Annotated in this window: 51 protein-coding genes (2 of these 51 only partly in view); 31 read left to right on the plus strand and 20 right to left on the minus strand. The window is 62.9% G+C overall.

The annotated features are described in order from the left end of the window. From NLM33_RS00280 to NLM33_RS00295, 4 genes are all read right to left on the minus strand, one after another. On the minus strand, positions 1-484 hold the 5' portion of the coding sequence (locus NLM33_RS00280) for a DinB family protein (protein WP_254093669.1). Its footprint begins 14 nt before the window's first position; 484 of the gene's 498 nt are visible here — the first part of the coding sequence; it begins with the start codon at positions 482-484; its stop codon lies beyond the left edge, outside the window. A 92-nt stretch (positions 485-576) separates the two neighbouring features. Further along, entirely contained in the window at positions 577-1,356 is a 780-nt protein-coding gene (locus NLM33_RS00285; protein WP_254093670.1) for an ABC transporter ATP-binding protein, read from the minus strand. Continuing rightward, entirely contained in the window at positions 1,349-2,143 is a 795-nt protein-coding gene (locus NLM33_RS00290; RefSeq protein WP_371930097.1) for an ABC transporter permease, read from the minus strand. The genes NLM33_RS00285 and NLM33_RS00290 overlap by 8 nt, the downstream gene beginning before the upstream one ends. A 56-nt stretch (positions 2,144-2,199) precedes the next feature. Continuing rightward, positions 2,200-3,153 carry an ABC transporter substrate-binding protein gene (locus NLM33_RS00295; RefSeq protein ID WP_254093673.1) on the minus strand — a complete coding sequence of 318 codons (954 nt, stop codon included), beginning with the start codon at positions 3,151-3,153 and terminating at the stop codon, positions 2,200-2,202. Positions 3,154-3,326: 173 nt separating this feature from the next. Between NLM33_RS00295 and NLM33_RS00300 the strand changes: the two genes are divergently transcribed. Further along, a complete protein-coding gene (locus NLM33_RS00300; RefSeq protein WP_254093675.1) occupies positions 3,327-4,232 on the plus strand; it encodes a LysR family transcriptional regulator in 906 nt (301 codons plus the stop codon). 409 nt (positions 4,233-4,641) lie between these two features. Here NLM33_RS00300 and NLM33_RS00305 read toward each other — a convergent pair whose 3' ends face one another. Both NLM33_RS00305 and NLM33_RS00310 read right to left on the minus strand, forming a co-directional pair. Further along, the gene (locus tag NLM33_RS00305; protein WP_254093677.1) at positions 4,642-4,824 is read right to left on the minus strand and encodes a hypothetical protein; all 183 of its coding nucleotides are present in this window, start codon (positions 4,822-4,824) and stop codon (positions 4,642-4,644) included. A 57-nt stretch (positions 4,825-4,881) separates the two neighbouring features. Further along, entirely contained in the window at positions 4,882-5,286 is a 405-nt protein-coding gene (locus tag NLM33_RS00310) for a response regulator (RefSeq protein ID WP_254093678.1), read from the minus strand. A gap of 86 nt (positions 5,287-5,372) precedes the next feature. On the opposite strand from NLM33_RS00310, the gene NLM33_RS00315 reads away from it, so the two are divergent. The 6 genes from NLM33_RS00315 to NLM33_RS00340 all read left to right on the plus strand — a co-directional run bounded on the left by NLM33_RS00315 (position 5,373) and on the right by NLM33_RS00340 (position 11,652). Beyond that, positions 5,373-6,380, plus strand: coding sequence for a chemotaxis protein CheB (locus NLM33_RS00315; RefSeq protein WP_254093679.1), 1,008 nt, complete (start codon positions 5,373-5,375; stop codon positions 6,378-6,380). A gap of 9 nt (positions 6,381-6,389) precedes the next feature. Continuing rightward, complete coding sequence (locus NLM33_RS00320) at positions 6,390-6,686, plus strand: hypothetical protein (RefSeq protein ID WP_254093680.1); 297 nt, start codon at positions 6,390-6,392, stop codon at positions 6,684-6,686. Between the two features lie 330 nt (positions 6,687-7,016). After that, positions 7,017-10,184, plus strand: a complete 3,168-nt coding sequence (locus NLM33_RS00325) for a CheR family methyltransferase (protein ID WP_254093681.1) — start codon at positions 7,017-7,019, stop codon at positions 10,182-10,184. Next, positions 10,184-10,930, plus strand: a complete 747-nt coding sequence (locus NLM33_RS00330; protein ID WP_254093682.1) for a Crp/Fnr family transcriptional regulator — start codon at positions 10,184-10,186, stop codon at positions 10,928-10,930. Before NLM33_RS00325 ends, NLM33_RS00330 begins: the two co-directional genes overlap by 1 nt. 270 nt (positions 10,931-11,200) lie before the next feature. Then, positions 11,201-11,422: a hypothetical protein gene (locus NLM33_RS00335; protein WP_254093683.1), complete on the plus strand. Its 222-nt coding sequence runs from the start codon at positions 11,201-11,203 to the stop codon at positions 11,420-11,422. Beyond that, entirely contained in the window at positions 11,419-11,652 is a 234-nt protein-coding gene (locus NLM33_RS00340) for a hypothetical protein (protein WP_254093684.1), read from the plus strand. Before NLM33_RS00335 ends, NLM33_RS00340 begins: the two co-directional genes overlap by 4 nt. Before the next feature lie 158 nt (positions 11,653-11,810). Here NLM33_RS00340 and NLM33_RS00345 read toward each other — a convergent pair whose 3' ends face one another. Beyond that, positions 11,811-12,503 carry an SDR family NAD(P)-dependent oxidoreductase gene (locus tag NLM33_RS00345; RefSeq protein ID WP_254093685.1) on the minus strand — a complete coding sequence of 231 codons (693 nt, stop codon included), beginning with the start codon at positions 12,501-12,503 and terminating at the stop codon, positions 11,811-11,813. Positions 12,504-12,741: 238 nt separating this feature from the next. Here NLM33_RS00345 and NLM33_RS00350 point away from each other — a divergent pair, with 238 nt between their 5' ends. The 9 genes from NLM33_RS00350 (at position 12,742) to NLM33_RS00390 (ending at position 21,537) form a co-directional block, all read left to right on the plus strand. Further along, a complete protein-coding gene (locus NLM33_RS00350; protein WP_254093687.1) occupies positions 12,742-13,536 on the plus strand; it encodes an SDR family oxidoreductase in 795 nt (264 codons plus the stop codon). Positions 13,537-13,538: 2 nt separating this feature from the next. Further along, complete coding sequence (locus tag NLM33_RS00355; protein ID WP_254093689.1) at positions 13,539-14,741, plus strand: pyridoxal phosphate-dependent aminotransferase; 1,203 nt, start codon at positions 13,539-13,541, stop codon at positions 14,739-14,741. Positions 14,742-14,921: 180 nt separating this feature from the next. Further along, positions 14,922-15,845, plus strand: coding sequence for an ABC transporter permease (locus tag NLM33_RS00360; RefSeq protein WP_254093691.1), 924 nt, complete (start codon positions 14,922-14,924; stop codon positions 15,843-15,845). Continuing rightward, positions 15,845-16,648 (plus strand): ABC transporter permease, encoded by an 804-nt coding sequence (locus NLM33_RS00365; RefSeq protein ID WP_254093693.1) that lies wholly within the window; start codon positions 15,845-15,847, stop codon positions 16,646-16,648. The genes NLM33_RS00360 and NLM33_RS00365 overlap by 1 nt, the downstream gene beginning before the upstream one ends. Positions 16,649-16,675: 27 nt before the next feature. Then, positions 16,676-17,740, plus strand: a complete 1,065-nt coding sequence (locus NLM33_RS00370; protein ID WP_254093695.1) for an extracellular solute-binding protein — start codon at positions 16,676-16,678, stop codon at positions 17,738-17,740. 11 nt (positions 17,741-17,751) lie between these two features. Then, positions 17,752-18,846, plus strand: a complete 1,095-nt coding sequence (locus NLM33_RS00375; RefSeq protein WP_254093697.1) for an ABC transporter ATP-binding protein — start codon at positions 17,752-17,754, stop codon at positions 18,844-18,846. Between the two features lie 214 nt (positions 18,847-19,060). Then, positions 19,061-19,756, plus strand: a complete 696-nt coding sequence (pxpB, locus tag NLM33_RS00380; RefSeq protein WP_254093699.1) for a 5-oxoprolinase subunit PxpB — start codon at positions 19,061-19,063, stop codon at positions 19,754-19,756. Beyond that, a complete protein-coding gene (locus NLM33_RS00385) occupies positions 19,753-20,730 on the plus strand; it encodes a biotin-dependent carboxyltransferase family protein (RefSeq protein WP_254093701.1) in 978 nt (325 codons plus the stop codon). The genes pxpB (NLM33_RS00380) and NLM33_RS00385 overlap by 4 nt, the downstream gene beginning before the upstream one ends. Before the next feature lie 39 nt (positions 20,731-20,769). Further along, the gene (locus NLM33_RS00390) at positions 20,770-21,537 is read left to right on the plus strand and encodes a LamB/YcsF family protein (protein WP_254093703.1); all 768 of its coding nucleotides are present in this window, start codon (positions 20,770-20,772) and stop codon (positions 21,535-21,537) included. Positions 21,538-21,567: 30 nt separating this feature from the next. Here the strand turns inward: NLM33_RS00390 and NLM33_RS00395 are convergent, their stop codons facing one another. From NLM33_RS00395 to NLM33_RS00420, 6 genes are read right to left on the minus strand one after another with little or no spacing between them, the layout of a single operon-like run. Further along, positions 21,568-21,990, minus strand: coding sequence for a biotin/lipoyl-containing protein (locus NLM33_RS00395; RefSeq protein WP_254093705.1), 423 nt, complete (start codon positions 21,988-21,990; stop codon positions 21,568-21,570). Beyond that, entirely contained in the window at positions 21,981-22,964 is a 984-nt protein-coding gene (locus NLM33_RS00400; protein ID WP_254093707.1) for a biotin-dependent carboxyltransferase family protein, read from the minus strand. Before NLM33_RS00400 ends, NLM33_RS00395 begins: the two co-directional genes overlap by 10 nt. After that, a complete protein-coding gene (gene pxpB / locus NLM33_RS00405; RefSeq protein WP_254093709.1) occupies positions 22,961-23,623 on the minus strand; it encodes a 5-oxoprolinase subunit PxpB in 663 nt (220 codons plus the stop codon). The genes NLM33_RS00400 and pxpB (NLM33_RS00405) overlap by 4 nt, the downstream gene beginning before the upstream one ends. Further along, positions 23,620-24,975 carry an acetyl-CoA carboxylase biotin carboxylase subunit gene (accC, locus tag NLM33_RS00410; RefSeq protein ID WP_254093711.1) on the minus strand — a complete coding sequence of 452 codons (1,356 nt, stop codon included), beginning with the start codon at positions 24,973-24,975 and terminating at the stop codon, positions 23,620-23,622. Before accC ends, pxpB (NLM33_RS00405) begins: the two co-directional genes overlap by 4 nt. Continuing rightward, entirely contained in the window at positions 24,975-25,430 is a 456-nt protein-coding gene (gene accB, locus NLM33_RS00415) for an acetyl-CoA carboxylase biotin carboxyl carrier protein (protein WP_254093713.1), read from the minus strand. The genes accC and accB overlap by 1 nt, the downstream gene beginning before the upstream one ends. Positions 25,431-25,474: 44 nt before the next feature. After that, positions 25,475-26,233 carry an SDR family oxidoreductase gene (locus NLM33_RS00420; RefSeq protein WP_254093715.1) on the minus strand — a complete coding sequence of 253 codons (759 nt, stop codon included), beginning with the start codon at positions 26,231-26,233 and terminating at the stop codon, positions 25,475-25,477. Between the two features lie 130 nt (positions 26,234-26,363). Here NLM33_RS00420 and NLM33_RS00425 point away from each other — a divergent pair, with 130 nt between their 5' ends. The 9 genes from NLM33_RS00425 (at position 26,364) to NLM33_RS00465 (ending at position 36,579) form a co-directional block, all read left to right on the plus strand. Further along, entirely contained in the window at positions 26,364-27,350 is a 987-nt protein-coding gene (locus tag NLM33_RS00425; protein ID WP_254093717.1) for a LysR substrate-binding domain-containing protein, read from the plus strand. Between the two features lie 97 nt (positions 27,351-27,447). Further along, positions 27,448-28,119 carry a 4-carboxy-4-hydroxy-2-oxoadipate aldolase/oxaloacetate decarboxylase gene (locus tag NLM33_RS00430; protein ID WP_254093718.1) on the plus strand — a complete coding sequence of 224 codons (672 nt, stop codon included), beginning with the start codon at positions 27,448-27,450 and terminating at the stop codon, positions 28,117-28,119. A 21-nt stretch (positions 28,120-28,140) separates the two neighbouring features. Continuing rightward, complete coding sequence (locus tag NLM33_RS00435; RefSeq protein ID WP_254093719.1) at positions 28,141-29,121, plus strand: peptidyl-alpha-hydroxyglycine alpha-amidating lyase family protein; 981 nt, start codon at positions 28,141-28,143, stop codon at positions 29,119-29,121. A 176-nt stretch (positions 29,122-29,297) separates the two neighbouring features. After that, the gene (locus NLM33_RS00440) at positions 29,298-31,199 is read left to right on the plus strand and encodes an ABC transporter substrate-binding protein (protein ID WP_254093720.1); all 1,902 of its coding nucleotides are present in this window, start codon (positions 29,298-29,300) and stop codon (positions 31,197-31,199) included. 74 nt (positions 31,200-31,273) lie between these two features. Next, on the plus strand, positions 31,274-32,278 hold the full coding sequence (locus NLM33_RS00445; RefSeq protein WP_254093721.1) for an ABC transporter permease: 1,005 nt from the start codon (positions 31,274-31,276) through the stop codon (positions 32,276-32,278). Next, a complete protein-coding gene (locus NLM33_RS00450) occupies positions 32,278-33,141 on the plus strand; it encodes an ABC transporter permease (protein WP_254093723.1) in 864 nt (287 codons plus the stop codon). Before NLM33_RS00445 ends, NLM33_RS00450 begins: the two co-directional genes overlap by 1 nt. After that, a complete protein-coding gene (locus NLM33_RS00455; protein ID WP_254093725.1) occupies positions 33,141-34,172 on the plus strand; it encodes an ABC transporter ATP-binding protein in 1,032 nt (343 codons plus the stop codon). Before NLM33_RS00450 ends, NLM33_RS00455 begins: the two co-directional genes overlap by 1 nt. Then, on the plus strand, positions 34,169-35,038 hold the full coding sequence (locus tag NLM33_RS00460; protein ID WP_254093727.1) for an ABC transporter ATP-binding protein: 870 nt from the start codon (positions 34,169-34,171) through the stop codon (positions 35,036-35,038). Before NLM33_RS00455 ends, NLM33_RS00460 begins: the two co-directional genes overlap by 4 nt. Then, a complete protein-coding gene (locus NLM33_RS00465; protein WP_254093728.1) occupies positions 35,035-36,579 on the plus strand; it encodes an alpha-N-arabinofuranosidase in 1,545 nt (514 codons plus the stop codon). The genes NLM33_RS00460 and NLM33_RS00465 overlap by 4 nt, the downstream gene beginning before the upstream one ends. A gap of 57 nt (positions 36,580-36,636) precedes the next feature. Here the strand turns inward: NLM33_RS00465 and NLM33_RS00470 are convergent, their stop codons facing one another. Then, positions 36,637-42,873: an AAA family ATPase gene (locus tag NLM33_RS00470; protein WP_254093729.1), complete on the minus strand. Its 6,237-nt coding sequence runs from the start codon at positions 42,871-42,873 to the stop codon at positions 36,637-36,639. Between the two features lie 470 nt (positions 42,874-43,343). Then, positions 43,344-44,336 (minus strand): LacI family DNA-binding transcriptional regulator, encoded by a 993-nt coding sequence (locus NLM33_RS00475; RefSeq protein ID WP_254093730.1) that lies wholly within the window; start codon positions 44,334-44,336, stop codon positions 43,344-43,346. A gap of 123 nt (positions 44,337-44,459) precedes the next feature. On the opposite strand from NLM33_RS00475, the gene NLM33_RS00480 reads away from it, so the two are divergent. The 5 genes from NLM33_RS00480 to NLM33_RS00500 are packed head-to-tail and all read left to right on the plus strand — an operon-like array spanning position 44,460 to position 51,360. After that, the gene (locus NLM33_RS00480; protein ID WP_254105610.1) at positions 44,460-45,749 is read left to right on the plus strand and encodes an ABC transporter substrate-binding protein; all 1,290 of its coding nucleotides are present in this window, start codon (positions 44,460-44,462) and stop codon (positions 45,747-45,749) included. A gap of 18 nt (positions 45,750-45,767) precedes the next feature. Further along, a complete protein-coding gene (locus tag NLM33_RS00485; RefSeq protein WP_371929884.1) occupies positions 45,768-46,817 on the plus strand; it encodes a carbohydrate ABC transporter permease in 1,050 nt (349 codons plus the stop codon). Continuing rightward, positions 46,814-47,863: a carbohydrate ABC transporter permease gene (locus NLM33_RS00490; protein WP_254093731.1), complete on the plus strand. Its 1,050-nt coding sequence runs from the start codon at positions 46,814-46,816 to the stop codon at positions 47,861-47,863. Before NLM33_RS00485 ends, NLM33_RS00490 begins: the two co-directional genes overlap by 4 nt. Positions 47,864-47,879: 16 nt before the next feature. Further along, positions 47,880-48,953 (plus strand): ABC transporter ATP-binding protein, encoded by a 1,074-nt coding sequence (locus tag NLM33_RS00495; protein ID WP_254093733.1) that lies wholly within the window; start codon positions 47,880-47,882, stop codon positions 48,951-48,953. A gap of 49 nt (positions 48,954-49,002) precedes the next feature. Then, positions 49,003-51,360, plus strand: a complete 2,358-nt coding sequence (locus NLM33_RS00500; RefSeq protein WP_254093735.1) for a glycoside hydrolase family 31 protein — start codon at positions 49,003-49,005, stop codon at positions 51,358-51,360. Positions 51,361-51,394: 34 nt separating this feature from the next. Here the strand turns inward: NLM33_RS00500 and NLM33_RS00505 are convergent, their stop codons facing one another. The 5 genes from NLM33_RS00505 to NLM33_RS00525 are packed head-to-tail and all read right to left on the minus strand — an operon-like array spanning position 51,395 to position 56,326. Further along, positions 51,395-52,492 carry a Gfo/Idh/MocA family protein gene (locus NLM33_RS00505; protein ID WP_254093737.1) on the minus strand — a complete coding sequence of 366 codons (1,098 nt, stop codon included), beginning with the start codon at positions 52,490-52,492 and terminating at the stop codon, positions 51,395-51,397. Between the two features lie 48 nt (positions 52,493-52,540). Further along, on the minus strand, positions 52,541-53,680 hold the full coding sequence (nagA, locus tag NLM33_RS00510; protein ID WP_254093738.1) for an N-acetylglucosamine-6-phosphate deacetylase: 1,140 nt from the start codon (positions 53,678-53,680) through the stop codon (positions 52,541-52,543). Continuing rightward, positions 53,680-54,705: an SIS domain-containing protein gene (locus tag NLM33_RS00515; protein ID WP_254093739.1), complete on the minus strand. Its 1,026-nt coding sequence runs from the start codon at positions 54,703-54,705 to the stop codon at positions 53,680-53,682. The genes nagA and NLM33_RS00515 overlap by 1 nt, the downstream gene beginning before the upstream one ends. Next, positions 54,702-55,457, minus strand: coding sequence for a GntR family transcriptional regulator (locus tag NLM33_RS00520; protein WP_254093740.1), 756 nt, complete (start codon positions 55,455-55,457; stop codon positions 54,702-54,704). Before NLM33_RS00520 ends, NLM33_RS00515 begins: the two co-directional genes overlap by 4 nt. Continuing rightward, the gene (locus NLM33_RS00525; protein WP_254093741.1) at positions 55,448-56,326 is read right to left on the minus strand and encodes a BadF/BadG/BcrA/BcrD ATPase family protein; all 879 of its coding nucleotides are present in this window, start codon (positions 56,324-56,326) and stop codon (positions 55,448-55,450) included. Before NLM33_RS00525 ends, NLM33_RS00520 begins: the two co-directional genes overlap by 10 nt. Positions 56,327-56,419: 93 nt before the next feature. Here NLM33_RS00525 and NLM33_RS00530 point away from each other — a divergent pair, with 93 nt between their 5' ends. Beyond that, positions 56,420-57,024, plus strand: partial view of an N-acetylmuramic acid 6-phosphate etherase gene (locus tag NLM33_RS00530; RefSeq protein WP_254093742.1) — the 5' portion only. 346 nt of this gene lie beyond the right edge of the window; the window shows 605 of its 951 coding nt (coding positions 1-605); its start codon is at positions 56,420-56,422; its stop codon lies off the right edge, out of view.

Raw genomic sequence — 57,024 nt, forward strand, 5'->3', positions numbered from 1 at the left:
GAAAGACACATAGGTCGGTTTCTGGCGGATTGACGTTCGAGTCAAAAAACATCTCGCTCACCCAGCCGCGATGATAGGTTTTGTGGTTGACGACATGCAAGAACATGCCGACACGCGTCATCTCCGCGGCTTTGCCCGACACAAACTTGAACTTCAAGCGTTCGTTCAGGCTGTCGACGTTCTGGCCTTTGGCCCAGTCGATGTACCAGCGATTGATTTCGGTTTGCGCTTTTATCAGCTCGCCCAGGTCTGGATGCAGCATGTCGCGGCGGGTCGAAAAGCCGTGCTCCTCGCCCAAGAGATGGGCGCGCCATATCAAATCCACCACATAGTTGTGGTTGAGCGTGCCGATCATTGAGCCAAAAAGGGTTTGGCGTTTCCGGCTGACAGCACCTTCCGGCAGTTCAGCCATTGCCCTAAACAACACCTGATCAGCCCAATCGCCGTAGTTTGCCAGCATTACAGCAGTTTCAGTCGTCAACATATTGGATGGTCCTCGTTCAGTCGAGGCCTGCGGCCTCGCGAGCGGCCCCCAGGAAGCATCGGAGGACAAGCCGGGATGTTCAATGCGATCGGCTACGCGACTTTCCGGCCGTGATGGCTGTGAAGCTTGCTCGACAAAATGCCACGCCATTGGTTGAATTCCGGGCTCGCGATTTCTCGGGGTCTTTGCAAGTCAATGACATACTCGTTGTCTATCCGGCCCGGACCGGGCGACATGACGACGACCCTGTCCGCGAGAAAAATCGCTTCCTCGATGGCATGGGTGACGAACAGTACCGTCAGCTTGGTGCGCGACCAGAGTTCCACCAACTCATCCTGCAAGCGTTCGCGAGTCATCGCATCGAGGGCGCCAAACGGCTCATCCATCAGCACCACTTCCGCGTCATTGGCCAAAACGCGGGCAATCGCCACGCGTTGCTTCATGCCGCCGGAAAGCTGGTGAGGGTAAGCGTTAGCAAAGCGCTGCAGGCCGACCAGCTCGATGAACTTCTCCGTCGTCTCCTTGATTTCTTTGGTGGCGAGCCCCCGCGATTTTGGTCCGAAACCGATGTTGTCCCGAACAGTGAGCCACGGAAAAAGCCCGTAATCTTGAAACACCATCCCGCGAGATGGGTCGGGGCCGGCTACCGGCATGCTCCACATGAGGACATCGCCACTGGTCGGCGTTTCAAATCCAGCCACCATGCGCAGCAAGGTCGACTTGCCGCAGCCGGACGCGCCGATGAGGCAAATGAACTCACCTTTGCGAACCGTCAGGTTGGCATTGCGCAATGCTTCGATCGATTGACCGTTGAGGGCAAACGTCTTGTTGACGTTCTTGATTTCGAGAATGGGAAGCGCGCTGTTAGACACGAGAAGGGCTCCAAGCAAGCAAGCGTCGGCCGATGAGCATGACGATTTGATCGGACAGGAAGCCAAAGACGCCGATAACAAGCATTCCGCAGATGACGATTTCGGTCCGAGATAGTTGACGCGCTTCCATGATGATGGCGCCCAAGCCCGTGGGTACACCCGTCATTTCGCCGACAACGATGACCACCCATGAAAAGCCCAGGCCTAAGCGGAGACCCGCAAAGATCGAGGGCAGGGCGGCCGGCAGGACAACACGGAAGAACTGCGCCGTTCCCTGACAACCCAACATGGACGCCGCTTCGAAGAGACGAGGCTCGACCGAACGCACACCAAAGACGGTATTCAACAAGATGGGATAGAACGCGCCGAGGAACACCAGGAAGAATGCTGAGCGAGGTCCCAGTCCAAAAATGATCATCGCGAGCGGCAGCCACGCTGTGACCGGAATAGGGCGCAAGATTTGCAGCAGCGGTTCGACGAAGCGCCGGACAAGCTCTATGCGTCCGATCAGCATCCCAAGCGGAAGCGCGACGATGAGCGCGAGGTTGAATCCGCCGAGCACCCGGCTAACCGATGCGATAAGGTGGGTCATGAGCGTGCCGCTGTAGGCGTCGTCATTGATTCCGCCGACGGCAAGATCTCGAAGTTCCAGCCAAACCTCCGTAGGCGGCGGGACGAGGCTTGCTGGGCGCCCGACCGTCACGAAATGCCAGATCGCAAGAAGCACGATAGGTAAGACCAGCGCTTGTGCGAACGTCTTGACGCGCCCCAAGACCGCAGGTGGCATAATTCGCTGGCGCTGCTGTCCGGCTGCCTTCTCAGAAATCGACATGACGATGCTGCTCATAGGGGCCTCAATGCGTCAACGAAGCTGGTATCGATGAAGGTGCCGAAGTCGGGCAGCCGCTTGATCTGCTTGAGCGCTAACATGTGCTCAGCATAGATTTTCGCCTGCTGGATTTGCGTTGGACCAAATCGCCAAGTCAGCTCTACGTTAGGTATGGAGGCTTCGATCGCCTCCTTCTTCTGACCCAGTTTGGCGGAAGCCATTGCGACCATTTCATCCTTGTTCTTGGTCGCAAAATCCGTTGCCTGCTGATGGATACTCAGCATCGTACGAACAAGATCAGGCTTGTTGCTGATGATGTCGCGATGGGTGCCGAACACAATGTTCAACGCCCCCATGGCGGTTGAATACGGATACTCGACGAGCTGACCAATGCCGGTGGACAACGAAACGCCAGGTCCTGGTTCAGCGCCGACATATGCATCGATGTCGCCGCGCGCGAGTGCGATATGCATTTCGCTAAAGGAGACCCGGACCGGTTCGACGTCCTTGATGGACATGCCTTCCATACGCAAGCGCTCGAGGAAAAACACTTCCTGCGTTGTTCCTGGGAAGACCGCCACGCGCTTGCCCTTGAGGTCCTTGAGCGCGAGGATTGAGCTGTCCTTTTTCGAAATGATGGCCATGCCGCGATTGCACGTCGACGCAATCAACACGATTGGTTCGCCGGCCGCGGCGCCAAGTTCGCCGGCAGCAATACCGAAGTTGCCGAAATCCACGGACCGCGTGACGACGGCGGTCTTGCATTCGGTCGGCGTTTCAAAAGGAAGGACCTCAATTTTGAAGCCGGCCGGTGCAAAGCGCTCATAGAAGTACGGAGCGATCGAATGAATCAATTTGAGCGCGCCCACCCGAATTACGGTGGCGTCTTGAGCACGAACAACGGCAGGAGTTGCAAGCACTGCACCTAACCCAGCAAGAATTTGTCGGCGGTGAAGAACGCTTCGCATAGCCACTTTCCTTTGATGAAGGCGCCAGCCGCCGGAACGCAGGGAGTGGCGGGTTTCGTCGGGCGTTTGGAGTTGGCTGGACGATAGCTATTGCGCCGTTGCAAACCAGTGCTTGATTCTGACCGTTCTGTTGCTAAAAATGCAACAGGGGGCTAGTTGGGCCGATGGCGTTCATGCGTCACCAGAAGATTCACCGATATATTGCCGAGGTTGCTCGCCGCAGCTCGATCCGGGGTGCTGCCGAGCATTTGAACATCACGCCATCGGCGTTAACCCGGCAAATTCAAGACTTTGAGGATGAACTGGGCACGCCCATATTTGAGCGGCTCTCCCAGGGAATGCGGTTGAATTCCGCCGGGGAGCTGCTGATCCGACACATCCGCGATCAGAGCGCGGACTTTGAACGGCTGAAATCTCAGATTGCAGACCTTTCCGGGATTCGACGGGGGCACGTGGCGGTAGCTTGCAGCCAGGCCTTCGTGGACAACGTTCTTCCCGATGAGGTCGCTGGCTATCGCGCCAAATTCCCGCAGGTGACGTTCTCGATCGTCGTTCGCGACCATATACTTGGAGCTACTGCCCTCAGCACTTTTGAGGCGGACCTTGCGCTTCTACTGAATCCGCCGCTGGTGGCGGACATGCGCGTTTTGCTCGCGACCGACCAGCCGCTTTGCGCAGTTTTTCGTGCCGACCACCCCTTGGCACGTCCCGGCTCAGTACGCTTGCGAGATTGTCTTGCCTTTCCCGCAGCGATGCCAGACCAGACTCTGGCCATCCGTCACATGTTGGACCAGGCGATATCTCGGCGGCAGATCTCTACCAACGTGCAGATCGAGTCAGGTTCATTGGAGTTCCTGCGCAACTACATCATGCGTGAGCAAGCCGTGACCTTTCATGCCTTGAGCGCCGTCCCGCGGGACGACCGCCGCATCTACGCCAGGCCAATAGATACGCGGGATCTCCCGCTCATTCAGATCGTGCTCTGGCAACTGCGAGGGCGCGCGCTGTCGGTGGCTGCCGCAAAGTTTGCGGACCAGCTTTGCAATCATTTGGCGCGGCATGATCCCGTCGTCGAATAGAACGCTTAGGTGGTGGTCGTAATTCCGACCAAGAGAAATTACTGAATAGCTAAATCGTAACGCCGCATTGCTCCTGCGGCACGGCCGCAGCTCAGGCCTGCCGAAAAAGGCAGGCTCTGCCGATTCACATACACTAATGCGCGGAACGTTTCAGCCCGTCACACTGACCCGGCTGGAAAGGGGGCTGCCATGGCGATGGATCGCGTGGAACAGGCCTTCGTCGCGACTGCAATCACGGGTTTTCTCGTGATGACGGGCGCGATTGTCTGGATGATGTTGAGCTGATGGGTCCGGAGGCAATCTTGCGCGCTGCGCTGCCTTACGCCGCGGTTGTTCTGTGCCTGGCGGTGACCGCCTGGCTCGCCTTCGCTCACCTGCTATAGCTGTCAACTTGCCGTGAGTGCTCAGGTCAGGCGTTACCGGACGGCTGACCTTCGCTGCGCGGAAGTGCAGGGCGCCCCACCTCATCACGCAGGCGCAGGCGACTTACGAGGTGATCGCTGTTGCGCAGCAGGGCGAGCGCCTCGCGAACCAGCTCGCGCGAACTCGCCAGGATTTTCGTGTCCAGCGCGTGGTTAGGTGCGTAGATCATCGGATGTCTCTTCATGTCGTGGCGATCAGCGGTCCGGGCATCATGCGTCGTTGCATGTCAGCTCCTCGCTCCGTCAATGAGCGCAGCCAGCTTCCGGGCCATCGCCGCGAGATCGATCGGCTTCTCCAGGAGCAGCACGTCCTGGAACTCGGAAATGATCGAGATCCTGTCGTAGCCCGTGGTGAACACGAACGGCACGTGGCGCGCTCTGAGCGCACGGGCAACGGGATAGATCATCCCGGTGCGAAGGTTCACGTCGAGCACCGCGGCATCCACGGCGCTGCCGTCGTACAGAATCTCGACTGCATCCTCGATGTAACCCACCGGCCCCGCGATCTCCGCGCCGAGCGCGCGCAGCGTCTTGCCGATGTCATCGGCGAGGAAATATTCGTCCTCGACGACGAGAATCCGTCGGCTCGCCAGCGGAGCGCGCTGACGGGACAAGGTTGGCGATTCCGACATGATGCCTCCAGCGCTCCCTCCAGGCCATTAGGAACATAAAGCAGGGAGCCGCCTTGATCCAAACGATGCAATCGAAGATGGGTTCCATGAGCAACCGCGACATCGTCGTCATCGGGGGCTCGGCGGGGGCAACCGCACCATTGAAACAAATCCTGGGCCGCCTCCCTGTGGACCTGCCGGCCGCCATATTCATCGTACTGCACATACCGCCGCAGGGCATCGGGATCCTGTCCACGGTCGCGAGCAGCGCCGGCAAGCTCCCGGTCCGTCAGGCCGAGAACGGCATGAGGATCGAGCCCGGCCACGTCTATATTGCCGCGCCGGACCACCATCTGCTGCTGTCCGGAGATCATGTCCTGCTCGGGCGCGGTCCGCGCGAAAACATGGCGCGGCCGGCGATCGATGCCCTGTTTCGCTCCGCCGCCTTGCATCACGGTCCGCGTGTGATCGGCGTCGTCCTGAGCGGCCTGTTGTCGGACGGTGCGGCTGGCCTCAATGCCATCAAGCGCTGTGGCGGGATCACTCTCGTGCAGGAGCCGTCGGATGCGATTGCCGACGAAATGCCAAGGCGCGCTCTGGTGGCGACCACCATCGATCTCTGCATGGCCGGTACAGCGATTGGCGACGTCCTGTCGGATCTCGTCAGAGAACCTGCCGGAGTGGCGCTGCCGATCCCGGCGGACATCAGGCTCGAGGTCGAGATTGCGGCCGGTAATCGGATCGGCACTAACAGCCTTGCCACAATGGCCGATCCCGTCGCGCTGACCTGCCCGGGCTGCGGTGACGTTCTGTCCGAGGTGAAGGGATCACGCCCGATGCGCTTCCGCTGCCAGGTCGGTCATGCCTACATCGCCGACACCCTTGCCAGGGAGCAGGAGGGGCGCGTGGATGAAGCCTTGCGGGTTGCGCTACGCATCATCGAGGAGCGGGCGGAGCTGGTGCAGCGCATGGCCTCCGATGGCCGGCGAGGCGGCCGGTCTGCGGTCGCCGAGATGTACGACACGCGGGCTGCCGAATATCGCGAATATGCCGACCTGATCCGCCGCGTCGTGCTACAGTCGCTTGGCCCTCCGGCTCGCAAGCGGAAGGCTTAAAGGCATCCCATGGCCCTGACCCTCGCCGAGTGTACCGAGCAGCTCAACGCTGAGCAGCGTCTTCTCGTCAAGGCCGATCGGGACATTGAGGAGGGCTGGCAGAGGATCCGCGACCAGGAAGACCGGGTGCGCTACCTTCAGGCTGGCGGCCACGATATCTGCCAGGCCGAGCGGCTCGTTGACCTCCTCAAGCAGACCGTGGTCGAGTGGGAGCGCCACCGCACCCTGATCGAGCAGCGGGTCATCTATCTTCGTGAGCAGGTCGATCCGGAGTCGCCAGGGGGAGGCCGACGCGCGGTTTTCTGAATTCGGCGCCGAGCTCGAACATGTAGGCGAGCTTCCGCACCACGCTTTGGCGCCACCGGTCGTTCTCGTCGAGCAGCCGGAGGGCGGTCGCGGTAGCTCCCTCGGCCCGCTTGATCAGGGCGGCGAGTTCTTCGGATATTTGCATCGTCGGTTCCAGCGCCACCGGGCGAGTATGACCCGCCTCATGGAGCCAGACAACGGTTGCGCTGCGGGATTGAACGGCGCAAGCGACGTTTCTGCCTTTGAGCTGTTGGGGTAAGATTGGTTTCTGCTATTTGCAGGGGCCGGGCGCCCGTCGCTCCCGGCTAGCCAACGAGAGCTACCAGAGCCATGAATGAAGTCGGCGACCAGCCGGTCGAGGGAGAGCGTCAGGCCAAGGCCCCGCTGATCATCGGGGTGGGCGCATCGCCCGGCGCTCTGGACAGCATTGAGCGTTTCTTTGCCAAGCTGACGGTGGCGAACGATCAGGTTATCGTGCTGGCGCTTCAGCATCACGAGGCATTCGACCCGGCCCGGCTGCGCGAGATCGTGCGGGGATCCAATGGCGCCAAGGTCACCGACATCGGTGAGGCCGCGGCAATCGAGGGGGGCACGATCTATCTGTGCCCGCCGGCGATGATCACCACCATCCAGGGCGACCGTTTCGCGATCCGCAAGGCCGAGCAGGCACCCGGCGAGCGCGCCACGATCGACAGTTTTCTGGTGTCGCTCGCCGAAGAGCGCGCCGAGCAGTCGATCGGCGTGATCCTCGCCGGCACCGGCGGCGACGGCACGCTCGGCACTGCGACGCTCAAGGACCACGGCGGTCTTGCCATCGCCGAGAAGGCCGTGAGTCCCGGGCCCGAGCATCTGCTTGACGGCAACACGCCTGCCTCCATTGCCGACTACGTGCTACCGCCGGAGGATATCCCCGAGCACATCCAGGTCTATGCCCGTCACCTGCGGCGCCTCGAGGAGAAGCAGGGTTTCGACGAGGTGCTGGCCGCGGCTGCGACCTCGCTCTCGCGCATCGCCGACATCCTGCGCAACAAGACCGGCAACGATTTCCACGGCTACAAGCAGAACACCTTCCTTCGCCGCGTCCAGCGGCGCATGCAGGTGGTTCAGATTGACGAGATTCCCGCCTATGTCGACTTCCTCCGCAACGACAAGGACGAGGCCCAGCACCTCTTCAACAATCTTCTGATCGGCGTCACCGAGTTCTTCCGCGACAAGCGCGAGTTCGAGGTGCTCGAGACCCAGATCATTCCGAAGATATTCGAAGGCAAGGGCGCGGGCCAGCAGGTTCGCATCTGGGTGCTCGGCTGCGCCACCGGCGAGGAGGCCTACTCGATCGGCATCCTCTTGCGCGAGCACGTGGCGCGGCTGGATTCCGCGCCGCAGGTCCAGATTTTTGCGACCGACATCGACGGCCGGGCACTGGCGGCCGCGCGGGTTGGCCGCTACCGCACCACCATCGAAGCGGACATGACCAGCGAGCGCCTGGCGCGCTGGTTCGTGCGCGAGGGAGACACCTATTGTGTGGTGAAGGAATTGCGCGAAATGTGCATCTTCTCGCAGCACAACGTCATCAAGGACGCGCCGTTCTCCAAGCTCGATCTCGTCTCCTGCCGCAACCTTCTCATCTACCTCAACGCCGAATTGCAGAATCGGGTTATCCCGCTGTTCCATTTTGCACTGTTGGCGGATCGCTTCCTGTTTCTCGGTAATTCCGAGAACGTCACGCGGCATCCGAAGCTGTTTGCGCCGGTCGACCGCCGTGCCCGCATCTTCAAGAAGCTCGAGACCGGAACGCGGCTGCCGCCGGAATTTCCGATCACGACCTCAGCGGGCAGGGTACCGGTCGATGTGCCACCGGTGCGCTCGTTCGGCCCGGATGTGGGCCTGGAGCGCCGCGCGCAGCGCGTCGCGGAGCGATACGCGCCCGCCTATGTCATCACCGACGACAATTTCCAGATACTGCACTTTTCGGGGCGCACGGGCCGGTACATCGAGCCGACCGCGGGCGCCGCCACGCTCGACCTGCTTCAGCTCGTCCACCGCGATCTCAGGCTCGAATTGCGCACGGCGCTCAGCCACGCCGCCGAGACCAACGAACCAGCCCATGCCGAGCAGGTGCAGCTCGGGGTGAACGGCCACCGTGTGCTGGTCGATATCACCGTCGAGCCGATCCAGGACGGCGCCGGTGGCCATCGCAATTTCCTCGTCCTGTTCAAGGACGGCCCGGTCCGGGTGATCGATGCCAACCAGGGCAATACCAATGTGCTGGTGCGCACCGAGCATGTCGAGCGGCTCGAGAGCGAGCTGCGGGCGACGCGTGAGCGGTTGCAGGCGACCATCGAGGAGCTGGAGAGCACCAACGAGGAGCTGAAATCCTCCAACGAGGAATACCAGTCGCTGAACGAAGAGCTGCAATCGGCCAATGAGGAGCTCGAGACCTCGCGCGAGGAATTGCAGTCGGTCAACGAGGAGCTGACCACGGTCAATGGCGAGCTGGCGCACCGCGTGCAGGAATTGACCCGCGCCACGAGCGATCTGAAGAATTTCCTCGAGAGCACGCAGATCGCGACCGTGTTCCTCGACAACGATTTGCGGGTGATGAACTTTACGCCCGCGATCACGCGGGTCCTGCACCTGGTGGAAACCGACGTCGGCCGTCCCATTGCCCACATCAAGGCGCGCATCCCTATCGAGGAGCTCTATGACGACGTTCGCCGCGTGCTGCGGACGCTGGCGAGTGCCGAGCGCGAGCTGACCGCGCAGGATAGCGGCACGCGCTACATCGTGCGCATCCTGCCTTATCGCAGCATCGACAATTTCATTGCCGGGGTCGTCATCACCTTCATCGACGTCACCGCGATCACCCGCGCCGAGGAGCGGCAGCGCCTGCTGCTGGCCGAACTTCAGCATCGCGTCCGCAACACGCTCGGCGTCGTGCGCTCGATCGCCCGCCGGTCGGCGGAATCGAGCTCCACCGTCGAGGAATACGCCTCTCACCTGGACGGCCGGCTCAACGCCTTCGCACGCACCCAGGCGCTGGTCACCCGCGATCCCGAGGGCGGCGTCGATCTCGAATATCTCGTCGTCGAGGAGCTCCTGGCCTATAATGCCAGGGAAGGCGAGCAGGTGCGGGTCTCCGGCCCCAAGGTGCGTCTCCAGCCGAAGGCCGCCGAGACCTTCGCGCTCGCCATCCACGAGCTCGCGACCAATGCGTTGAAATACGGCGCCTTGAGTCGGCCCACGGGGCGGCTCGAGATCACCTGGCGCCTCGATGAGTCCACTGATCCGGCGGAGCTGGTCTTCGAATGGCGCGAGCGGGGCGGGCCGCAGGTTACACCGCCGCCGCGACAGGGCTTTGGCACCGAGCTTCTCGAGCGCACGCTGGCGTTCGAGTTCAAGGGGCAGACGACGATGGCGTTCAGCGCTTCAGGACTGCAATGCACGATCACCATTCCGTTGAGCAAGCGCACGTTCCATACGCCGGGGGGCGGTAGTTGATGCCCGTGTCGACTCTCGATCGAAGCGTGACTGATCCGGTCATTCGCCGGCTGAATGCGTTGCGGACCTTGTCGGCCCAGGCCCCCGCTTCGCTCGAGCACGCCGTCCTCGAGGGAATGCAGCGCGCCGGATCGGGCGAGGACCTGATCTCCGAGGGTGATCCCATCGACAGCGTCCGCATCGTGCTGTCGGGATGGCTCTGCCGCTACAAGACACTGGAGGACGGGCGCCGCCAGATCGTCAATTTCATCTTTCCGGGCGAAACCTGCGACGCGCATGCGTTCCTGCTGGCGGTAATGGATCACTCCATCGCGACGCTGACGCCGGTCGTCTATACTGAAATCAAGCGTGCGCGTTTCGAGAGTCTTGTCGCGAGCGACCGTTCGCTCGCGGAGGCGTTCTGGTGCGAGACGCTCGTGAGCAGCGCCATCCAGCGCGAATGGGCCATCAATCTCGGCCGCCGCGTCGCGCTGGAACGTGTAGCGCATCTGTTCTGCGAGATTTTTGAGCGGCTGCGCCCGGTCGGAATGATCGACGGCAATTCCTGCATCATGCCGGTAACCCAGATGGATCTGGCCGACGCCACCGGCCTGTCGGTGGTCCATCTCAATCGCACCGTGCAGGAATTGCGCGCCGCCGGCCTGATCGTGCTGCGCGAGCGCACCTTGACCGTCAACGACCTCGAGGCACTCAAGGACGCTGCGCTGTACTCGCCGAGCTATCTGCAACACTATCGCAGCAAGTAGTTTCAGACACCGCCGTGCTCGGGCGCATCGTGTCGCGAGTACACAGGGCAGCAGCGCGATTTTATCGTGCTGCGATGCAGCGTTTTGTCAGCCTGCTCATAACAATCGCATTTGCTTAACCTATGGAAATGCCGGAACCCGGTTCCGCCCCGAAGCTACCAAGGCTGTTCGCCCGGGCCGCTCCCGCTGCGGTAGGTGATCGGCCCCGGCGCTCTGAGCCTCCGGTCGGGGCCGACTCCCTTCGAACCAGATCATCCGTGATTGCAGAAAATGACCGACAAACGTAATCGAACCAAACAGACGCATTCGCTTCAGGAGCGTTTGCAGATTTCGGCCGAACAGGCCCGCCAACATGCCCGCCGTCTTCCGGCCGGCAGGGAGCGAGAGATGTTGCTGCGTCGTGCGAAACAGGACGAATTGGCGTCCAATCTGACCGATTGGCTGACCGCCCCGGCCGTCCGCAAGCGCTGGCAAGGAGAGGGCAGATCATGAAACATTACCGGGCATTCCAGATTGATCCCGACGGCCATGTCTTCGGTTGCATCAATCTCGTCTGCGACGGCGAGGAGGATGCCAAGCGAAAGGCCCAAACGCTGGTGAGCTTCTATCGCATCGAGTTGTGGCGCCTGGACCAGCGCATCGCGAAATTCGAAGCCGTCTCGCAAATGCCTGATCGCGTGACACAGCTTCATGGCCAGGCCGTGTGCGCCAGTCTGCGATGATGGCATCATGCCGGTGATTTGCCCGACGTGTCAATCGATTTCGTAAAATCCGTATCATCCCGTGTTCGGGATTGACGGCTACTTTGCATGGGGTTGTTTTCGAGTTTTTTGCGGGGGGCGTCGCAACCCCGCCACTTCGAGGCTGCGCTGAAGGTATCCTACAACATCGGCTCGAACTGACAGTGGACGAGCAGCTCTGAGACCGAGGCGTTGTTGGGCAGCATGAGGGCGGTCTCGACCAGTTGCGCGATGTCGCCGGGCTGACTCATCTCGTGGCGGGGAATTTCGTCATCTTTAATCGTCATGTCGGTGGCGACATAGCCGGGGCATATGACGGTCGCCCGGATTCCTGCAGCGCGACCCTCACGGCGGATGCCATGCGTGAGTGCAACCACGGCGAATTTGGTCATGGCGTAGCCGACATTGCTTCCCACGCGCTTGCCGGAAAGCGACCCGAGATTGACCACTCGCCCATGGCCACATACTGCCAGATGAGGCAGGGCGGCCCTGATGACACGCAGCGGGCCTTTGACGTTGATCCGCCACATGTCTTCCAATTCGTCTTCGCCTTCGTCGGATACGCGGACCTTCGGATTGATGCCGGCTGCGTTGACGATCGCGTCCACGCCGCCCCAGCGCGCGAGCGTCGCCTTGACCCATGCTTTGGGACTCTCGGCATCGTCAGCATCGTAGCGGTGCGTCATGAGCCGCTGGCTCTCCTGGAGGGCACTCGGGTTACGAACTCCCGCCGAGACACGGAAACCCGATGCCAGCAGTCGATCGACGACGGCGCGTCCGATGCCGCGCGAGGCGCCCGAGACCATGACGACCCGGTTGTTGACCTCCAGCATGTACGTTTCTCTCCAAGGGTGAACCAAAAACGGCCGGAGCGAATGTAGGGGGACGTGGCCGAAAGCGAGTAAGAGCGATTCACTCTGCCGGTATCGGTGATGCTTATGGGACCGCGGGGCGGGGCCGGCGGAGCTATCGGCCATGCTTATGAGGGCAGATCGAATCCGTTCTATCCGCGTCCATTTATGTGAACGTAGTGTTCGCCCGCTCCGCTTGATCGCAAGAGAGCCATTGCGGATGGGATTTGCGGATTTTCGAACGGCATTGGTAACGGGTGCGTCCTCGGGAATCGGGGCTGCGACGGTCCGCCGCCTCTGCGCGGAGGGCCTTGAGGTTTATGCGGTTGCTCGGGACGAGGGACGACTGGCGGCCTTGTCGGCGGAGACCGGGTGCCGCGCCTGTGCGGTTGACGTGAACGATCTGGGCGCGCTGACGCAACTGGCGGGCTCGGCCGAGTTCGACGTGCTCGTCAACAACGCCGGCCAGTCCCGGCGCAGCAATATTCTGGATACCGCCCCTGATGACGTCGATACGCTCGTGGACGTGAATTTGCGGGCGGTCCTGCATCTCACGCGAGTGATCGTGCCAGGCATGGCCAAACGTGACCGCGGCCACGTCGTCAACATCTCCTCCATCGCCGGCCACTATGCATTCGGCGAGAACGCAACGACGTTCAATTCCTCGGTCGCCTATCACGCGACCAAGGCGGGCATCCATTCGCTGTCGCGGCAGCTGCGCGTCGATCTCTTCGGCACCCGGGTCCGCGTCACCGAGGTGTCGCCGGGTCGGGTCGCGACCGGCATTTTTCAGAATCCGGACGTCGGCGGCGGCGGCAATGACCGCTTTGTCGGCGCCTTCGAGACGCTTCAACCCGAGGACATTGCGGACGCAATCGCATTCGCCGTGGGATCGCCGATGCGCATGAACGTCGCGATGCTCGAGGTCATTCCAATATTTCAGGTCGTGGGTGACCTGCGATTTGCGCGTCGAACAGAGGCTGCGCAACAGACAGAGATCAAGAAACGGAGCTGACGATGCCTGAACTTGCGAACCGCCTCAAAACCGTAAAAGTGTCCGCCTCGGCGGCGATGACGGACAAGGCGCGTGAGCTGCGCGATGCAGGCGTCAAGATCGTCAGCCTGTCGTCCGGCGAGCCTGATTTCCCGACGCCTCCGCATGCCATCGATGCCGCGCATCGGGCGGCGCTGGCGGGAGACACCAAATATCCGGCGATGCCCGGGACAGTGGCCCTGAGAACCGCGGTCCAGCGCAAGTTCAAGCGTGAGAACAATCTCGAATATGCCCTTGATGAAATCCTGATCGCCAACGGGGGCAAGCAGATCATCTTCAACGCGCTGTTCGCCACCTGCAATCCCGGCGACGAGGTGGTCATTCCGGCGCCGGGCTGGATCACCTACGCGGACATCGTTCTCCTCGCCGAAGCGACGCCGGTTTCGGTGCCGTGCCCGGAGAACAACCAGTTCAAGCTTCGGCCGGCGGATCTCGAGGCTGCGATCACGCCACAGACCAAGTGGCTGATCCTGAATTTCCCGAACAACCCGACTGGCGCCGCCTGCTCGCGCGCCGAGATGCGCGCGATCGCAGACGTCATGCTGAAGCATCCTGATGTCTGGATCCTCACCGACGACATCTATGAACACCTCACCTATGACGGCTTCGAGTTCTGCACGATCGCGGAGGTGGAGCCGAGGCTGAAGGATCGCGTCGTAACGGTAAACGGTGCTTCCAAGGCCTACGCCATGACGGGATGGCGCGTCGGCTATTGCGGTGGCCCCAAAAGCTTGATTGCCGCCATGAACAACGTTCACGGTCAGGCGACGGGCGGCATCTGCACGCTGAGCCAGGCGGCCGCCGTGGCGGTTCTGGATGGTCCTCAGGACTATCTGAAAGAGCGGGCCGATATCTATCGCGACAGGCGCGATCTGGTGGTCTCGCTCCTCAGTCAGATCCCCGGGATCACCTGCCACAAGCCGCAGGGCGCATTCTACGTGTTCCCGAACATCGCCGGTTGCATTGGCAAGACGTCCAAGGGAGGACGGCGGCTGGACACCGACGCCGACTTCATTTCGGCTCTTCTGGAAGAGCAGTACGTCGCCGCTGTTCATGGCGGCGCTTATGGAATGAGCCCGTATTTCCGGATCTCCTACGCGACCGATATCGAGACACTGAAGGAGGGCTGCCGGCGCATCGCGAGCTTCTGCGAAGGCTTGCGTTGAGGGAAGGTATGGAAGAGCCGGCCCGGTGACCGAAGTTCAGGCACAGGATGCCACACCCATTGTCATAACCGTTTGCAATGCCCCTAAACGGAGACAATCTTGGCCCTGAAGGGTTCCCGTGTCTAAGCTTTGCTTAAAGAGGGGTAGATCTTGGGATCGCGCAGTCGGGGACGGCCAGCAATGACCAGCGACGATGCGGTGGCTGTTGTAGGTGCCCCACCGGAGACCCGACAGGGATCGCGGTGGCGCCTGAACTTGCCCGCCGGGCTGCTCGCGCTCCCGATGCTGGCCTTCCTGGCCTATTTCTTCTTCTATCCGGCAATAAGGCTGCTGTTCTCGAGTATTCAAACCCAGAACAGCCAGGGCATTATCGGGCCTCCTTTCACGCTCGCGCACTACGCAAGGCTCATTGATGTCGAGCTCTATGCGCGCGTGTTCTGGACGACGCTGAGGATCAGCCTGATCACGTCGGCCCTTGCGACGTTATTGGCCTATCCGGTTGCGCTGGTCATGGTGAAGAGCCGCCCCCTCGTTACGCGGATTATCACGCTCATCGTCATCGCGCCGCTGGTCGTCAGCGTCGTCGTGCGTGGCTACGGGTGGCAGTTGATCCTGGCGAACGGCCCGAAGGGGATGTTGAACTGGATCCTGATGACGCTGCACATCGTCGATGGGCCGGTATCGGTCCTCTATACCGAGAAGGCCGTGGTCATCGGCTCGCTGCATGTGTTCTTTCCGATGATGGTCCTGCCGCTGGCATCCGCGCTCGGCAAGATCGATCGCAATCTGGAGGATGCGGCCCGCGTTCTCGGCGCGCCGTGGTGGAAAGTCTTCCTGCGGGTGACGCTGCCGTTGAGCATGCCCGGTTTCGTGGCGGGTTTCACCCTGGTGTTCTCGCTGACGGCCGGTTCCTTCGTCATCCCCGCCATCCTGGGAGGGGCCTCCGCGATCATGCTGGGCAATCTGATCGAGCAGCAGATTTTCGTCGTGTACGACTGGCCGTTCGGCGCCGCGATCGCCGTGGTCCTGGTCGGCGTTGTCTTCGCGGTCAATGGTTTCTCGATGTGGCTTCTCGAGGGCCGCCGTCTCCGGAGGCCGAGCTGATGGACGAGCACTTTTCCGGATTTGGCGCATATGTGCTCTACGCGATCACGACCGCGATGATGATCTTCATCATGGCGCCGCTGCTTCTCGTCATGGCGGTGTCGGTTTCCGACTCCTACTTCGTGACGTTTCCGCCCCAGGGTTTTACGCTCAAATGGTATTTCAAGGTCCTCGGGGATCGTGACTTCCTGGAAGCGATGCGGCTGAGCATCCTGCTCGCGCTCGGCACGACGGCGGGCTCGCTGCTGCTCGGTGTGCCGGCGTCGTTTGCGCTGGTGCGCGGAAATTTCTTTGGCCTGGCGGCCATCAAGGGCTTCCTGCTTTCGCCATTGATTTTCCCCGCCCTGGTGACCGGCCTTGCGCTGCTCCAGGTCCTCACCAAGCTCGGCTCGCAGGATGCGAGGCTGAACCTGTTGATCGGGCACATTGTCGTAACCTCGCCGTATGTCATCCGGACGGTGGTCACCAGCCTGCAGCTGGTGGACGAGAACCTGGAGGATGCCGCTCGTACGCTGGGAGCGAACCGGCTGTGGACCTTCTGGCGTGTGACGCTGCCGCAGATCGCATCCGGGGTTGCCGCCGGCGGACTGTTCGCCTTCATGGTGTCCTTTGACAATTATCCGGTCACGATGTGGCTCGCCAATTCCGAGTACTCGCCGGTGCCGCTCGTGCTGATGCGGCAACTCGTCAACGTGTTTGATCCTTCCGTGCCCGCGATGTCGACGATCATCATCCTGATGGCGATGGTCGGCGTCCTGCTTCTGGAAAAGTTGGTAGGCCTTCGCCGCGCGTTGGCTGCCTGATTTTACTTCGTAGATGGAGATTGAACCATGAGACTGACGCGTAGGACTCTCATCAAGGCCGGTGCATCCGCGGTTGCTTTCCCGACGATCATTAGCCGGGCGTGGTCACAGGACGCCAAGCAGCTTCATGTCGGCGTCTACAACTCCGCTCTGGGCAAGCTGATCCAGAAGGAGGTCATTCCCAAGTTCGAGGCCGAGTTCAAGTGTCGCGTCTTTACGATTGAAGGAGCGACGCTCTCCAACATTGCCGCACTCCGCGCGACGCGCGATACGCCACGATACAGCGTCATGATGATGGATGACGTCGGCATCCCGCAGGCGAAGCAGGAGGGTTTGATCGACAAACTCGATCCCGCCAAGATTCCCAATCTCGGGAAGGTGTATCCGCGCTACATCTTCGAGGACGGCTACGGCGTCGGGTTCTCGATCTCGAGTGCGGCGCTGTTCATCAACCCGCAGGTGACGAAACCGATCGAGAGCTACGAACAGATCTTTGATGCGAAGTATCGCAAGCAAATTCTCCTGAATACGCCGAAGAACACCCAGAGCGTGCTGATGCTCATCGCCGCGACGTCGCTCGTGACGGGCAAGCCGTTCAAGGAGGCCCAGTACCTGGTCGACCAGGGTTGGGACAAGCTGGCGACGCTCAAGCCGAACGTGCTGACGATCTATGACAGCGAGGCGCAGGTTCTCCAGGTTGCCCAGGGGCAGGCGACGATCGGTGGCATCGAGTACTCGAAAGCCATTTACCCGCACACGGCGAAGGGCATGCCGCTCGACATGACGTTCCCCAAGGAGGGTGCGTTCACGGGCATCAACAGCATGACGGTGGTCAAGAATGCGCCCGAACCGGAATTGGGAGCCGCACTCATCAACCGCATTCTCGAGCCGTCGGTTGCCAAGATGCTCTCCGAGCAGACGCTGAGCGCGCCCTCGGTCAGCGGCATCGACTTCAAGCCGGAGACGGCGAAGTTCCTCGCATATCCGGATACCAAGGCGACTGATCTCGGGCTCTTCACTCCGGATTGGAATTTCATCGTGCCGCGCCGAGGCCCCTGGCTGGAGCGCTACAACCAAGTGTTCACAAGCTGAGGCGGGTAGCCATGAGGTCCTCCGAAGTCAGGCTTGAACGCCTCAGCAAGGAGTATAACCGGACGGTCGCGGTCGATGAGGTATCTCTGACGATCGAGCCGGGTCATATGGTTGCCCTGCTCGGTCCGAGCGGGTGCGGGAAAACGACCTGCCTTCGCATGATCGCAGGACTGATCCGCCCGACATCCGGTGATGTCCTGGTGAACAACGCCAAGATTACCGATGTGCCGGTGCATCGTCGCAACATCGGGATGCTGTTCCAGAACTACGCGTTGTTTCCGCACATGACGATCGAGGAGAACATCGCATTCGGCCTGCAGATGCGCGGCATCGGCAAGGCGGAGGCCGCCAAGAAGGTCGCCGCGGCGTTGAGCCTCGTCCAGCTTTCGAACTTCGGGAAGCGATATCCTGCCCAGCTCTCGGGTGGCCAGCAGCAGCGCGTCGCGCTGGGACGGGCGCTGGTGATCGAGCCTGCGATGCTGCTGCTCGATGAGCCGTTGGGTGCGCTCGACAAGGGGCTTCGCGAAAGCATGCAGGTCGAATTGCGAGCCCTCCAACGGCGACTGGGCCTGACCACCATCATGGTCACGCACGACCAGGATGAGGCTCTGACGATGGCCGACAAAATCGTGGTGATGCGGGACGGCAAGCTCGAGCAGGTCGGCTCGGCGACCGAGATCTATCAGCGGCCGGCCTCTAAATTCGTTGCAAAGTTCATCGGTGCCTCCAACCTGTTCGAGGGCAAGGTCGAGCAGCGCAATGGTGACGGCGCGATCATTCGCGTGTCGCAGGATCTGAGGCTCCAGGTCGATCAGGTGCCGGCTTCTGCGGCGGACGTGATGGTCTCGATCAGGCCGGAAGCAATCATCGTCGAGGGAGCCGACCAAGACGGCGCGGTGGATCGGCCCAACAGTGTGGCCGCGCGGATCGATCAGGTCGTCTACCGTGGCTTCGTCAGTCACTATTATCTAAGGACGACGAGCGGCGAGCAACTGATTGTGTTCGAGCAAAACCAAACGCAGCAATCGGAGCTCCGCTACGCGGTGGGCCAGCAGGTCGTTGCGCGATGGAACGCACCGAGCAATCACGTGATTGCGCGGCATTGAGAGTCGGGGTCGTAAGCCCGAGGACAGTCGGACGGGATAGCGAAGCGCAACTCATGCGCCCGCTGGCGCACGTCGCGGTGCGGCGGCAGGACATCTCGCCAGCAATCAATATCCCCTATACCCGCAGAGCGACAACGTGTTGGTTCGGCTCGCGCAGGTCATCTAGATTGGGTGTAGCGGCCACAGCGCCGCGCGTCGATCTCCGGAGCGCTGTTTGTCGATCACCCATCGTGTCTCTCCCTTCGTCGGCGTGCTCGAGAAGGATCCAAAGATCAGCCTGATCGGCACGCTCGCCATGTTGGTGGAGGCGCCGGGGGAGTTCGACCTCGTTCAACAGGGGCGCGTCTGGTCGCTTGCCGACGTGCTTTCGTCCTGGCCCAATGTCGAAGAGGCCGTTGTGGGCGTGACCAACGTCATGCTCACTTTCGTGCAGCCGCCGGACGACATCGGCGCGCTTGCGGTCGACATCATCGAACTGTGGCATCGTTTGAGCCCGCGCAGTCCCAATGGCAAGCTGATCGAGATTCCCGTTGTTTACGGCGGCGAGCTTGGCTTCGATCTGCCGGCTGTCGTGGCTCGCTCGGGGCTGTCGGCGCGGGAAGTGATCAGGATCCACAGTGAGGGCGAATATACCGTCTGTGCGATCGCAAGCTCCCCTGGCTTCGGCTATCTCCATGGCCTCGATCCTCGGATATTCATGCCGCGCAAGTCGGTGCCGTCGCTCAACATGCGTGCAGGTTCAGTCACGATCGGCGGCATGCAGACCGGTGTGGCGGTGCTCACGAGCCCGAACGGCTGGAACGCAATCGGCCGGGCCGAGATGACGATGTTCGATCCCCGCAAGACGCAGCCGTCGCTGATGGCACCTGGCGATCGCGTCAAGTTCAGAATCGATCGGATCGAACTGTGATCGAGATCCTGACCAGCCACGCGTTCAACACGATCCAGGACCGCGGCCGCCGTGGCGCGCGCCGCTTCGGTGTGAGCACGTCGGGCGCCATGGATCCGGTCGCTCTCGAAGCTGGCAACGCGCTTCTCGGCAACGATGGTGACGCCGCAAGCATCGAGGTGCAGACCTTTCCCTTCCGGCTGCGTTTCAAAGCTGACATCTCGTTTGCGCTCACTGGAGCCGATTGTGATGCAAGGCTGGGGCAGCGAGCCGTTCCGCCCTGGTGGTGCATGCGGGCGCGGGCAGGCGATATCCTCACGATCGGCTCGCCCAAACGTGGTGCCCGCGTCTATGTCTCGCTCGCTGGAGGCATCGACGTTCCGCCGGTGCTCGGCTCACGGAGCACGCATCTTCGCGCAGGGTTCGGCGGGTTGGATGGGCGTGCCTTGCAGTCGGGTGACGTCGTGCCGGTTGGGAATCCGCAACGCGAATCCCCGGGCCGCATCGAGTTTGGTGCCGAGCCACCCGAGATCGCGATCGCGGAGTCCGATCCGGCGGAGGAACGCGTTCTGCGGGTGCGCGTCATCCGTGCCGGAGAGTACGATCTGTTTTCCGAGGAGATGCAGGGTACGTTCTGGTCGACAAGATGGAAGATCAGCGCGCAGAGCGATCGGGGTGGATATCGGCTTGGCGGAGCCAACCTGACATTGGCTGCGCCGGTCGAGATGCGGTCACACGGCGTAGTGGCAGGCGTCGTGCAGGTGCCGCCCTCCGGTGAGCCGATCATTCAGATGAGCGATGCGAATACGGCTGGCGGCTACCCGAAGATGGCCGCCGTGATCCAGGCCGATCTCTGGCGCTTGGGCCAGGCGCGGCCGGGATCATTCATCACCTTCAGCGAGGTCAGCTATCGGGATGCCGTAGCGGCTATGGCTCCCGTCAGCGACTACATCGGCAGGGTACGCGCGACCGCCGATCTTTATCGAACGCTCTGAGTGGAACTGGGCAACAATCAAAAAAAGGGTGGTTCAGACATGAAAATCGGCATCAACTCGGACATGGGCGAAGGCTTCGGCAACTATCGCATTTGTGACGACGAGGCGCTCATGGGAATCGTCTCCTCCGCCAATGTGGCGTGCGGCTTCCATGCCGGCGACCCCATCATCATGGATCGCACGGTCCGGATGGCAAAGGCCAAGGGGGTCGAGATCGGCGCGCATCCGGGTCTGCCGGACCTGCTCGGATTTGGCCGCCGCGTGATCCAGATGGATGCGGCCGAGCTCGAGAAGCATATGGTCTATCAGATCGGCGCGCTCCAGGGGATCGCGGCCAATGCCGGCCACCGCGTGACCCATGTCAGCTTCCATGCGGCGATGGGCAACATGGTGAACGCCGATCCGGATATGGCCGCCGTCGTCGCCCGCGCAATCGCAACCATCGATCGAGACTTCATCGTGTTCTCGCAGCCCGACGCCGCGATCGTACACGCCGCCCGCAAGGTCGGCCTGCGGGTGCTGACGCTCTTTCTGGCGGATCGCGCCTACGACGAGAACGGCCATCTCGTGTCTCGCAAGCTGCCCAATTCGGTCATCACCTCGTCGGAGGCCGTGGCAGAGCGGGTTCAGAGGTTTCTGGACAGCGGCACGGTGAAGACGATCGAGGGCAAGACGATCAAGGTCGAGGCGCGCTCGATTCTCATTCACAGCGACACTCCCGGCTCCGTCGATCTGGCGGCCACGGTACGGCGCGTGGTGGAGCAGGGGGGCGGCGAGGTCGCCCCGGCGAAGGTGTTGGTCAACTAGGCGGGTTGGCTGGCCTCGCGGGGCCGTCGGTCAGGTCGAGCAGGCCTCGACAAGGGGGCGAATCCTGGCGATGGGCGTTCCGTAGCCGACCATCGCGCCTGTCTCGGCGAGGACAGCATCGAGGATACCCTCGGCGGGAGACAGAACCGGCGCATAGATCAGACCCACCTTGACGAGGCCGACGATCGCGCCGGCGTGGATCTGTTGGCCGGGCTCGACGAACGGCTTTGTCCGCCAGGGATGCCCGGCGAGGAAATGCCCCGCGACATCAGCCGTCGCGACGACGTGCGGATCCTGGCGAGGGCTGGATGCTGCGGCAGGCGCCGGCGAAGACGCGCCGGTCTCCACGACGAGTTTCAACGACTGGTCCTTGTCTTCGATCTCGATGGACGCGACGCCGTATATCTCCAGGAGCCTGGCCAGGCGTTCGATGTGGGATGCATCTATCGGCATCTGCGAAGCTCCTCGAGAAGTCGAACGTTGGTCCTGAGCCGATCAAGATAGGCCGAGATATCGGTCTCGGCTGCAAGCGCATCCGGATACGCAGTTTGCTCGAACCGCAGTCTGCTGCCGAGCCTTGCCTGCCCGACGCGCCAAAGATCAGCCCTGATCACGGTTGCGATTTTCGGGTAGCCGCCGGAGGTCTGCGCATCGCGCATCTGGATGATGGGCTGCCCATTGGGCGGGATCTGGATGACGCCCGGGACGATGCCGTGCGATCGTTTTTCGATCGGTGAGGCCGGTTTTACGGCGGGACCCTGCAGGCGGTAACCGTAGCGGTTGCTCTGTGGCGTGATCTTCCAACTGCTGCGCCAGAACAGCTTCTGCGTGGCGCCGTCGAACGCATCGTATTCGCCGGCGATCACGACCCTGACCGTAATATCGTCCGCTACTGCGTTCGGCCGGGCGAGGACGATGTCGGCCGGTTCGATCCCGAGTTCCCCGATTCCCGCCGGCGGATCGGGCGCGGCGCATGGCAGCATATCCCCCGGTTGGAGAGGTCGCCCGTGAAGACCGCCGAACTCACCCCGGAACTGGGTGCTCCGTGATCCCAAGACCGCGGGAACGTCGATGCCGCCACTGACGGTCAGGTAGCATCTTGCGCCACGGGGCATCGCCTTGAGGCTGAGAGTGTCTCCGGCGCGCGCCTGCGACCGCCACCACGGCGGGATCGTTCGTCCTCCGATCTCGGCTTCGACCTCTGCGCCCGTGAGCGCAAAAGCCATATTCCGGCAGAAGCGGAGTTTGAACGGCGTCATCGGGATCTCAATGCCCGCGGCGTTCTCGTCGTTGGCCAGCAGGATGTTGCCGGCGCGCAGGGCGACGTCGTCCATCGCGCCCGAGGTGCCGACCCCGAACCGATATTGATCGAAGCGGCCGAGGTCCTGGACGCTGGTCGGGCCGAGGACTGAGAGGATCTCGATCAACGGATCACCCGTTCGATCTCGAAGCGGATGGTGTCGCCCGGCGCGAGCGCGGCCGGCGTCGGCCAGGACGGATCGAAGAACGTCCAGGTCGTGTGTCCGATGGCGTGCCAGCCACTGGGGCCCGGTGAAGCAGAGACGCCGGTCTGCGATCCGCCGATGGACACTGAGCCACCGGCAGAACGCTGCAGCGGCGTCTGACGGCGCGGCATGGTTATGCGGGGGTCCATGCCGCCGAGGTAGCAATAGCCGGGATGACTTCCTAGCGCGAACACGGTGTAGCGGGGTGCGGCATGGATCGATACCACGTCATCAACAGACAGGCCGGTGTGTTCGGCAACGGCCTGGAGTGACGATCCGATCTCTCCGCCATAGGTGACTGGCAGCCTGATCTCGCGACCTCCGATCGGAAGCTCCTGCGCTTCGTCCCATCCCTCGTTGAGGGCTGTGATCAGGGAAGCCACCTCGCGGGGAGGCGTTTCGAAGGTCAGCATCAGGTTGGTGATGCCTGGGATGGCTTCGCGGATTCCCGGCCATTTCGAGGCCGCCGCGGCGAGCGCCCAGATGCGTTGCTGGTGCGGCAGGTCAAACGTGCCCGGCGCCTCGAACAGAAGAGCTGACGTGCCGAGCAGGCTGATCCGTGGTCGATCGAGAGCCCTCATTTTGCAGCTCTCCGCTCAGCCATCCAATGCTCTAGATGATGGATGTCGTAGCCGCCCCGGCAGAACGTTGGATCGGACAGAATGGCCTGATGCAGCGGCACATTGGTCCGGACGCCCTCAGCACGCAGCTCGGATAGCGCGACGCGTGCGCGCGCCAGTGCTTCGTCGCGGGTGGCGCCGTGGGCGATGAGCTTGCCGATCAACGAGTCATAGTGACGCGGAACATTGGCGCCGGCGACGATGTGTGAGTCGACGCGGATGCCGATGCCGCCGGGAACATCCCAGCGCGTCACGGCGCCAGGCGAAGGCGCAAAGGTGACCGGGTCTTCTGCATTGATGCGAAATTCCACGGCATGACCGCTCCGCGCGATACCCGCCTGCGAGATCAGCAACGGCTCGCCGCGTGCAATGCGGATCTGCTCCTTGACGATGTCGATGCCCGTAGTCATCTCGGTGACGGGGTGCTCGACCTGGACGCGCGTGTTCATCTCGATGAAGAAGAACTGCCCGTCTTCGTAGAGGAATTCGAAGGTGCCTGCGCCGCGGTAGCCGATCCGCCGACAGGCTTCGACACAACTCTCGCCGACCCGCTCGACGAGCGCACGGTCGATGCCGGGGGCGGGGGCCTCCTCGACGACCTTCTGGTTCCTGCGCTGGAGCGAGCAGTCGCGGTCCCCAAGCCAAAGGTGGTTGTCGTGCTGATCGCACAGGACTTGAATTTCGATATGGCGCGGCTTTTCGAGGAACTTCTCGATGTAGACGGCGGCGTTCCTGAAGGCCTGGCTCGCTTCTGCGCGCGTCAGCGCCAGCGCGTCAGCGAGTTCATGCTCAGCGCGCACGATCCGCATGCCGCGCCCGCCACCGCCGCCTGCTGCCTTGATGATGACGGGATATCCGATCTCCCGCGCGATGGCGCGTACCTTCACCGGATCGTCGGGCAGGGCGCTGTCCGGGCCGGGCACGCAGGGAACGCCGGCCAACCGCATCGCTCTTTTGGCCGCGACCTTGTCGCCCATGGTCCGGATGCAGTCGGCCGGCGGGCCGATGAAGGTGAGGCCGGCCTGTGCAACCCTGTCGGCGAAATCAGCGCTTTCCGACAGAAATCCGTAGCCCGGATGAATCGCCTGCGCGCCGGTGGCTTCCGCGGCGAGCAGGATCGCTGCTGAATTCAGGTAGGTGCTGCTCGCCGCAGCCGGTCCGATGCAGAGCGCTTGGTCTGCGAGCGCAACGTATCGCGCGTCCCGGTCCGCCTCAGAGTGAATGACGACGGTCTTGAGGCCCATCGCCCAGCAGGCGCGCTGGATGCGAAGCGCGATCTCGCCGCGATTGGCGATCAGGACCTTGTCGAACATCAGGAGGGGCCTGCAGGTCGGATCCGGAACAGCGCCTGTCCCGCTTCGATCTCGTTACCGTCCTCGACGAGAACGGCCACAACGACACCGGACGTCTCGGCGGTGACGTCGATGAACGTCTTCATCGCTTCGATGATGCATATTTTCTGGCCCGCTTCGATGGTGCTGCCGATCTCCACCAGCGGTGGCTCGTTTGGCGCCGCGGCTCGATAAAACACGCCATGCATCGGTGCGGGCACGACGCTCTCTTCGACGGCAGGCACGGCCGGCGAGGGGACCGGCTCATGCTTGGGAACGTCCGATCCATGCAGGGCACGAGGCGAGACGGGATTCGCCTCGCGCGGCGCCGAGCCTTTCAGGATGCGGATGCGCGTCCCATCTTGGGTCAACTCCAGCTCCGCGATGCGCGATCGCGAGACCAGATCGACCAATTGCTCGATTTTAGCGAGATCCACGGTCATCGCCCCTGTCTAGAGTATCGATGCGCGCCTCTCGATCATCAAGTCGCGGCCTGCCGATGTCTCTGCGCGAAGTTGAGGCCGCCGACGACCTGCTGAGTTGGCAGCACCTCCATGAATGCAACGTTCATGCGCGCGGGCGAGCCAATCGCGAAAGCGATCGAATTGGCGATGTCCTCGGGCTGCAGTGCGTCGTAATCGTCGAAAAAGCGGCGCTTGGCTTCGGCAAGATCGCCCAGCAGCCGTCCGAAGACTTCCGTCTCCACGCGGGCCGGCGAAACCTCGGTCACGCGGACCCGGGTGCCATAGAGATCGACTCGCAATTGCTGCGAGAGCGAATGAATGCCCGCCTTCGTTGCGTGATACACGGTATTTCCCCCGCCGAAGGCATAATGGCCGGCTATCGACGAGATGTTGACGACATGGCCACGGTCGCGCTTCGCCATGCCGGGCACGATCAGCCGGGTCAGATGCAGGACGGCGCGCAAATTGACGTCGATCAGGGCGTCGACGTCGTCGGGCGTGGTGTCCAGGATATTGCCACGCCGGGACTGGCCGGCATTGTTGATGAGAACGTCGAATTCGGCCGAGTTTGCCAGCGCCGTCAGCGCGTCCAGGTCGCTAACGTCAACGGTGCAGGCGTGGCAACCGGTCTCGGCCGACAGCGCCGCCAGCCGGTCCGCGTCGCGCGCCACCGCATAGACATCCAGCCCCTCGGCGCTCAGGCGGCGAACCGTCGCAGACCCGATGCCCGAGGAGGCACCCGTCACCAGCGCCGTTCGATAGTCTGAAAATCCCATTCGTTCGGCTCCTCTGTGCAGGGTTACCTATAGGCCCGGCGGGTTCCAGGTGGTAAGAACATTTCGTTCTAGTCCCATAGCTCCAGCGTATTGCTGCTGCCGTGATGACCTTGTTGTTGGGAACCCCGTATTGGACACGCGCCGCCTCGAAGCCTTCGTCAAAGTCGTCGACCTCGGAAGCATGTCGCGTGCGGCGAAACTGCTCAACATTGCCCAGCCGGCGCTGAGCCAGCAGATCGCCAGCCTCGAGGTCGACTTCAAGCGAAAGCTGCTGGATCGCAGCGCCCGGGGCGTCAGGCCGACCGACGCGGGTCAAATCCTCTACCGCTATGCCAAGTCGATCCAGCGGCAGATTGACGAGGCGCGGCGTACGATCTTTGAGAACCGATCGGGGCTGACCGGCAACGTTACGATCGGCCTGGCGCCGCTCAGCTCCGCGGCATTGCTCGCGACCCCGCTGCTGATGCAGGTACGTGAACGCCATCCCGGCGTCGTGCTGCACATTTACGACAGTTCCGGGATCATGCTCAGCGAAATGGTGCTGAAGGCGAGCATGGACATCGCCGTCCTGTACGGTGATCGTCCGGTGACCGGCCTCGATTACAAGCCGCTGATGCGCGAGCACTTCTATCTGGTCGCGCCCCGCATCATGTATTCGAATCAGGTGCCTTCGGAAGAGGTTTCGGCGGCGGAGCTCGCGCAATTCGACCTGCTTCTTCCATATCGAGAATCGTTCCTGCGGCAGGCGGTCGAACGGGTCTGCGCCGAGGTGGGACTCCGCCCGCGCGTCATCGCCGAGATTCATTCGCAGTCGACCCTTTCTTCGGCGATCGCAGCTGGATTGGGTGCCGCCGTGCTACCCATGTCGATCGCAAAGGCGTTGCCGAACTTCGATGAACTCTGCATTCGGCGGATCGATGCGGCGTCGGCGTCGCAGCAAATGTCGCTATGCATTTCCGATAACGTCGCTTTGTCCGATGCCGCATTCGCCGTTTACAAGATATTGCTCGAGATCATCGTCAAGAACTGGGGGCAGTTCGATTGCTCCTCCGGCTCGGCTGCCGTCGCTGCAGGTGGCCCAGCAGCGCCTCTGGGCGGCCCGAAGGACGAGCCATAACGAAATACAATGCGGCAATCCTAAAATCTGAAATTCTCCGACGTGAGACGGTCGACTATTGGGGATGAAGCGCAGATTGCGGACCCTTGGAGGGACCATGGTTCACGTTGTCAGAACATTCGATCGACCCGCCGCAGACCTCGTCGAGCGCATCAAGCAATATCCTCCATCCACCCTTCATGAGGCGCAGGGGCGCTCGGGTGCTTTGACGTCCAGGATCAAGCCGATCTATCCGGGAATGCGGGCCTGTGGGCCGGCGTTTACGGTGAGCTGCCACCCCGGCGACAACATGATGCTCATCACGGCGATCTCGCTGGCCAAACCGGGCGATGTGCTCGTGGTGAGCGCAGGCGACCATCCGGAGCAGGGCGGTTTCGGCGAGGTGCTGGCGACAGCCTGTGTCGCCAAGGGGCTTGCCGGCTTGGTCACTGATGCCGGCGTGCGCGATGGACCGGCGATCCGCAACACCGGCTTCCATGTTTTCTCTTATGGACTGTGCATGAAGGGAACCGTCAAGGAGACCCTCGGCTACATCAATCAGCCGATCGTCATTGGCGGCATTGCAGTCCGGCCAGGCGATATCGTCAGCGCCGACGATGACGGTGTGGTCATCGTGCCCAAGGAGAACATTGCCGACGTTTGCGTCAAATCCTCCGCGCGCGAGGAAAAGGAAGCCGCTGTGATGAAAGCGCTCAAGGCGGGTGGCGACATTCTCGAATTGTCCGGCATCGGCAAGGTGCTCGAGGCCAAGAATTGTACCTTTGCCTGAGGAGGCGAACGGGGAGCGGATATGCCGGCCATTCTGGGCTCGGGCGAGCATCGTTACCGCGTCGTCGAAAACTGGGCGAAGCTGCCGGATGGCTGGCAGCTGACGGATGTCGCTTCGGTCGCGGTTGACAGCAAGGACCGCGTCTACGTCTTCAATCGCGGCGCCCATCCGATGGTCGTGCTCGACCGCGATGGCAATTTCCTGCGGAGCTGGGGCGAAGGACTCTTCACCCGTGCGCATGGCCTGCATATCGGTGCCGACGACAATCTCTATTGCACCGATGACGGCGACCATACCGTGCGCAAGTGCACCCCCGACGGCAAGGTTCTGCTCACGATCGGTGTACCCGAGAAGCCCGCGCCGTTCATGAGTGGCGATCCCTTTCATCGCTGCACCCATACCGCGCTGTCGCCGAACGGTGAGATCTACGTCTCCGACGGCTACGGCAATGCCCGCGTCCATAAGTTCACCCCCAGCGGCAAGCTGATCATGAGCTGGGGCGAGCCCGGTACCGATCCCGGGCAGTTCAACATCGTGCACAATATCGCCACCGATGCAGATGGTTTCGTCTACGTCGCCGACCGCGAGAACCACCGCGTACAGGTGTTCGACGGCAACGGCAGATACGAGACGCAGTGGAATAACCTGCATCGGCCCTGCGCGCTGTGTTGCTGTGGCGGAAGCAAGCCGACCTTCATCATCGGGGAGCTCGGCCCCGCCATGCCGGTGAACCGCAAGGTGCCCAATCTCGGCCCGCGGCTGTCGATCGTCGATGCCAAGGGAAAGCGCATCGCGCGGCTCGGCGGCGAAGAGGGGCCGGGGGTTGCGAGCGGAAAATTCCTGGCGCCGCATGGCATCGCGCTGGATTCGCACGGCGACCTGTATGTCGGCGAGGTCGGCGTCACCGACTGGAAGACGAACTTCCCGGACGAGGAGATGCCTGCCGTCGTGCGCGCCACGCGCTGTCTGCAGAAGCTGGAGCGTGTGCAGGAAGGCTCCTAGCGTTCAGCCCAAAAGGCGGCGTTTGCCATTGGCCGCGCCTTCAAATCGGCAGCTCGCCTCGTCCTGAGCGAGCAGCCCATCTTCCCCTCGGCTCAAGATTTTTGTTGTTCAACGGTTTTGGCGCCTCTAGCATCGAGCCAAAACAAGCGTTGAGACAACTGCGCCGGGAGAACATGATGCGCTGCATTCGAGCATTGCTGCTGGTTGCGTGCACGCTCGGCTCGCTGCTGGTCCCGCTGGCGGCGCCGGGCCATGCGCAGGGCATTCCGCAAAACATCCCGAGAAAGGACTTGCTGATCCTGGAAAACCCGGAGGGAACCGTCAAGAACGCGGGCTGGTTCAACATCTGGGCGATCAATACCGGATCGCAGTCGAACGGACTGCAGCAGGTCGCGCTCGATACGCTTTGGTACATCGACCCCGAGAGCGGCCTCGACGGTGTCTGGGACAATTCGCTGGCTGCCGACAAGCCGCAATACAACGCCGACTTTAGCGAAATGACGGTCAAGCTCCGCAGCGGCATCTTCTGGAGCGACGGGGTCGAATTCACCGCCGACGATGTCGTCTCGACGGTGACTACTCAGATCAAAAATCCGGGCATGCGCTTCAGCGCGGTGCTGGCAAGCAACGTCGCATCCGTTGATGCACCGGACGCCTATACGGTTGTGTTCAAGCTCAAGAAGCCCAATTCACGCTTCCATGCCAATTTCACGGTGCGCTGGGGGGCGGTCTGGATCCTGCCCAAACACGTCTTCGACAAAGTCGAAGATCCCGTCAAATTCGATTTCAACAAGCCGATCTCTCTCGGCGCCTACGTACTGCAGACCTACGATCCCGACGGCAAATGGTACATTTGGCAGCTCCGGGACGACTGGCAGCGCACCACGCTTGCGCGCTTTGGCAAGCCCGGTCCGAAATATCTCGCCTATGTCGATCCCGGACCGCCCGAGAAGCGGGTGATCGCGCAGCTCAACCACGAGCTCGACGTGATCCACGATATCGCGCCGGAGGGCATGTTTGCCCTGGCGAAGCAAAGCAGGACGACGCGGGCATGGTTCAGGGGCTTCCCCTATGGCCACCCCGACCCGACGCTCCCCGCCGTGATCTTCAATACTCAGAATGAGGTTTTCAAGAACCCGGATGTGCGATGGGCGCTGGCGCTGTTGATCGACATCAAGGCCGTGGCGATGGCGGCCTATCGCGGCGCCGCCACGATATCGGCGATCGGCGTGCCGCCGACCGGAACCCATCCGGCAACCTATCATGGGCCGATGGAGGAGTGGCTCAAGGCATTCGAGATCGATACGGGCAAGCGCCGGATCAAGCCGTATGACCCAACGGTCGGCAAGCAGATTGCCGATATGCTGCGACCTTCCATGGGCGAGCAGATCCCATCCGATCCTGCGGACATTGCCAAGGCGTTCGGCAGGGGCTGGTGGAAGACCGATCCGCAGGCGGCGCAGGAACTTCTGGAGAAGGCCGGATTCAGCAAGCGAGGCGGCGCCTGGATGACGCCCGACGGAAAGCCGTTCAGCGTCCGCGTCATGGTCGAAGGCGATTTGCGCCCGGTGATGACCCGCGCCGGAACGATGATCGTGCAGCTATGGAAGCAGGCGGGCATCGACGCCAAGATCGATGTCGCGCAGGGGACGCTACCCACGCGACGGGCGGCCGGCGATTTCGACACGTTCATCGGATGGAGCGTCGAAACCTGGGGCGGCCACCAGGACTTGTCCTACTTCCTCGACAGCTGGCATTCGCAGTTCGTCGCCGAGCCAGGTAAACCGCAGCCGCTCCGCAACTGGCAGCGCTGGTCCAATCCCGCGCTCGACAAGATTATCGAGGAGATCCGGACGGTCGGCTTCGATGATCCGAAATCGATCGAACTCGGCAAGGAGTACGTCAAGCTCGCCGTGAAGGAGATGCCCACCATACCGCTGATGGCTTACAACGTATTCACCGCAATGGACCAGACTTACTGGACCGGCTTTCCGACCTCGGAGAATCCCTACACCAACCCGGTGCCGAACTGGGGCAATTCGCGCTACATGTTCGTCAGGCTGAAGCCGGCCAGTTAGGATGTGATGACACAAGAGCGACCGCATTTGCCGTGCCGGACTGAACGATTTTGCCGGACATCCCGGGTACTCCCATGAGCGGATACCTCGCCTATATGGGCCGGCGATTCGGGCAGTTTCTGCTGGTGGTCTTCATCGGCATCAATATCGCATATGTCGTCACGCATGCTTCGCCGATTGATCCTGTCGAGCAATCGATCTCGGCGGTGACCTCCTACGGCAACACCGCGCCGGCGGCGATCGAGCAGATGCGCAACTCCTTGCGCGAGCTCTATGGTCTCAGTGGCACACCCGTTGAACAATACCTGCTGTTCTGGAAGCGGATCCTGCGGGCCGATTTCGGTCCCTCGATGTCGGCATTTCCGACCCCCGTTGGCATCCTCATCGGGCGAGCGCTGCCCTGGACCGCGGGACTTCTTGCGGTTTCGACCATTGTCGCCTGGGGGCTCGGAAATCTGCTGGGTGGGCTTGCCGGCTACTACCGGCAGAGCCGCGGTCTGAAGCTGATGGGGGTGATCGCCATGGGCCTCCATCCGATCCCTTACTATATCCTGGCGATGCTGCTGCTGATCGTGTTCGGCTTCCTTTGGCCGGTGCTTCCGATCAGCGGCGGATCGGCGATGAACCTGCCCCAGACATGGACGCCCGAATTCGTTCTGAGCGTGTTGCGGCACGCGATCCTGCCGGCGCTCTCCCTGATTCTGATCGGAATTGGGAGCTGGTTCCTCGGCATGCGTTCGCTGGTATCCAATGTCCTCGCCGAGGACTTCGTCGTCTATGCTGAACTCGCCGGCGTGAAGTCCCGGCGCATCCTGACATCCTACGTGATGCGCAACGCGCTCGTGCCGCAGGTGACGGGGCTTGCCATGTCGCTGGGCGGAATCTTCAACGGCGCCGTGATCACCGAGAAGGTGTTCGGCTATCCCGGTCTCGGCTCGCTCCTGGTCGACGCCGTCTATGCCGGAGATTACGGGCTTGTCCTCGGCGTCACCACCATCTCGATCCTCGGCGTGTCGATCGGCGTCCTCGCCATCGATCTTCTCTATCCGCTGCTCGATCCGAGGGTCAAGGTCAGCTGATGGCCGTCCTCCTGCGTGATCTGTTGCGCTACAGCCCCGAATTCCGGATCGGGGCCGTGCTGCTCGCCTTCGTGCTGTTGCTGTCCGTCCTGGCGAGCTTCTCGCCCTATCCGCCGGAGAGCGTGTATGTGGTGCCGCCCGACGTGCCGCCGTCGCTGACCTACTGGTTTGGCACGACATCGCGCGGTCAGGACGTGTTCTGGCAATTGAGCTTCGCCATCCGAAACACATTGTTGTTCGGATGCACGGTGGCTCTGATCAGCCGCGTGATCGCACTCGTGGTCGGACTCATCAGCGGCTACAAGGGAGGGTGGATCGATCGCGCCCTGATGTCGGTGAACGATACCTTCATCGTCATTCCTCTGCTCCCGATCCTGGTGCTGTTTTATTTCGTGATGCGCGACCGCATCTCCTGGCTGATGCTGGCCTTGATCATGGCTTGTTTCGGCTGGGCCTACGATGCGCGGCTGATCCGCTCCGTGGTCATGAGCCTGAAGGTCCGTGAATTCAGCCAGACTAGCCTTTTTTCCGGGATGAGCACACGGCAGATCCTGGCCGAGGAGCATCTGCCCTATGTCATGCCGATCGTGTTCTCCTCGACCATGAACAACATGGTGTGGTCGATCGGGCTTGAGGTGACGCTCGCGGTGCTCGGCTTTACCGACATCAACACGCCGACGATCGGCGGCATGATCTATTGGGCTAACCAGCACACCGCTATGGTGGCAGGAGTCTGGTGGTGGATCGCCTTTCCGACCGTCACGGTGATCATGGCGTTTATCGGGCTTTTCCTGCTCGCGGTATCGGCAAACGCCTATATCGATCCGCGAAGCCGCCTCTGGAGCATCGGAGAGGCCTCGTGATGCGCGTCAACTTTCAACAGCCGCACGCGCCCCAAGACGCCCAGCCGGTTCTCCGGGTTCGCGACCTGCAGGCCCATTACCGAACCAGCCATTTCGGTGTCAGACGCGGCGTCAAAGCGGTCGATGGCGTCAGCTTCGCTGTTCGTCGTGGTGAGATCTACGGGCTCGCCGGAGAGTCCAGTTCCGGCAAGACCACGCTGATCAAGAGCATCGCAGGAGCGATCAGACCGCCGCTCGAGATCGTGGGCGGCAGCGTGGAACTTGCGTTCCTGCCCGGCTATGGCGGATTGCACTGCGCGCCGCCAGCGGACGTGGCGCGGATTCGCTGGCGGCATCTGTCCTATATCATGCAGGGCTCGATGAACGTGCTGAACCCGGTTCGCCGTGTCGAATCGGCGTTCGTCGATTTCGCGTACCCGCATATCGGTGGCAGCCGGAAGCAGTTTGAGCAGCAGGTGGTCGCCCATCTGGCGCGGGTCAGGCTCGATCCGTCGGTGCTGGCTGCCTTTCCGCATGAGCTCTCCGGGGGCATGCGTCAACGCGCCACGCTTGCGCTTGCAACGATTTGCCGTCCTGATTTCATCATCGCCGACGAGCCCACGACCGCACTGGATGTGGTGGTGCAGAAGGAGGTGCTCGGCATGATCCGAGGCATTCAGCGGGAGACCGGCTCGTCGGTCCTGTTCGTCACCCATGACATGGGTGTGCACGCGCACATCACTGATCGCCTCGCCATCATGTACGCCGGGCGTCTCGTGGAGGAGGCTGCAACAACGGAGATTTTCCGGAATCCGCTGCACCCTTACACCAGGCATCTCATTTCCAGCCTTCCGCGCATCGGCGATGACGCGCCCCGCGAGGGGCTTGGCGGCGCTCCGCCAAATCTCGCCGATCCCCCGGCAGGCTGCCGCTTCCATCCGCGCTGCCCGCTCGCAACCGAGATTTGCAGGCGCCAGGTCCCTGCCATGCTGGATGTCGCCACCGGGCATCGCGTTGCCTGCTTTGCTGTCAACCAGGGCAACCAGGCATGAACGATCTGCTCCTCGACATCTCAGAGGTCAGCAAGACGTTCGTCCGGGGAGGACTGTTGTCGAGGCAGAAGATCGCTGCAGTGAACCAGGTGAGCTTCCAGCTTGCCACCCGGCGACCGGAGATCCTGGCGATCATCGGCGAATCCGGGAGCGGCAAGACGACGCTTGCCCGGATGATCCTGAACATCGAAACGCCGACCAGCGGCAAATTGGTGCTCGATGGCATCGATCTTGGTGCCATTCGAAACAGCGCCGGTCGTATGGCCTTCATGCACAAGGTGCAGCCGATCTTTCAGAATCCGTTTGAGTCCTTCAACCCGCTGAAGCAACTCGATCGATATCTGTTCATGACGCGGCGCCGGTTTTCCGGTGCGGCCGGCGAGGGGGCCGCCGAAACGACCGTTGATGACGCGCTGCACAAGGTCGCCCTCTCGCTCAAGGAGGTTCGCCATCGATATCCGCACGAGCTGTCCGGCGGCCAGCTTCAAAGGGTCGCAATCGCCCGAGCACTTCTGGCCGAGCCGAGATTGATTGTCGCGGATGAGCCGGTGTCCATGATCGATGCGTCGCTGCGCATGTCGATCGTCAATCTGTTCAAGACGTTGCGGGACGATCTTGGGATATCGATCATCTATGTCACGCATGATCTGGCTACGGCCTATTACATCAGCGATCGCATCATGATCATGCAGAAAGGCTGCGTCGTCGAAAGCGGCGATGCGAGAACGGTGCTGAAGGCGCCGCAGCATCCCTATACGCGCCAATTGCGCGAAGCCGTGCTACTACCTGAGGCCGTCGATGCCGCGGCAGACGTATCTGGCATGAACGATCTCACCAGCCCCGGGGCACCCGAGAGAAGAGCATGAGGAAAGCAAGAGTTCTGATCGACCGCAACTTCGCCATCGGTCACACCGATCCTCGTCTGTTCGGTGCGTTCATCGAACATTTGGGCCGGTGCGTCTATGGCGGCATCTACGAGCCCGGCCATCCGACCGCGGACGAGAAGGGCTTTCGGAAGGATGTGCTCGCGCTGGTGAAGGAGCTTGGGCCGACGCTCATTCGATATCCCGGCGGTAATTTCGTCTCAGGATACAATTGGGAGGATGGCGTTGGGCCGCTGGAGGCGAGGCCGGCGCGCCTCGACCTCGCCTGGTTCAGCACGGAGCCGAACAGCTTCGGGACCAATGAATTCATGGACTGGTGCAAGGTCGCCGGCGTCGAGCCGATGATGGCGGTCAATCTCGGCACCCGCGGCGGCGATGCCGCCCGCAGCCTGGTCGAATACTGCAACCACCCGGGCGGAACGGCCTGGTCGGAGCTGCGCCGCAAGCATGGCTGGGACAAGCCGCATGACATCAAGCTGTGGTGCCTCGGCAACGAGATGGATGGACCTTGGCAAATGGAGCACAAGAGCGCCGCCGCCTACGGTGCGGTCGCCAGCGAAGCGGCCAAGATGATGCGCTGGGTGGATCCGACCATCGAGCTTGCTGCGTGCGGTTCGTCGGGGCGCAACATGCCGACGTTCGGCCAGTGGGAAGACACGGTCCTCGAGCACACCTTCGATCATGTCGACTACATTTCGCTCCATACCTATCTCAACAACTACAAGCAGGACACGGCATCGTTTCTTGCGAGCCCCGACCTGATGGACAGCTTCATCGATGAGGTCGTGGCCTTGGCCGATGCGGTGGCGGCCAAGCGGCGCTCCAACAAGCGTCTGATGCTGAGTTTCGATGAATGGAACGTCTGGTATCGAACGCGTCGCAGCCGGGCCGACCGGGTGAAGGAGGGCTGGCCGGTGGCTCCGCCGATCCTCGAGGAAATCTATACGATGGAGGACGCACTCGCCTTCGGCGGTGCCTGCATTTCCTTGCTCAATCACGCCGATCGGGTGAGGGTCGCCTGCCTCGCGCAACTCGTCAACGTCATCGCACCCATCATGACCGAGACAGGCGGAGGCGCGTGGCGCCAGACCATCTTCTTTCCTTTCGCTCATATGAGCCGCTTCGGCCGCGGCAGGGTTTTGCGCACGCAGGCCGAGTCGGAGACCTACGATTCATCCTACTACGATCCCCGCGGCACCCAGGAACTGACCTTTGCGGTACCCAACGTGCCGTATCTCAAGATCGCGGCAGTTGCGGGAGAAGGCGGCGGCCTATCGCTCTTTCTGCTCAACCGGGACTTGAAGCAGGAGCTGGAGGTGAGTGTCGAGGCCCGAAGCTTCGGCCAACTCACGGTGGGCGAGCGGCTTGAACTCCGGCACGATGATCTCAAGGCAACGAACACCAAGGATGCGCCGGGCAAGGTCAGGCCGGCGCCGTTGCAGAGCGTGAGCTTCGACGGCGGACGGTTGCATGCGACGCTCAAGCCGGCGTCATGGAATGTGATCCATCTGTCTGCAAACTGAGGACATCGAGCAGTACGCGGCGGATGCAATGGAAGGGAACGACGATCACTGATGCAATCAACTCGCGCCGTCGCGACGCGCACGTGAGTCGAGGATCTGACGAATCGAACGCGCCAAATCTGCTGGCCGGTAGGGCTTGCTGAGCAAGGTAATACCAGGGTCCAGCCGACCGTCATGCATCATTGCGGCTTCGGGATACCCAGACATGTAGAGCACCGGCAGGTCGGGGCGCTGCCGGGTGACGGTCTCGGCGAGTTCGCGCCCGTTCATCCCGCCGGGCATCACGACATCGGTGAAGAGCAGGTCAAACGCTGTGCCCTGGCTCACCAGAACGAGCGCATCGGGACCATTGGCCGCGGCGATCGTGCGATAACCAAAGCTCTTGAGCTGCGCCACGACGTAGTTGCGCACCAGCTCGTCATCCTCGACCACGAGGATAGTCTCACTGCCGCGTTGTAGCTCGCTCCTCGGTGCAGCGTCTGAAACAGCCGCAGTTCGCGCCGAGCGCGGCAGATACAAGCTGATGGTCGTTCCGCGCCCTTCCTCGCTATCGATCCTGATGTGACCGCCGGATTGCTTGATGAAGCCATAGACCATGCTCAATCCGAGGCCCGTTCCCTTGCCAAGCGCTTTGGTCGTGAAGAAGGGCTCGAATATCTTGTCCCGGATCGCCAGCGGAATGCCGGCCCCGGTGTCGCTCACGGTGACCAGGACGAAGTCGCCGAGAATTCCCTCCGGGCCGGCATTGTCCGCATCGAAGCTCACATTCGTGGTGCCGAACGAGATCTTGCCTCCGCCGGCCATTGCATCGCGGGCGTTCACCGCCAAATTGATCAAAGCGCTCGAAAGCTGGCCAGGGTCGATCAGCGCGTGCCAGCCATCGGCTTGCAGGGTCGAGCCGATCTCGACATGCTCGCCGAGCGTCGGCCGCAGTAGCTTGGCGGTATCGACAATGAGGTTGTTGACGTCGATATCGCGTGGTTGCAGGGGCTGCCTGCGGGCAAATGCCAGCAGTTGGCTGGTCAGATCGGCGCCGCGCGTGGCGGCCTCGTCGATCATGTGGGCGATGGCAACAAGCTCTGGCTGGTCCGAAATACCATCGATCAGGATCTGTATGGTCCCCGTGACCACGGTCAGGATGTTGTTGAAGTCATGGGCCACGCCGCCGGTGAGCTGGCCGATTGCATCCATCTTTTGCGATTGGCGCAACTGCTGCTCGAGGCGGAGGCGATGGGTGATGTCGCGCCCGATGACGATGACCAGCTCCTGGCCGCCCGTCGATACGTGGGCGGCGGATAGCTCCGCGTCGAAACCTTTGCCGTTGGGGCCATCCAGGCGCAGCTGGAGCAGGCCAGCTGAACCCGGCGCGAGCAGGCTGTCCACTTCGATCGCTTCCGCAGGACCCAGAACGGATCGGAACGGGACGCCGATGATCTGCTCGCGGGCCCGCCCCAGCATGACCCCGGCCGTGCGGTTTGCCTCGATCACCAGCCCTTTCTGATCGAGCACCAGGATCGCGTCATGCGCCTGCTCCATGAGCAGGCGATACTTCTCTTCAGCCTGCTTGCGCGCAGTAAGATCGAGCACGAACGAGATACATTGATCGGACGATCCGGCGAGCGAAGCCGAGCCGATCAGGACCGGGACGCGGCTGCCGTCCTTTCTGACGAACTCCTTCTCTCGAGGCGCGTTCTGCCCCCATATCCGGAGGTGTTCGATCCGCTGCGTATCCTCGTTCCGGTATTCCGCCGGAGTCATGTCCTTCCAGCGGACCGTGCCCGAAACCAGTTCCTGCCTGGAGTATCCGGTCATGCTCAGGAAGGCATCGTTTGCATAGTGGATATCGCCGCTGTCGTCCCAGAACAGTATTCCGATGATATTGGACTCGACGAGCCGCCGGATGCGGGCCTCACGTTCCTGAAGGTCACGGTAGAGGCGCGTGTTCTCCAGAGAAATCGCAGCCTGAGCCGCCAACAGGTCCAGGACCGCAATGCGATCGGGCGTGAAAGCGTGCGTCGTCAGCGTGTTCTCGAGATAGAGCAACCCGGTGAGCTTGGCCTGCTTCATGAGTGGCAGGCAGAGGATCGATCTGGGATGTCGGCGATGCACGTACCCTTCACCGTAAAGTGGATCAGGCCGCGTCGCATCATCGACGATGAGAGGTGTTTGCGAGCGAATGACGTAGCGCACCAATGCCTCGGGACAGTCAGGTGCTGAGAGAGGAGTCTGGTGCATCACAACCGCGAACTCGTCGCCCTTGGACTGGCCCTCGGCTTCGATCCAGAAGTCATCATGCCGCGACAGGATCAGCAAGCCGCGATCCGCGCCCGCGTTCTGTAGCGCGATCTTCATCAGTGTTTCGATGAGCTTTGGCAGCTCGATTTCACTCGATACGGCCTGAGACGCCTTCACCACGGTGGTGACGTCCATTTGTTGGACGGTCGGACGGCCGGCGGAACTGGTGTCATCTGCGACGTGGAGACGAGGGTAGAGGCGTTCGAGCTGTCTTACTTTGGCATCCGCTCCCCAGCGAAGAAATCCATAGTGAGCATCACGCAGATAGGCATAGGCGATCTTCTCGAACCCGCGCCTCGCGTAAAAGCGCCCGGCGAGTTCGTTCGCGATCGCCTCATTCTGAGGAAAACCGTTTGCGCGCGCCGAAGCGATGGCCCCGTCGTAGAAGCGCATCGCATCGAGCTCGCGACCTTCAATCCGCGCTATCTCCGCGGCGACGAGAGTGGCGCGGTCGGCGAAGTCTTCAGGACAGATCTCGGCCCATTGCTGAAGCTGGCGATGATGGACGGCCAGGGCGCCAAGATCCAGGGCCCCCCCGCGGTCGGGTATGGTCTCGCCCAATGCGGCCTGCGCCAGGGCAGCATAGAAGTGAAACTCGACCCGGTCGAAAAGGGCCTTCGACGTCCACAGCAGTTGATCGGCCTTTGTTGCCGCGGCGATCGCGCCGGGGTCGTCGGCGAGGACGCGAGCCTGCAGCTTGCGGACCCAGTACCAGAAGCCGGCCTGTTCCAGATGTGGGTCCTCCTCCAGGCGACGTTCAAACTGCGCCTCGTTGAACTCGGCCTCATCGAAAGAGCCAAACTTTGTGGTGAGGCCGCGCAGCGTCCGGATCAGCTGGAGCTGCCCGGCAACTCGATCGGCCGCCAGATCAACGCATGCCCGGCGTGCGAAATCGAGTCCGGCCTCGGCTTCCCGCTGCACATCGGCGAGTGGATCGCCGCAGGCGAGAAGATGCGTCAAGAGGTGATGACGGGTAAAGCTGGCGTAGTTGAGGTCGCCGACCTGCTGTGCGGCGTCGAACGCCCGCCGGAGCCAGGGGCGACCTGTCCTCACATGCCGCGTCCAGCTCCCGAAGCCGAGATAGACGCGAGCCTTGAACCGATCCAGTCCCTGTCGTTCGACCAGGTCGAGGCCGAGCTGGGCGAAGCGGTAGCCGGCAGCATAGTCGCCGAAGTCGGGGCCAAGCACGGTGCCAAGCACGATATAGGCCAGGCATGAGGCATCGGAGTTGCCGTATTCCATGCTCAGATTGGCCATGCGTCCAATGATGAGACGGCGCAGGCTCTCGTCGATGTACCAGGCAGGTGAGACAAGGACCGTGAGAACGTCCATCGTTCCGCGCGCAATCGGGTCGGCCATCTGGGGCAGGTCGAGCAGGGCCTCGATCGGGCGCTCACCGATCTGTTGCCACATCCGCTCATATTCCCGCCCGACCTCCTCCGATGTGGGATGCGCCGACCAGGCGATGCCGACGCGACGCAGATAGTCGAGGGCAACCTCGACGTCACGATCACTTGGCTCCATACGGAGCCGGGTGACGGCCGCGAGATCAGTCAGGGTAGCTGCGCGGCTCGCCAGCTCAGCAAGGCGCATTTTGGCCGTGGGCTGCTCGCCAGCGAGGAACTCGCACTCGGCCCGCTGTAGCGCCAAGGCGAAGCCGAGCGCGTAGTGCCGCTCCCAGCGATCCTGCGGGAGCATGGCCTCACCGGCGGCGAAGTGAGCGAGCGCCATGGCAAAGGCGGGCGCCGCCTTTGCGCGCCGGCCGGCCAATAGGTTCAGCTCCGCCACTTTCACGCGCTCCTCGGCCGCGCTGATCAAGGCCGCGCCACGGTTGAGCTGGCTTACGATCTCGAAGACGTTTTCCTCGACCGCTCCCGGCGGGGTTCGCGCCGCGAACAGCCGGCCAATATGCAGATGGGCTGCCGCCCGTTCTTCCTCCGGGATCAGAGCGTAGGCCGCCTCCTGGAAGCGGTCGTGGACGAACCGATAGGCGTCGGCTTGGGGCTCTACGAATTCCTGTCGAACGGCAGGCCACAGGTCTGCATGGACCTGCTCATCTGACGTCCCGAGGACGATCGAAAGCACTGCGACCTCGGCAATATTTCCGAGACAGGCCATCTGCTGCAAGGATGTGCGCGTTGCAACGGGGAGCCGGGTGAGCTTTCCGAGCATGAGGTCGATGACGTTGTCAGTGTATCGCTTGGCGTGGATGCGATCGAGATCCCAGGACCAACGTGCCGCATCATGGTCGAACGCGAGCAGTCCCTCTTCGACCAGCGAAAACATGAACTGGATTGCAAAGAACGGATTGCCGCCGGTTTTCTCATGCACCAGCTGCACCAGTGGCGCGACGCGCATCGGTTCGCAACGAAGCGCGTCCGCAAGCAACTCGCCAAGATGCCCGCGGCCGAGCGGGGTGAGCGTGATCTCGACGACCCGGCCCCCCCGTGTCTTGATAGCCTCGCGCATGCGCATCACGGCATGAGTGGAATCCACCTCGTTATCCCGATAGGCGCCGATCAGCATCAGGTGCTTCAGATCCGACCGGGTCAACAGATCCTCGAGCAGCTCGAAGGTCGCCATATCGAGCCATTGCAGATCATCGAGAAACAGTACGAGCGGGTGTTCGGATCGGGCAAATACGCCGATGAATTGCTCGAACACGCGGTGAAAGCGGCTTTGCGCGTGCTGGAGCGGGAGCTCAGGGACGGGCGGCTGTTCACCGATGATCGCCTTCAGCTCCGGGATCAGGTCCACGACGAGCTGTCCGTTTGGACCGAGCGCGCTCAGGAGGTCATGGCGCCACTCGCTGAGCTCGGTCTCGCTCTTGCCCAGGAGGGGCCGAACGAGGCTCTGGAATGCCTTGGCGAGCGTCGCGTACGGGACGTCGCGCTTGTGCTGGTCGAACTTGCCCGATGCAAACAGCCCATGCGAGGGCACCAGCACTTTATGCAGCTCGTTGACGACAGACGATTTGCCGATCCCGGAATATCCCGAGACCAGCGCCAACTCGGACGCGCCGCTCTTGACGATGCGCTCGAACGAGGCGAGCAGGATCTCGCGCTCGCGTGTTCTTCCGTACAATCTCTCGGGAACGAGCAGCCGGTCGGGCGTGTCGTGCTGGCCCAGCGGGAAGTCGTCGATGCGCTGCCGAAGCTCCCACTCCGCAAGACAGTGCTGCAGATCCCTCTCGGCGCCGGCTGCGGTCTGGTAGCGCTCCTCGGCCATCTTGGCGAGCAGCTTCATGATGAGCTTGGAAACCGCGGCGGGGACGTTTGCGAATCGCCTGTTCGGCGGCTCCGGCTCTCTTGCGACGTGGCAGTGCACCCACTCCATCGGATCGGACGCGGTGAATGGAAGCGAGCCGGTGACCATCTGGTAGAGGGTGACGCCGAATGAGTACAGGTCGCTTCGGGAGTCGATCGAGCGGTTCATGCGCCCTGTCTGCTCGGGCGACATGTAGGCGAACGTGCCGGCGATCGACTCGGGCGTGGCCGGGGCCTGCCGTTCGCGCGGTCGGCGCGAAGCAAAGCCGAAGCCGGTGAGACGCACGCTTCCGTTGCTGCGGTTCACCAGCATATTCGCTGGTTTGATGTCCTTGTGCACCAGACCGCGCTGGTGGACCTTGCTCAGGGCCGCGGCGATCTGAGTCGCCAGGCGCAGGAAGCTCCCAGTCTCCATGGGAGTATCCATCAGCCAGGTGAGGGGCTCGCCACCGAGATCTTCGAGGACAAGAATAGTGCGGCTGCGATCCTGCACAAGCTCCAGCGGCTTCGCCGCCCAGCCGCTGTCCAGTTCATCCTTCAGTGCAAATTCGTGCGTGATGCGATCAAGGCTTTGCGGGGTCGGATGTTCCGCCGCCGGGACGACGGCCAGCACGACCTGTCGTTCGCCGTTGATGCTTTCGCGAGAGGTCCGGCACAGGAGAATCCCTTCCTCGTCGCATAGAATCTGCGGGCCGTGGGCCCAGCCAGCGCCCATAAACGATGAAAGGTTCATATCGGTAAACCATGCCGCGGCCGAGCCGAGTCCCGAGTCTGAGAGGGCTCGTTCGGTATTCCGCATCATCCCCCATAAAGCTGCCCCAATGCGGCAAGGCGCGCCGTTACCGTATCTCCGTTTCCCCGCGTGCGAGGTATGAGGGGTCGGACGCACGTACGACGCATGACACGACGGGGTGGGCCCTCACGCCTTCATTCCAGCGCCTGGTTCGATTGGCTAGGCCCGGCGCCTTCAAATCGTATCATTTGCCTCAATCTCGTCAACGTGCCGCCTTCGCAAGCCAAGGCGATGCGCATTCGAGCGGAGGGACGGATTGCCGCACGTTGGCATGCCGCAGAGGTCCGCTTCAAGCGTTCTGTCAACTTAGGGGGGAGCACCGGCGCGCGCTGGATTCCGAGGACATTGCTGGCGCGAGAGTGACGAGCGATGTGCCCGACAAACACACCAGGAAAAGGAGATAAGAGCTTTCATGCCACGCAGTGCGGCATGATGCGCTCCGCATGGCCTCTGGAGTGCCAGACGTGGTCGAGCAGCTCGACGATCGGTTCACCAAAATCCTCGTATTTCACTTCGATCGATCGGAGCCACGGTGCAATCCAGCGGTTGAGCGGGTTGCCATCGATGCCCACGAGCCTGCAGCGTTCCGGAATCAGGATGCCGCTCTCGCGAGCGAAGCGATAGGCGCCGTAGGCGATCTGGTCGCTGACGCACATCAGTCCATCGGGCCAGCCGTTGTGCGCGGTGAGCCGCCGGGCGGCCTCATAGCCAATCTCGAGGTGAGAACCGCCAGCCGCCTCGGCCTTCAGGATTTCCGCTGCGCCGAGTGTACGCATGCGGCTGCAGAATCCGTTGAGGCGATCCCGCGTGACGGAGGATCCATGGGCGGGCGCCAGTACGCCGCAGCGATGTAGTCCCGCGGACCACAGCATGTCGGCGGCGTCAGCGCCCGCCTTGATGTTGTCGATGCCAACGAAGGCGCCGCGCCCGAACGGCGGGCGACGGTTGACGAAGACCATCGGCGCGCTGTCAGCGACGAAATCCTTCAGCACCGCGCTCGGCACGCTGGCGACCATGATGTAGCCGCGCACCACCTGCGAACGCATGGCATTGAGATATTCGTCCTGCAGATCGGGCCGATCGTGAGTGTCGCAGAGGATCATCACGTAACCGGCGGCGCGTAGTGCGGCTTCGGTCGAGGCGGCGATAGCGGCCATCACGGGATTGTCCAGGTTGGGGGCAAGCATCGCGACGAGGCGGCTTTCGCGCCGGCGCAACGTTCGGCCGGCGTGGTTGGGGTGGTAGCCCACGACGGCGATAGCCTTGCGGACGCGCTCGATGGTCTCGGCCGAGGCCCGGCGCGTCTCGCCGTTGACGATGCGCGAGACGGTGGCGATCGAAACCCCGGCAGCCGCGGCGACTGTCGCGAGTGAGGCGGGGGCGGAGCGCTGCTTGCTCGTCATTGTTCGGCTCGGGTGTGTGATCCGCTGAATCTGGAGAATACAGCGATTGACAGCTTAGGCAAACGTTTGCCAAACTACCCCTAACAAAACCAAAGTATCGCCGGGAGGACGCAAATGAGGACAATGACCCGACGCGCTATCAGCGCCTCCGTGCTGGCGGCCTGCCTCTTGGCGGGCAGTTCGGGCGTTCGCGCCGCCGAGGCGCAGACGGTCCTGCGGATGACCTGGTATTCGGACGGTAACGAAGGTGAGGTGATGGCCGATCTCCTCCGCCGCTTCGAGGACAAGAACCGCGACATCCACGTTGTTCTGGATCAGGTGCCGTTCAAGGCCATCAACGAGAATCTGCCCGTGCAACTGGCTTCGGGGCAGGGGCCGGACATCGCCCGCGTCAGCGACATGGGCGGCCTTGCCCGCTTTATGCTCGACCTGCGCCCCTACCTGAAAAACGCCGGCTACTGGGAAGCGAATTACGGTCCCTTCCTGCAGTGGATGCGGGTGCCGGGCGACACGTCTTCGATCCCAGGCTTCATGACCCAGCTGACCGTGACCGGTCCTTTCGTCAACAAGACGCTGTTCGAGCAGGCGGGCGTCGCAATGCCGGGTCCGAAAGCGACCTGGGAGGATTGGGCCAAGGCGACAAAAGAGGTAGCGGACAAGGTCCAGGCGCCGTTTCCGATCGCGTTCGACCGTTCCGGTCACCGCTTTTTCGGCATGGCGATTTCGGAAGGCGCCGCCGTGTTCGATGGCAAGGGTCAGCCGGCGGTCATCGACGACGGGTTCAAGCGCGCGGCCAAGCTGATCTACGACTGGCACAACACTGGCGTGATGTCGAAGGAACTGTGGGGCTCGGTGGCGGGTGCGACCTACCGCGGTGCCAACGAGGAGTTCAAGAACGCCCAGGTCGTCATGTATGAGTCGGGCTCCTGGCAGATCAGCCAGTTCGACAAGACGATCGGAACGGCGTTTGACTGGGTTGCGGTGCCGACGCCGTGCGGGCCGGCGAACTGCTCCGGCATGCCGGGTGGTGCGGCGCTCGTCGGCATCAAATCGACCAAGCACCCCGAAGAAGTGGCGCGCGTGCTCGATTACCTCGCGAGCGAGGACGTCGTCGCCGAATTCTATGCCCGCTCCCTGTTCGTGCCGGGCCATCTCGGTCTGGCCCGTAAAGGTCTCGACTACAAGGATGCGTCGCCGGTTGCGAATGCCGCGCTCAAGGTCTTCAGTGACGGCGTGAACCAACTCACGCCGGCGGCCAATCAGTTGCAGGGCTATCCGGCCAGTCGCGTCATCCTCAACGCGGTGATCAGCCGGATCGGCCAGGCCGTTTCCGGCGAGATCACTCTCGATGATGCCTATAAGCGCATCTCGGGCGACATCGAGCAGCAGCTCGCTGAGCGCAACAAGAAGTAGGCGCCGGACGCATGCGGCATGACCGATTTGCCAACCGGCATTGAACCGCAGGGGGCGCCGACGGTCTCGGTGCTCGCGCGCTTGCGCCGCGCGGGCGAGGCGGCGCTCGGTGCGGTGTTCGGCACCCTGCTGCGCTTCGTCGATCGGCCGATGCGCCTGTTGCAACAGCTCATAGGCGAGCGGCGGATGGCCTATGTCTTTCTGCTGCCGAACCTCGTTTTCTTCTCGCTGTTCGTGTTCGTCCCGCTCGCGATCGATCTGGTGTTTTCGTTCACCGGCGGGGAGTCGCTGTTTCCTTCGCAGCGCCCCTATGTCGGAACCGATCAGTACGCCTATCTGTTCGATTGCGGCTCCTTCTTCGATCCCGCGTCCTGCCGGGTCGATCATTTCTGGCGCGGCGTGGCGAATACGGTTCGTTTCACGATCTTCCAGCTCGTATCCATGGTGACGTTTTCGCTCGTCACGGCGCTGGTTCTGAACATGCGGATTCGTGGCCGCGGCTTCTTTCGCGCGGTCTATTTCTTTCCGGTGCTGCTGTCACCGGTCGTGGTTGCGCTGGTCTGGAAATGGATCCTGCAGCGCGACGGGCTGCTGAACGGTGGGCTTACGATGATCGGCGGGCAGAAGATCCTGTTCTTCGTCGACCCGGGTTGGGCAATGTTCTGGTCGGTGTTCGTCTCGGTCTGGGCTCATATGGGCTTCTACACCCTCATCCTGCTCGCCGGGTTACAGGCCATTCCAGCCGATCTCTACGAGGCGGCGCAGATGGACGCGACGCCGCGCTGGCGCGTGTTTTGGCGGGTCACGCTGCCGCTGCTCTGGCCAAACCTCATCGTGGTGATCGTGCTGGCGCTGATCCGCGGTGTGCAGACGTTCGATGAGGTGTTCGTGCTGACCGGTGGCGGACCGGGTACCGCAACCCTGATGATCGTGCAGTACATCTACGAGACGGCATTTGCGAGCCAGGTGCAGAATTTCGGCCTCGCTGCGGCGGCGTCGATCGTGCTCGGCATGGTGCTGTTTCTGCTCACGCTGGCGCAGTTATCTCGCACCCGGAGCGCCTCATGAGGCCAATTCAGCTGCTGCGCGCCCGCCGTCGGAGCGGGCACTGGCATTGGACCGATATCGCCGCTTACGCCTATCTCGGGTTCGGCGTCATCCTGATGTTCGGGCCTGTCGTATGGCTGGTCCTGTCCTCGTTCAAGACCCAGGCGAGCCTCCTGGAATTTCCGCCCTCGCTGCTGCCGCTGTCCCAGCAGGAGATCAGGGTGCAGGGCTTTCCGCAACCGCTGCCGCTTTTTGCAGCTACCCTCGACAATGGCGAGCGTCGCGAGCTCGCGCAGGTCAGGCGCATCGGGCTGATCGCCCAGATGGTGGATCCGGCCGATCCCAAACAGCAATATCGCGTGCCGACCGCCAAGCTCGCGCCGGTTCGGCACCTGAGTTTCGTGGCCTCGAACTACACCGAGCCGCTCCAGAAATTTGCCTTCACGCGCTATTTGTGGAACTCGGTGTTCGTCACAACGATCGCAACTCTGATCACACTGCTCATCAATTCGATGGCAGCCTATGCTCTCTCCATCTACGTATTCAGAGGCAAGACCGTCGCCATGCTGATGGTGATCGGCACGCTCATGATCCCGATCACCATCATCCTCGTGCCGGTCTATCTCGTCGTTACGAAGCTCGGCCTCGTCAATTCGCTCTGGGCGGTCATTCTTCCGGGCGCCGCGACGCCCACGGGCGTGTTCCTGCTACGGCAGTACATGCTGACGCTGCCGCGCGACCTCATCGAGGCGGCCCGCATGGACAAGGCAAGCGAGTGGCAAATCTACTGGCGGATCGTCATGCCGCTGGCGGCCCCGGCTCTGGCAGTGCTCGCCATCTTCTCCATCATGTGGCGGTGGAACGAGTTTCTGTGGCCGCTTGCAGTGCTCACCAAGTCCGAATCCTTCACGTTGCAGATCGGTCTCAACGCCTTCCAGGGTGAGCTGCAGACCCAGTGGAATTATCTCTTGGCGATGACGGTGGTGTCGCTGATCCCGGTGGCTCTGGTCTTTGTCTTTCTGCAGCGCTTCATCGCCACCGGCATAGCCAACACGGGGATGAAATGATGGCGGGGATGTCTTCATGGCTGGCCTGACTCTCAAGGGCGTCCGCAAGGCCTACGGGACGATCGCCGTGATCCACGGCGTCGATCTCGCGATCGCGGACGGCGAATTCATCGTCTTCGTCGGCCCGTCCGGCTGTGGCAAGTCGACCTTGCTCCGCATCATCGCCGGGCTCGAGGAGGTGACCGACGGCGAGATTGCCATCGACGGCCTCGACGTCACGCGCGTGCCGGCGTCGGACCGGGGGCTCGCCATGGTGTTCCAGTCCTACGCGCTCTATCCGCACATGACGGTCTACAAGAACATGGCCTTTGCGCTTGAGAACATGGGTCTCGCTCGTACGGAGATCGATGGCCGGGTTCGGCGCGCGGCCAAGATGTTGCGCCTCACCGAATATCTCGAGCGCAAGCCGAAGGCACTGTCGGGCGGTCAGCGGCAGCGCGTGGCGATTGGTCGCGCGATCGTCCGCGATCCCAAGATATTCCTGCTCGACGAGCCGCTGTCCAACCTCGACGCCGAACTGCGCGTTGCCACCCGCAAGGAGCTCGCAGCGCTGCATGCGGAGATCGGCGGCACCATGATCTACGTCACTCACGATCAGGTCGAGGCGATGACCATGGCGCACCGCATTGTTGTGCTGCGCAGCGGCCGCATCGAGCAGGTTGGCACGCCGCTCGACCTGTACAATCGACCCGATAATCTCTTTGTTGCGGGCTTCATCGGCTCGCCGCGCATGAATCTGCTGCCGGTGCAGGTGGTGTCGCCGGGGCTGGTACGTCTCGGCGAGGCCGGTGAACCGATCAAGGTAGCGACGGGCTCGCTCACCGCCGGCGCTTCCGCCACGCTCGGGGTGCGCCCCGAGCATATCGCGCTCGCCGACGGTGCGGCCGATCTGACACTCACCATTGACCTCGCCGAACAGCTCGGCGGCGACACGTATTTCTATGGCAGCGCGCCAGGCTTGCCGCAGATGACGGTTCGCCAGAACGGTCAGGCGCTGCGGGGGCGCGGCGAGACTCTCCCGGTTCGTTTCGAGGCGGCCCACCTTCACCTGTTCGACGCCGAAGGGGCCGCCGTGCGGCCAGGCCGCTGAACCGCGAGGCAGGCACGATAGAACAAGATCAACGATGGAGTGCTGAGACATGAAAGCCCTGGTTGAGGGTCGCTATCGCGGTTGCGAGGGCGGAGCCGCAATGTTCGACGTCGGGCAGGGAACCACCATTGCGGTGCGCATCCTCGAGCGCGATCTCGGCCGGGTGACGCTTCGCCGTGCTGGCGGCTTTCGACTTGATCGCGGCTGGTCGCTGGCGCCTGGCGGCATCGAGCCGCCGTATGGGGGGCGCGCCCGCGACGATCTGTCGGGCTTCGCCAATCCCGGGGTGACTGTCGCAGTGGGCGAGGGCACCGTCACCATCGCGGCAGAGGGGCTGACGGCCGAGGTCACGCTTCGTCCGTTCGGGGTTGCTTGGCGACGCACCGGCGAGGTCGAGCCGTTCCTGCGCGACCGGCCGACCCAGGCCTATTTCGTCTCCAACAAAACCCCGGCCATTGCGCACATGACGGCGCGTCATCCGGACGAGCGCCATTACGGCCTGGGCGACAAGGCGGGCCCGCTCGATCGCACGGGACGGCGCTTTTCCATCGACGCCGTAGACCCTTGCGGCTTCGACGCCGAGCTGAGCGATCCGCTCTACAAGATGCTGCCGTTCGTCGTCGTCGATGGGCCGCAAGGCGCTCACGGCATCTTCTATGACAATCTCGCCACCGGCTCTGTCGATCTCGGCTGCACGATCGACAACTACCACGGCACGTTCCGGTCTTATCGCGCCGACGATGGCGATATCGACTTCTATGTGCTCGCCGGACCCAGCGTGCGCGAGGTCGTGCGCCGTTTTTCCTGGCTTACGGGGGGACAGGCGTTTGCGCCGCGCTGGTCGCTCGGGTTCGGTGTCACGTCGATGGCGATCGCGGATGCGCCCGACGCCGATCGGCGGGTTACGGAGTTCATCGCCGACTGCCGCCGCCACGCCATCCGTTGCGACAGCTTCCATTTCGGCTCCGGCTATACCTCGATCGGCGGGCGTCGCTACGTGTTCAACTGGAACCACGACAAGTTTCCCGATCCATCCGCGACCATGACGCGGCTCGTCGAAGCCGGCATCCAGCCGGTGACCAACATCAAGCCGTGCCTGCTCGACGATCATCCGCGGCTCACCGAAGCCACCGACGCTGGCATCCTGGTGAAGGACAAGGTGACGGCAGACCCGGCCGTCGCGCAGTTCTGGGATGGCGTCGGCTTTCACGTCGACTTCACCAATCCCGACGGGCGCCGGTGGTGGCGCGCGGGCATCGAGCATGCGCTGCTCGATCATGGCGTCGTTTCCATGTGGAACGACAACAATGAGTTCGAGATCTGGGATGAGGACGCGGTCTGTGCCGGTGATGGCCGCCCCTTCGCCCAGGCACTGGCGCGTCCGGCGCAGGCGTTGCTGATGACGAAGCTTTCCTTCGAGGCACAGGCCGACCGATCCCCGTCGCGACGGCCCTATGTCATCACCCGTGGCGGGCCGGCGGGGCTTGCGCGCTACGGCCAGACCTGGTCGGGAGACAACGAGACCGCCTGGAAGACGCTGCGCTTCAATCTCACCCAGGGCCTCAACATGAGCCTGTCCGGGCTTTTCAACATCGGCCACGACGTTGGCGGCTTTCATGGTCCGAGGCCAAGCCCGGAGTTGCTCTGTCGTTTCGTGGAGTTCTGCGCACTCTGGCCGCGCATGATCATGAACTCGTGGAACGACGACGGATCGGTCACTCTGCCATGGATGCACGCATCCGTGCTGCCGCAGGTGCGCGCCGTGATCGGGCTGCGGCACAGGCTGCTGCCCTATCTTTACACGCAGATGTGGCACGCCAGCCGCGACCATGAGCCCGTGGTGCGTCCGCTGTTCTGGGATTTTCCGGATGACGCGGCGGTGAGAGGCGTCGAGGACGCCTTCATGCTCGGTCCGGATTTGCTCGTTGCTCCCGTGCTCGAGGAGGGCGCTTCCGATCGCCGCGTCCAGTTACCCGCGCACGAGGGTGGCTGGTACGACTGGCACGATGGCCGGCACTTCTCCGGTGGGCAGACGGTGCAGGTCGCCGCGCCGCTGGGACGCCTGCCTGTGTTCGCCCGTGCCGGAGCCATGATTCCGGTCGTCGACATCGATTTGGCCGGCAATCCTGGCGAGCGGTCGCTTATGGTCTTCGGCGCGCCGGCGTCGCATTCCAGAGCCGATCTTTACGAGGACGACGGCGACATGGCAGCCTGGCGTAACGATGCTCTGCTTCTGTCCTTCCACTTGTGCCGGAAAGCCACCGGCCTGGAATTGACGGGAAGGGCGCAAGGCGGTTTCCGCCCGGCGTTCGACCGCGTGCATGTGCGGCCTGTCGGGGTGGCGGAGCCGCTGACCATCGGCATGATCGAAGGATCTGTCACACTTGAGCTCGGGGCGACCAAGTAGCGTGCGGCTAGCTCGAAAGCTCCTAATGTCGCCGTTACGGACGCACAACTTCGCCGCTTCGTACGCTGGCATCGGCGGCAAAGACGATGCTCAGCGAGTTGATCGCGGCCTCGTGATGCTCGGACAAATCGATCTCGCCACGGATGGCCCTGAGAAATAGCCGCTGCTCGCGCTCGCACAGCTCCTGATGGCCCGGTTCGTCTTCGGTCGAAAGGAGTTCGTCGGGCTGCGCAAAGCTTCCCTCCGGGGTGCGGGTTGCGTGATGGATAAGGAGCGCGTTGGTGCGCGTATGCGTGTCGTGGTCCGCCGAGCTCGCAGTCATATCGACGCTTTCCTTCGCAACGATCGACACGCTGCCGTTCGGCCCGATGATGTCCTTTACGAAATGAGCGGTCTCGCTCATCATCGGTCCCCAACCAACCTCGTACCAGCCAACTGATCCGTCTTCGAACACGATGTGAAGATGGCCGTAGTTGTACATCTCAGGCGCGATCTCGTCCGTGAGCCTCGCTCCGACCGCGTGCACGGCGATCGGGCGCGAGCGCGTCACCTGGCACATGATGTCGACATAGTGGACGCCGCAATCGACGATCGGCGAAGTCGACAGCATGAGCTTCTTGTGAACCTCCCAGAAGGAGCCGGCCGATTGCTGGTTGAGATTCATGCGCATCACGAGCGGCTTGCCGAGCGTGCGGCCGATCTCGACGAAGCGCGACCATGACGGATGGACGCGCAGGATATAACCGATCAGCAGCGCCTTTCTGCTCTCTCGCGCGGCGTCGACGACGTGCCTCGCAGCCTCCAGCGTGTCGGCCAGCGGCTTTTCGCAGAACACATGCGCACCTGCAGCGAAAGCCTGAAGAGCCATGGCGGCGTGATGCTCGGTATAGGTGCAAATAGCGACTGCGCCGGGACGCAGCGTCGCGAGTGCTTCGTCGTAACGTTCGAAACGCGGCAGGTTGGGAAACTCGGCCTCGAGGTCTCGGCGATCGGCCGCGCGAGAGGTGCAGAAGCCCACGAGTTCAAACCCATCGATCGCTGCGTAGGCGCGAGCGTGGCTGGTTCCCATGGTGCCGAGGCCAACCACGAGAACACGGATGGGCTGCGCTGTCGACGTAGATGAAGAAGACATGGCTCAATCGCGTCCTTCAATCGAAACAACGCCCGCCAGATCCGTGCGTCAGGAGCGGTCGGCGGCCGGGTGACCCTCGATCCAGGTTTCGAGCACACGCAAATCGTCGTCGAGATGCACGAGGCTCGCCAGATATCCGGGTGCGATGCGGCCGAGCTCCGTCTCGCGCCGCAGAAACGTCGCCGGAACGCGCGACGCCATTGCGAGGGCATCGGTGAGATCGAGCTGCGCCACCTTGACGGCGTAGCGTACGGCTTCGTCCATGGTAAGAGCCGAACCCGCGAGCGTTCCATCCTCGAGCCGCAGGCAGCCATCTATGCGGGTCACGCGGCGCCCCTGTAGATCGAACTGATCGGGCCCGCCGGCGGCCGGTGGCATCGCGTCGCTAATCAGCATGAAACGGTCGTGCCGCTTGGCGGCGAAGGCGATACGCAAGTTCGCCTCGTGCACATGATGACCGTCCGCGATGATTCCAACGAAAGCCTCGTCGAGATCGAGCGCTGCGCCAACCATGCCTGGCTCGCGCCCGGCGGGCGCACTCATTGCATTGAATAGATGGGTGAACGCCTGTGCACCGGCTTTGACGGCCGCGCACGCCTCCGCGTAGCTTGCATCGGAGTGGCCGAGCGAGATGAGCACGCCATGCCGCGCGAGTTCGGCAATGCTCTCCGCGCGGACCCGATTGGGCGCGAGCGTCAGCATGACGGCGCCGCATTGCGCCTCGACGATCGTCGCGACGTCGCCGGGTTCGAGGTTGCGGATGTATCCGAGCTCATGCGCGCCCTTGCGAACCGGATCCAGGAAGGGTCCTTCCAGATGGATGCCGAGTGTCGCAGGCGTCAGGTGCCGCGCCTCGCGCGTGGCGGCGATTGCGGCGGCCATCACCTGCGGCGTGTCGGTCACCAGCGTCGGCAGCAGCCCGACGGTGCCGTGTTTGCGATGCGCCGCGGCGATGCGGGCGATGCCTTCGGGTGTCGGGTCTTCGTTGAACAAAACGCCGCCGCCGCCATTGACCTGCACATCGATATAGCCGGGCGCGAGCAGGCCGCCGCCGAGATCGCGCAACTCGCCGTGAGGTCTCTCGGAGTGTGGGACGATTGCTGCGATGCGCCCGCCTTCGACGACGACTGCGTGGTCGTCGAGAAAACGCTCGCCATCAAAAATCCGCGCGCCGGACAGAAGGGTCATCAAACGGTCTCCGTCACCTTGCGCAGATTGCGCGGGCGGTCGGGATCGCGCCCGAGCCGGAGCGCAAGCGCCTCGGCAAGGCGGTAGAAGCGGTGGATCATGACGATGGGCTCCAACAGCGTCGCCTCGACTCTTGCCGTCGCGAGACGATCCGCCTCATCAACGCCGCCCGCTTCGATTGTAATCGCCGTCGCGCCGGCATTGGTCAGCGCCGTGAGCGTCGGCAGCATGCCTTCGCGCGCTGCGTCGGACGGCAGGAAGGCGATGACGGGAAAGCCCGAGGCCACAAGCTCGGCCGGGCCGTGCAGTACCTCCGCCGCGGAGTAGGCCTCGGCGTGAATCGCGCAGGTTTCCTTGAGCTTCAGCGCCGCCTCCGCGGCGGTGGCAAGCGTCGCGCCGCGGCCGAGCACGAAGGCGCTCCGGGCATTTGCAAGTCCCTCCAGCATCGCCGCGGGCGGCGGCGCCGCTTGCCCGCGCAGAACGTTTGGCAGGCCGGCGAGGGCGGCTGCGAGCTGCCGATCCTCGCGCCAGGCTGCGACGAGGCTCGCGCCCGCGACGAGACCTGCAACCATCGATTTGGTCGCTGCGACGGAACGTTCCGTGCCGGCGCACAACGGCAGCAGCACTTCGGCCTCTTGCGCGAGCGGCGAGGCCACGTCGTTTACCAGTGCGACGGCCAGCGCACCGCCGCGTCGTGCGGCGCGCTGCATCTCGACGATGTCGGGACTGCGTCCCGATTGCGAGATCGCGACGGACACGCCCCCTTCGAGCCGCATCGGCGTACGATAAAGCGTCGCGATGGAGGGGCCGATTGAGGCACAAGGCACCCCCGAAACAATCTCGACGAGGTATTTCAGATAGAGCGCGCAGCAATCCGACGAGCCGCGGGCGATGGTCGCGACGAGCGGCGGATCGAGGGCGCGCAGACGCGTCCCAAGTCCGGCGAGCCGTTCTGCATCCTGGTCAAGCTGGCGCTCGACCGCATCGGCTGCCTCGCCGATCTCCTGAAGCATGTGGGTCGTCATCGGTGCGCCTTTCGGGTCGGTGGCGACAGCGTGAGTTCGGAGACGAAATCATAGGCGTCGGCGCGGTACCAGGATTTCGTGAACTCGACGCAGGATCCGTCGGCGAGATAGGCGATACGCTGGATATAAAGCGCCGGGCTGTCCGGTGCGACGCCGAGCAGTTCCGCATCCGCATGATCGACGAGGGTCGCACGCAAGCGCTGCAGGCCGCGGGCGGGCTTGAAGCCTCGCGCGGAGAGCGCCTCGTAAAGCGAGCCGCCGACCGAATCCTGTTCCGGCAGATAGCGTATCGGTACGGCGGCACGCTCGATCGCCATGGGCGAGCCGTCGGCCAGGCGCAGGCGGCCGAGCCGGAACACGCGTTCGTTCGGCCGTACGCCAAGCATCATGGCCTCTTCCGGCGTCGGCAGGAACACACCGCGCTCAAGCTCGCGCGAGCTCGCCTCCAATCCGCGCAGCCGCATGTCTTCCGTGAAACTCGTCAGGCGCGACGAAGGCTGTTCGACGCGCGGGGTTGCGCGATGGATGAAGGTACCGGCACCATGTCGGTGAAACAGCACTCCTTCAGCGATCAGATCGGCAATCGCCTTGCGCAGCGTGGTGCGCGATACGTCGAGCAGCTCGCACAACACGCGCTCGGCCGGAAGCAATTGCGTCTCCGCGAAGCGTCCGGTCTCGATCTCGCGCCGAAGCGCGTCGACCACGGCGCGATAGAGCTTCTGGCCGGGCGCGGTTTCTACCGTCAAGGACATGCGGCGTCCTCCGCGAGCGTTCCGCCGGCGAGCAGGATTGCGCCGTCGACTGCGTCGCGCCGCGGCGGGGCGAGGCGCTTGGCCACATCAGGCGGCAAGAAGGGGCGCAAGGGCTCACCGAAGCCGCCGGCGAGCGCTATGCGCTCGGCGCCAAGCGCATTCAGCGCGTTCGCCAGCGCCGCTATCGCGCTGGCTGCTTCACCGACAATTTCGCGCGCGCGCATATCTCCGGACCTGGCGACGTCCAGGATCTGGGGTGCGAAGGCGCCGTAGTCTCTGGGTCTCGCGTCCGCTGCCCAGCGGCTCATCCGCAATGGATCGTCATCGAAATGGCGCCCGAGCGCTCGCGCTAGGCCGCTCATCGGCTCGAGGCCATCGATCGCACGCAGCGTCGCGCGCAACGCCGACTCGCCGAGGCGTGCGGCAGATCCGTCGTCGCCGAGCCAGAAACCGCGTCCGCCGATGATAGTCGTCCGAGCTCCCACGCGAGCGATGCCTGCCGAGCCCGTGCCCGCGATGATCAGGCCGCCGTCGCCGAGGCCATTGGCGCCGACGCAGGCGGCGACAGCATCATTGACAGCGACAATACGCGCAAAGCCGGGCAGGGCGGCGGCGACGCGCTCTGCTTCCTTGTCGTCCGAAAGCCCGGCAAGGCTAAGGCCGACTGCGATCTCCTGCCTTGGCGCGCCGTCGGCGATCGCGGACTCGATCGTTTCACGGACGACCCGCATGGCCTCGTCGAAATCGAGATAGATGTTCGAAGCCGGCCCGAGGCCGCGCCCGAGCTCGCGGCCCGACGAATCCCGCAGTCTCGCGCGGCAACGGGTCGCGCCGCCGTCCACACCGAGGAAAAACTGGGCCGTCGCCAAGGGGGCTCCTAAAAAATTTCTTAACGCCTCTAGACAAGTGGTATGTCATATGGATAAAACAAATACAAGAGGTATCTACCATTGGTATTCACGATGTCGGTACTGCCGAGCTCAGAGACAGACGGGGAGGGGTGGCGCGACGCCGGCGGTGTCGTGATGATCGATGAGGCGATGTTCGCGGAGGCGATGCTCGCATCCTACCGCCGAGCGATTGCTTCGGTCGCGGCTGCCTCCGCCGACATCCGCGCCGCCGCGCTTCGCCTCGCCGCGATCTGGCGGGCAGGCGGGCGTCTGGTCTATGCGGGTGCGGGCTCCTCCGGTCTTGCTGCGGCCGAAGATGCAGCCGAGCTTCCCGGAACGTTCGGCCTCGACGAGAGCCGCATCGCAATTGTCCTGCCGGGCGGGACCGCCGAGCCGTTCCGCATCGATGGGGCCGCGGAGGACGATGCCGCAGCCGGTGAGCGGGCCATGACCGGGCTCGGTGACCTCTCTCGTGATGCCGTGATCGTCGTATCGGCGAGCGGCTCGACGCCGTTCACAGTCGCGGTCGCCGCAGAGGCGCGCCGCCGCGGCGCCTTCGTGGTCGGCATCGCGCATCGCCCGGGTTCGCCCTTGCTCGTTGGTGCCGACGCGTCGATCTTGCTCGAGAGCGGGGAGGAGGCGCTGCGCGGCTCGACACGACTCGCGGCCGGAGCTGC

The organism is Bradyrhizobium sp. CCGUVB1N3, assembly GCF_024199925.1.
Classification (GTDB): domain Bacteria; phylum Pseudomonadota; class Alphaproteobacteria; order Rhizobiales; family Xanthobacteraceae; genus Bradyrhizobium.

What these genes read in the sequence shown, in the direction of transcription:
- NLM33_RS00320 (WP_254093680.1), top strand. Translation starts at nt 6,390, where the DNA reads ATGGCCCTGACCCTCGCCGAGTGTACCGAGCAGCTCAACGCTGAGCAG.
- NLM33_RS00340 (WP_254093684.1), top strand. Translation starts at nt 11,419, where the DNA reads ATGAAACATTACCGGGCATTCCAGATTGATCCCGACGGCCATGTCTTC.
- NLM33_RS00310 (WP_254093678.1), bottom strand. Translation starts at nt 5,286, where the DNA reads ATGTCGGAATCGCCAACCTTGTCCCGTCAGCGCGCTCCGCTGGCGAGC.
- NLM33_RS00370 (WP_254093695.1), top strand. Translation starts at nt 16,676, where the DNA reads ATGAGACTGACGCGTAGGACTCTCATCAAGGCCGGTGCATCCGCGGTT.
- NLM33_RS00360 (WP_254093691.1), top strand. Translation starts at nt 14,922, where the DNA reads ATGACCAGCGACGATGCGGTGGCTGTTGTAGGTGCCCCACCGGAGACC.
- NLM33_RS00485 (WP_371929884.1), top strand. Translation starts at nt 45,768, where the DNA reads ATGACCGATTTGCCAACCGGCATTGAACCGCAGGGGGCGCCGACGGTC.
- NLM33_RS00395 (WP_254093705.1), bottom strand. Translation starts at nt 21,990, where the DNA reads ATGCCGATAGATGCATCCCACATCGAACGCCTGGCCAGGCTCCTGGAG.
- NLM33_RS00440 (WP_254093720.1), top strand. Translation starts at nt 29,298, where the DNA reads ATGCGCTGCATTCGAGCATTGCTGCTGGTTGCGTGCACGCTCGGCTCG.
- NLM33_RS00460 (WP_254093727.1), top strand. Translation starts at nt 34,169, where the DNA reads ATGAACGATCTGCTCCTCGACATCTCAGAGGTCAGCAAGACGTTCGTC.
- pxpB (WP_254093709.1), bottom strand. Translation starts at nt 23,623, where the DNA reads ATGAGGGCTCTCGATCGACCACGGATCAGCCTGCTCGGCACGTCAGCT.
- NLM33_RS00365 (WP_254093693.1), top strand. Translation starts at nt 15,845, where the DNA reads ATGGACGAGCACTTTTCCGGATTTGGCGCATATGTGCTCTACGCGATC.
- NLM33_RS00315 (WP_254093679.1), top strand. Translation starts at nt 5,373, where the DNA reads ATGAGCAACCGCGACATCGTCGTCATCGGGGGCTCGGCGGGGGCAACC.
- NLM33_RS00350 (WP_254093687.1), top strand. Translation starts at nt 12,742, where the DNA reads ATGGGATTTGCGGATTTTCGAACGGCATTGGTAACGGGTGCGTCCTCG.
- NLM33_RS00465 (WP_254093728.1), top strand. Translation starts at nt 35,035, where the DNA reads ATGAGGAAAGCAAGAGTTCTGATCGACCGCAACTTCGCCATCGGTCAC.
- NLM33_RS00450 (WP_254093723.1), top strand. Translation starts at nt 32,278, where the DNA reads ATGGCCGTCCTCCTGCGTGATCTGTTGCGCTACAGCCCCGAATTCCGG.
- NLM33_RS00470 (WP_254093729.1), bottom strand. Translation starts at nt 42,873, where the DNA reads ATGAACCTTTCATCGTTTATGGGCGCTGGCTGGGCCCACGGCCCGCAG.
- NLM33_RS00520 (WP_254093740.1), bottom strand. Translation starts at nt 55,457, where the DNA reads ATGTCCTTGACGGTAGAAACCGCGCCCGGCCAGAAGCTCTATCGCGCC.
- nagA (WP_254093738.1), bottom strand. Translation starts at nt 53,680, where the DNA reads ATGACCCTTCTGTCCGGCGCGCGGATTTTTGATGGCGAGCGTTTTCTC.
- NLM33_RS00345 (WP_254093685.1), bottom strand. Translation starts at nt 12,503, where the DNA reads ATGCTGGAGGTCAACAACCGGGTCGTCATGGTCTCGGGCGCCTCGCGC.
- NLM33_RS00475 (WP_254093730.1), bottom strand. Translation starts at nt 44,336, where the DNA reads ATGACGAGCAAGCAGCGCTCCGCCCCCGCCTCACTCGCGACAGTCGCC.
- NLM33_RS00500 (WP_254093735.1), top strand. Translation starts at nt 49,003, where the DNA reads ATGAAAGCCCTGGTTGAGGGTCGCTATCGCGGTTGCGAGGGCGGAGCC.
- NLM33_RS00305 (WP_254093677.1), bottom strand. Translation starts at nt 4,824, where the DNA reads ATGATCTACGCACCTAACCACGCGCTGGACACGAAAATCCTGGCGAGT.
- NLM33_RS00435 (WP_254093719.1), top strand. Translation starts at nt 28,141, where the DNA reads ATGCCGGCCATTCTGGGCTCGGGCGAGCATCGTTACCGCGTCGTCGAA.
- NLM33_RS00480 (WP_254105610.1), top strand. Translation starts at nt 44,460, where the DNA reads ATGACCCGACGCGCTATCAGCGCCTCCGTGCTGGCGGCCTGCCTCTTG.
- NLM33_RS00490 (WP_254093731.1), top strand. Translation starts at nt 46,814, where the DNA reads ATGAGGCCAATTCAGCTGCTGCGCGCCCGCCGTCGGAGCGGGCACTGG.
- NLM33_RS00495 (WP_254093733.1), top strand. Translation starts at nt 47,880, where the DNA reads ATGGCTGGCCTGACTCTCAAGGGCGTCCGCAAGGCCTACGGGACGATC.
- NLM33_RS00330 (WP_254093682.1), top strand. Translation starts at nt 10,184, where the DNA reads ATGCCCGTGTCGACTCTCGATCGAAGCGTGACTGATCCGGTCATTCGC.
- NLM33_RS00300 (WP_254093675.1), top strand. Translation starts at nt 3,327, where the DNA reads ATGCGTCACCAGAAGATTCACCGATATATTGCCGAGGTTGCTCGCCGC.
- NLM33_RS00290 (WP_371930097.1), bottom strand. Translation starts at nt 2,143, where the DNA reads ATGCCACCTGCGGTCTTGGGGCGCGTCAAGACGTTCGCACAAGCGCTG.
- NLM33_RS00455 (WP_254093725.1), top strand. Translation starts at nt 33,141, where the DNA reads ATGCGCGTCAACTTTCAACAGCCGCACGCGCCCCAAGACGCCCAGCCG.
- NLM33_RS00515 (WP_254093739.1), bottom strand. Translation starts at nt 54,705, where the DNA reads ATGACGACCCACATGCTTCAGGAGATCGGCGAGGCAGCCGATGCGGTC.
- NLM33_RS00445 (WP_254093721.1), top strand. Translation starts at nt 31,274, where the DNA reads ATGAGCGGATACCTCGCCTATATGGGCCGGCGATTCGGGCAGTTTCTG.
- NLM33_RS00335 (WP_254093683.1), top strand. Translation starts at nt 11,201, where the DNA reads ATGACCGACAAACGTAATCGAACCAAACAGACGCATTCGCTTCAGGAG.
- NLM33_RS00420 (WP_254093715.1), bottom strand. Translation starts at nt 26,233, where the DNA reads ATGGGATTTTCAGACTATCGAACGGCGCTGGTGACGGGTGCCTCCTCG.
- NLM33_RS00375 (WP_254093697.1), top strand. Translation starts at nt 17,752, where the DNA reads ATGAGGTCCTCCGAAGTCAGGCTTGAACGCCTCAGCAAGGAGTATAAC.
- accC (WP_254093711.1), bottom strand. Translation starts at nt 24,975, where the DNA reads ATGTTCGACAAGGTCCTGATCGCCAATCGCGGCGAGATCGCGCTTCGC.
- NLM33_RS00355 (WP_254093689.1), top strand. Translation starts at nt 13,539, where the DNA reads ATGCCTGAACTTGCGAACCGCCTCAAAACCGTAAAAGTGTCCGCCTCG.
- NLM33_RS00430 (WP_254093718.1), top strand. Translation starts at nt 27,448, where the DNA reads ATGGTTCACGTTGTCAGAACATTCGATCGACCCGCCGCAGACCTCGTC.
- NLM33_RS00325 (WP_254093681.1), top strand. Translation starts at nt 7,017, where the DNA reads ATGAATGAAGTCGGCGACCAGCCGGTCGAGGGAGAGCGTCAGGCCAAG.
- NLM33_RS00505 (WP_254093737.1), bottom strand. Translation starts at nt 52,492, where the DNA reads ATGTCTTCTTCATCTACGTCGACAGCGCAGCCCATCCGTGTTCTCGTG.
- NLM33_RS00390 (WP_254093703.1), top strand. Translation starts at nt 20,770, where the DNA reads ATGAAAATCGGCATCAACTCGGACATGGGCGAAGGCTTCGGCAACTAT.
- NLM33_RS00295 (WP_254093673.1), bottom strand. Translation starts at nt 3,153, where the DNA reads ATGCGAAGCGTTCTTCACCGCCGACAAATTCTTGCTGGGTTAGGTGCA.